This window comes from Eikenella sp. NML99-0057 (assembly GCF_001648535.1).
Taxonomy (GTDB): domain Bacteria; phylum Pseudomonadota; class Gammaproteobacteria; order Burkholderiales; family Neisseriaceae; genus Eikenella; species Eikenella exigua.
Genome location: NZ_LXST01000001.1, coordinates 394559 through 450430, shown reverse-complemented (window position 1 = coordinate 450430; position 55872 = coordinate 394559). Strand labels below are relative to the sequence as shown.

Genomic DNA, 55872 nt, shown 5'->3' with positions numbered 1-55872 from the left:
GGTAGGCATTGCCCATTTGGCACAGCGGCAGATCGGCGAACTCTCCGGCGGGCAGAAAAAACGCGTCTTTCTGGCGCGCGCGCTGGCGCAACAGGGCAAGATTATCTTGCTGGACGAGCCGTTTACTGGCGTGGACGTGAAAACCGAAGACGCGATTGTGGATTTGCTCGGCCAGCTGCGCGAGCAGGGGCATCTGATTTTGGTGTCTACCCACAACCTCGGCATGGTGCCGGACTTCTGCGACCAAGTGGTGATGATCAACCGCACCGTGCTGGCTGCCGGCTGCACTGAGCACACTTTCAACCAACACAACCTCGAGCTGGCCTTCGGCGGCGTGTTGCGCCACTTCCGCCTCTCCGGCAGCGATTTGCACGATGACGAAGATAGCCGTGTACTCACTGTACTTACCGACGACGAACGCCCCGCCGTGTTCTACGGCCAAGCCAAAAATGATCCACCAGCCGTACCTTGCTGCAGCGATGCCCAAGGCAGCGGCGCGGAGCAGGAAAACGGCAGTGAAGGGGAAAGTTCATGCTAGAGATGCTGCTGGAGCCGTTTGCCTATGAATACATGGTGAAGGCCATCGTGCTGAGCGCGGCGGTGGGTGGTATGTGCGCGTTTTTGTCGTCTTATTTAATGCTCAAAGGCTGGTCGCTGATTGGCGACGCACTATCGCACTCGGTGGTGCCTGGCGTGGCGGTTACCTATGCGCTCGGCTTGCCCTATTCTGCCGGCGCGTTTGTATCCGGCATTTTGGCAGCACTGTCGATTTTGTGGATACGTGCCATCACGCAGCTGAAGGAAGACGCGGTGATCGGCTTTATCTTCACCACTTTTTTCGCCATCGGCCTGTTTATCGTGTCGGTGAACCCGACTGCGGTAAACGTGCAGGAAATTGTGTTGGGCAATATTTTGGGCATTGCCGACGAAGATATTTTTCAGGTAGCCATCATCATTGGCGTATGCCTGCTGTTTCTGCTGCCCACTTGGAAAAACTTGCTCTTGGTGTTTTTTGACGAAACTCAAGCCGTGGCTGTCGGCCTCTCGCCACTGCGCTATAAAATTTTGTTTTTCTGTCTGCTCAGCGCCTGCGTGGTGGCTGCGCTGCAAACTGTGGGTGCGATTTTGGTGATTGCCATGGTGGTTACTCCTGGCGCCACCGCCTACTTGCTTACCGACCGCTTCGGCAAACTAGTGCTGATTGCCGTATCGCTCGGCATACTTACCTGTGCCCTGGGCGCCTACATCAGCTTTTTCCTCGATGGTGCCACCGGCGGCGTGATTGTGTCCCTGCAAAGCCTGCTGTTCCTGTTCTCCTTCGTGTTTGCGCCCAAGTACGGCCTGTTGCGGCAAAAATTCGGCGCTGCGCCACAGGCAGCCGAAGAAACGGAGGCCGGCTATGTCTGAGCTGATCAACTGGTTTGCCACGCCGCTCGCCTTCCCCTTCATGCAGAACGCCCTGCTCACCGCGCTGATTGTATCCATCACATGCGGGCTGTTGTCCTGCTATCTGGTGCTCAAAGGCTGGTCGCTGATGGGCGACGCGGTGTCGCACGCCGTGCTGCCCGGCATTGTGCTTGCCTTCGTGTTCGGTATCCCGCTGCAAATCGGCGCATTTGTCTCCGGCCTGCTCTGTTCCGTGGGTGTAGGCTACCTGAAAAACAACAGCCGCCTCAAAGAAGATACCGTGATGGGCATCGTCTTCTCCGGTATGTTTGCGCTCGGTCTCGTATTGTTTACTAAAGTAGAAACCGACCAACACCTCACCCACATCCTGTTCGGCAACGTGCTGGGCGTGAGCCGCGAAGAGCTGCTGCAAACCTTCGCCATCTGCACCGCCGTGGCCTTGGTCATGCTGCTCAAACGGCGCGACTTCATGCTCTACTGTTTCGACCCTGCCCAAGCGCGCATCGCCGGCCTATCCCCGCAGCTTCTGCATTACGGCCTACTTGCCTTGCTTGCCCTTACCATCATCACCGCCATGCAGGTGGCCGGTGTAGTGCTGGTGGTGGCCATGCTCATTTCCCCCGGCATCACCGCCTTCCTGCTTACCAAACGCTTTGAGCACATGATGATCATCGTCATGGCCGCCTCCGTTCTCACCTGCCTCGCCGGCACCCTGCTCAGCTACCACATTAACTCCGCCACCGGCCCCAGTATCGTGATTTTGCAGGCTATCCTATTTCTGCTCGCCCTCATCTGGAGCAAACTGCGGCAGGCGTTTGGCAAGGAGGAAGTAGTAGAGGCTAGCTGAAACCTCGCCACAACAAGTTTCATATCCGCCCACCATAATACGAAAGGCTACCTGAATGATTCAGTCAGCCTTTCGTTATGCCGGCACTCACACCTTCACCACCAAAGTCTGCAACATCAAATCCTGCGGCGTTTGATAATTGCCGCGCTTGCGGCATAGCATAATCAGGTACAGCAATTGCACAGCACAATAGATAATGTGGCCCAAACCCAGGCCGCTGAGCAGCCCGCATAGCGAAAGCAAAACGGCAAAGAAAAACACTTCGCGCGCCAGCACATATTTAGCAAAGCCCGGGTTCTCGCCGGTATCCGTAATCACACGGATACGCAGGATTTTCTGGCCGATACTCTGACCGCTTCGACTCATGATAACAGCCTGCCAGAGAAATGACAGCACAGTTAGACAACCAATGATTAGTATAGAATCATACAACCACAGCAATTTGGCACGTGCATATCGTGGGTTCGCACCAACCGTTATGGTAAGAATGAAAAATATAATAGGCAGGATGCGGTCGATTGCCCCGGCCAGCAAGCGTTGCCACGGCTCGGCCAACTCTACTTCCTTCATCCGATCCGCTGCCTGCGGTGCGGCTTCTGATTGAGGAGGCCGATAGGCTTGGCGGAAGTTTTGCATGGTTTGTCCTCAAATTAGGGCAGATAAATAAGGCTACCTGAAAGCGGGAAAATGATTTCAGGTAGCCTTGTGTATGAATAAAAAATGGCTTAGTTTTTGATGACCAATGTCTTTGCCAGCAAATCCTGTAAGGTTTGGCGGTTGCGGCTTTCCATAAACAGCAGCACGATACAGGCGATGGTGGCGATAAGTGCCAGCGAATTGGCCAATGATTTGCTAACAATTCCGATAAGGGTAAAAATGAAGTTGTAGCCAAATTCGCGCACCAAGCAATATTTAACGAAACCGGGGTTGTTGCCATTTTCAGTGATCACGCGGATATTCAAGGCTTTTTTACCTATCGTTTGCCCATCGCGGGACATGATGACCATTTGGTAAATACCAAAGGCGAAAACGAAGAGCAAACTAAGTCCGATAACCATCATCGAATCTTTGATAAAAATTGCGATAACAAAAAAGAAGACCATAAAAATAGCGGCAAAAATCACTATATCTAGCAATCGTGCACCTATCCGCTGCCAAGGGCTGGCCAGATCCACTTCCATTTTACCGTTATCGAATAAATCATTTTCCAATGCGGTGGAAGCATAGGCTTGGCGGAAATCCTCGTTTGGGTTTTCACGGAAATCTTGCATAAGTGTATCTCCCTCAGGCAGCCGCAAACCTTTGCTCCTGCCCTGCAGGTTAATGGCATCGTTGAAAAATTATAGATTCTAACAGTTTGGTGTAATTTGTAAATATTTATAGGTTTTCAGGTAGCCTTTTGTTGTATTGGGCTATCTGAAGCGTATTGGAGGCATTGTATTTAGTAAAAAATCGGCAAAAGCCGCTTTGCTCATATTCTGCCGCGATTAGCTTCGGCCATCAGCGCAAGCAACTTTTCGGTGGCATCCCAGCCGATGCAGGCATCGGTAATGCTTTGGCCGTAGGTTTCGGGTTTGTCTTGGCGGCTTCCCACCAAGTGGCTTTCCACCATGATGCCCATGATGTTTTGCTCGCCGTTTTTCAGCTGCACGGCCACATCGTGCGCCACTTCTATTTGGCGGGTGTAGTCTTTGCGGCTGTTGGCGTGGCTGAAATCCACCATCAATTTGGGCGTTACGCCGGCTTTGGCCAGCTGTTCTGCAGCGGCTTTAACGTGTTCTGCGCTGTAATTCGGCTCTTTGCCGCCGCGCAGGATGGCGTGGCAGTCAGGGTTGCCGGCGGTGTGGACGATGGCGGAGTGACCGGCTTTGGTGACGGAAAGAAAGTGGTGCGGGTGAGAGGCGGCACCAATGGCATCGATGGCGATTTTGAGATTGCCGTCGGTGCCGTTTTTGAAGCCGACCGGGCAGGATAGGCCGCTGGCAAGCTCGCGGTGCACCTGGCTTTCGGTGGTGCGCGCGCCGATGGCGCCCCAGGAGATGAGGTCGGCATAATACTGCGGGGTGATCATGTCGAGAAATTCGGTGGAAGCGGGCACGCCGAGGCTGTTTAAATCTAACAGCAGGCGGCGGGCCTGGCGCAAGCCGAAGTTGATATCGAAGGTGCCGTTGAGATGAGGGTCATTGATGAGCCCTTTCCAGCCCACGGTGGTACGCGGTTTTTCAAAATAAACGCGCATCACGATAAGCAGCTCTTTCTCGTATTTTTTGCGCAGGGGCAACAGGCGCTGGGCGTATTCGAGGGCGGCTTTGGGATCGTGGATGGAACAGGGGCCGATGATGGTGAGCAGGCGTTTATTGCGGCCGTGCACCAGGTCGGCAATCTGATGGCGGGTGGTTTCCACCAAATCGGTGGCGGCTTCGCTGATGGGCAATTCGTAGAGGTGGGCGATGGGGGGCAGCAGCTCACTGATGCTGCGGATGCGTACGTCGTCGGTGCGGCTGAAGGCTTGGGAATGGCTCATGGCTGTGTTTTGCTGTTCGTGGGGAAGAGTCTTATTGTGGACTGAGCAGCGGCTGGTGGCAAGGGCTTAATTTTCAGGTAGCCTTGGATGGGCTTTTGAGGATACTTGAGAATTAATAGATGCTTGATGCACGAGCCTGTGGTTTATCAGCATCTCGTTAGCTCTGATGAATTTCAGCCAGCCTGTAATCTTGCGAGCCAAAAATCGGTTTCAGGTAGCCTGTTAATTGAGGCTGCCTGAAAACGTTGGCAACATCCTGCCTTGCAATTTCCGATATTAGTTAAAGGCATTAAAAGCCGTTTTCCATCATTATATGGCCGGGGATGCGGTTGCGGTGCATGGCAAAGCCAAGCTTGAGCAGAGCTTGGAAAGTGTCTTTTACCATAGCGGGATTGCCGCACAGCATGAAGCGGCTGCGCTCGGTGCTGAACGGCAGGCCGAAGGCTTGGCTGAGGCTGCCGTTTTCCAACAGCTGCGGCAGGCGTTGGCTGAGGCTGCCGGGCTGCTGCTCGCGGGTGAGCACGGGAACGAAGCGCAGTTTATCGTAATACTCGCCCACTAATGGGTGTTCGGCCAAATCGCGGATATGCTGGTTGAACACGGCTTCGTTGGCATGGGAAACGGAGTGAGCCAGGGCGAGATGGTCGAAGCGCTGCCAAATCTGCGGCTGTTGCAAAATGGAGAGGAAGGGGGCGATGCCGGAGCCGGTGCTGAGCATGATGAGGTCGCTACCGTCGGGGAAGCGTTCGGGCAGCAGGAAGCCGGTGGCGGTTTTGTCGAGCAAGATGGTGCTGCCGGCTTCCATCTGTTCGAATCGAGCCGACATGGGGCCGCCTTCGATGAGCACGGCGAAGTATTCGAGGGTGTCGTCGTATTCGGCGGAAACCACGGAATAGGCGCGCCAAATGAAGCCGCTGCCTTCGGGGAAGCCGAGGCGGGAAAATTGGCCGGCGGCAAAGCGGTATTCTTCGGGGCGGCTGATGGCGAAACTCATCAGTTTGGGCGTGTGGCGTTTTACCCAAAGTACGGTTTCTTCTGTGTATTTGGCGGCGGGAGAGGCGCTCATGATTATCCTTGCTGTGTGGGCGGGAGGGTGATGCTGGCATCGGGGTACACCGGCGCATCATTTTGTTTTTCTATTTGCCAAACATCGGTTTGGGTGTGGCGGCCGCTGTCTAAATCAAGATAGAGCAAGCGGTATTGGCCGGCACCGAGTTCGTAGAGGGTGAAGAACCCCTTCTCGGGCATGTAGAAAGTACGGATGTTTTGCCAGCTGCCGTCTTGCTGCATTTGCAGCTCCACCATGCGGTCGGCGCCGTGGTTGGCAATGCTGGCGATAGACATGCCGTTTTGCGCGGCCACAGGGTAGCCTGAAATATAGTCAGAAAAATACGGCCAGATGTTGCCGTTGGGGGCTTTGGCCGGGCGTTGGTAGGCGCTGCCTTGGGCGGCCAGCTGGCTCACGGCGGAAGGCGTATCTTGAGGCGCAGCCGGAGTTTTATCCAGCCACCACCAAAGTTGCAACACGAGCAGCCCAAGCAACAAGCCGGTGCCGAACACCAGCCAAAATGCTTTGTTGGCACGCAGCCGCTGCCACTGCGCTTTCAGCTTCTGCCCCCAAGGCACCAGCTTGGCCTGCTGCCGTGCAGCGGCTTGCTGCAGCAAGGGATTGGTAGCTTTGGCCTGGCGCTGGGCGGCAATCCAGGCATCGTGCCGTTTGCGTTGCTCGGGGTCGGACAACACAGCATAGGCCTTGTTTACCATCTGCATGATGCGCAGGGCTTCAGAATTGTCGGGATTAAAATCGGGATGATAGCGTTTCGACAGGCGGCGGTAGGCCTCGCGTATCTCCTTATCCGAAGCGGTCTCGGACACGCGCAGGTTGCGGTAGTGCGTGGGGATGGCGGGCATAAAGGCTACCTGAAAGCGTAAGCTGCAACGAAGTTAAATCGGGTGGGATGTTAAACGGGAAAAATTGGGTTGATTCGTTTTTCAGGTAGCCTGCATCACACCAAAGGCTACCTGAAAACGTTACTGCAAGAAATTAAAGCACAACCGGATTTATTTATTCAGGTTGTTCACTTCCTGCTGGGCTTTGTTCACTTCCTCTTCCAGCTTACCGATGCGCTCTAGATAGCGGGCGTAGTTGCGCTCGTTGCCATAGCGCACTTTGCGGCCTTCTTCCAGATTCTGCTGGGCTTGGCGCAGGCGCTCGGTGGCGGCTTGGCGCTGGCTTTCATTGGCAGCAGGCTGGGCGGCTGGGGTGGCGGCAGCTGGGCTGCTGTAGCTCGGGCTGCCAGGCGCGGTGCTTACGGGGGCGGGATAGGTGGTCACGCGGCCAAGGGTGACGGCACGGCAATTAGGGCCGGGGGTGGCGGTGTAGGTGCGGCGGCCTTGTCGGTCGGTGCATTCGTAGGTGGTGGCGCTGGCTACGGCACAGAAGCCCAGCAGGCAGGCGGCGAAGAAAGGGGGTAATTTTTTCATTTTCATATCCTTGTTTTGAAGTTAAGACGTTCTAGCTGATAAAGGCTACCTGAAAAACCGCTTTCAGTTAGCCTCCAAGTTCTATACTACTTCCAATAGCGCCACCACGGAATATCGTTTGGCTGCCATTCTTTCTGCAAATAAGGGCTTTGCGGGAAGTTTTGCGCCAACACGCGGCGGGTGTCGCTGCTCAACTCCGGTTTTTCCAAACGGGTGTAAGCGGTCATCATAATCGCCAGCGCCTCTTCCACATAGCGCGTGTTCTGATAACGGCTCACAATCCCCTGTGCGCGGTTGGCGGCGGCCAAGTAAGCGCCGCGCTGCATGTAGTAGCGGGCGATGGCCATTTCGTTACCACCCAAGGCATCTACCAAGCGCGTCATTTTTTCGCGCGCGTCGTTGGCGTATTTGCTATTGGGGAAGCGAGTGATGAGCTCGTTAAACACCTGATAAGCTTCGCGGTTTGCTTTCGGGTCGCGGTCGGACCAATCCTGCGAAGCCAGCTTGTTGAAGATGGATTTGTCTTGATTGAGCACAATCAAGCCCTTCAGATACAGCGCATAATCGGTGTTCGGATGGTTGGGATACAGCTTCAAAAACTGCTCCACATGCGCCAGCGCCTGCGGCTGCTGCTCGTCTTTATAATACACATAAGCCGTATCCAGCCGCGATTGCACCGCTTGGCGGGTGTTGGGGAAACGCGCCCGCAAAATTTCATATAAACGCACCGAACGGCTATAATTGCGGCTCTCCATTTCATCGTGCGCTTCGGCATACAGCTTATCTACCGACCAATCCTGCGTAATCTGGGCATCTTGGCTCACAGCGGTGGTTGAAGTGCTGGAGCAGGCCGACAGCATCACTGCCAGGCCGGTAACTAAAAGAATCTTTTTCATGCAGAACATTTCTTCCTATACCAACAATGACGCCGATTATAACGATGATTTCGACTTTTCGGCAGGGGCAGACGCGGAAAATTGTATAAATTTAACCGTGCCCACCGATTTGGCCGGCCAAAGACTCGATGCCGCGCTGGCCAAACTGCTGCTCGATTATTCCCGCAGCCGCCTGAGCACTTGGATTAAAGACGGCAACGTGTTGCTCAACGGCCAGGTTGCCCGCACCAAAGAGCGGCTCATTGGCGGCGAAACCTTGGAAGTGCATATCCAGCACAGCCACGAAACCGCTGCCTTTACGCCCGAGCCCATGCCGCTGGATATTGTGTTTGAAGATGACAGCGTGATTGTGTTGAACAAACCCGCCGGCCTTGTCGTCCACCCTGCCGCCGGCAACTGGAGCGGCACCCTGCTCAACGGCCTGCTGGCCCACTGCCCGGCATTGGCCGAAATCCCCCGCGCCGGCATCGTGCACCGCCTCGACAAAGACACCAGCGGCCTGATGGTGGTGGCCAAAACCCCGGCCGCACAAAACAGCCTCGTGCAGCAGCTGCAAGAGCGCAGCGTGAAGCGCATCTACCGTGCCGTGGCCGACGGCATCGTGCCGTTCGACGGCAAAATCGACACCCTCATCGGCCGCGACCCGCACAACCGCCTCAAAATGGCCGTAGTCGGCTTCGGCGGCAAAAAAGCCGTTACCCACATCAAAGTGCTCGAACGCTACCAGAGCCATAGCTACATCGAATGCGCCCTCGAAACCGGCCGCACCCACCAAATCCGCGTGCACATGCGCGAAGCCAAACACCCGCTTGCCGCCGACCCCGTATACGGCAACCCGCGCCACCCCTGCTCGGATGCCGTAAAAGAAGCCGTACACCAACTTGCCCGCCAAGCCCTGCACGCCTACCGGCTCAGCTTCGTCCACCCCGAAAGTGGCGAAACCGTACAATTCGAAGCCCCGCTGCCGGAAGACATCCACCACCTGCTCTCCGTATTGCGCTGGGAATGCGGCATGGATTCCGCCCTCAGCCACACCCTGCCCCCCGCCGAGCCCGATGACGAAGATGATTGGGATAACGACGATTACGACGTAGAAACCATCTACGTGCGCGATTAGAGGCTACCTGAAAATGCGGCTTCAACGAAATAAACAACAATCCTCCAGCCCAGCCCAAGCCAAGTTCCCACGCAGCAAAACACTGCGGCTTCAGCAAAACGAAAACATAAACCAAAGGCTACCTGAAAATTTTTAGCTTCACAGAAACTCTCTCTACTAGTTTTAACCTCGTTGCAGCTTAGTTTTAGCTTCGCAGAAACTCAGCTTCCTTTGGAAACTTCGTTTTCAGGTAGCCTCCACCCTATACCCAAACACCCCGCTATGCCCCAATCCACTACAAAACCCCTCGGCGAATTCGACTTCATCCACCGATACCTCACTGCCGAACAGCCGGCCGACCCCGAGCTCCTGCTCGGCATCGGCGACGATGCCGCCATCGTCCGCCCGCGCCCCGGCCATGATTTATGCTTCAGCAGCGATATGCTGCTGGCCGGCCGCCACTTCTTCCCCGATGTCGCCCCTGCCGACCTCGCGCACAAAATCCTGGCCGTAAACATTTCCGATATGGCCGCCATGGGCGCGCGGCCGCGCTGGGTGATGCTCAGCGTCGCCCTGCCCGAGCTCAATCCCGGCTGGCTGGAAGCATTTTCAGGCAGCCTGTTCGCCATGCTGTGCCAATACGGCATCACCCTCATCGGCGGCGACACCACCAAAGGCGATCTCGTTTTCAACGTGGCCATCACCGGCGAGCTGCCCGCGGGCCAAGGCCTGCGTCGCAGCGGTGCGCAAAATGGTGACGATATTTGGGTGTCCGGCCAAATCGGCCTGGCCGCCGCCGCCCTGCACCACATCTGGCAGAACATCAGGCTACCTGAAAACCTGTTTGCCGAATGTGAAGCCGCCCGCCTGCGCCCCACTCCGCGCGTATCCCTCGGCCAAGCCCTGCTGCCCGTTGCCACGGCGGCGCAGGATATTTCCGACGGCCTGGCCCAAGACCTCGGCCACATCCTGCGCGCCTCCAACGTGGGCGCAGAGCTAGACGCCGACCTGGTGCCCACCGCGCCCGGCCTGCGCCAATGCCTGCCCGAACAAACCGTATACGAGCTCACCCTCGCCGGCGGCGACGACTACGAATTATTGTTCACCGCCCCGCCGCAAGCGCGCCCAGCCGTGCTCGCCGCGGCCGAAAGCAGCCGCACGCCCGTAACCCGCATCGGTTGCATCAACGACACAGGCTACCTGAAACTGCTGCGTACCAACGGCAGCGAACTGCACCTTTCCCATTTAGGATTCGACCACTTTGGCTAAACAAAAACCCGCATTCCGCCCCACTTTCGCCTGGCTGCTGCGCCGCCCCACCTGTTTCCTCGGTTTCGGCTTCGGCAGCGGCCTCGCCCCGATTGCCCCCGGCACTTTCGGCACCCTGCCCGCCCTGCCCCTCGCCGCCGCGCTGATGGCGCTGGGCATCGACGGCTGGCTGCTCGCCCTGCTGTGCCTGCCCCTGTTTGCCGTCGGCATCTGGATTTGCAACCAAACCGAAGCCACCCTCGGCGTGCACGACTACGGCGGCATCGTGTGGGACGAAATCGTGGCCATGCTGCTGGTGCTCGCCTTCACGCCGCAATCTTGGGCGTGGTGGCTGGCCGCCTTCGCTGCCTTCCGCTTCTTTGATGCGGTGAAACCGCCGCCCATCCGCTGGTTCGACCGCCAAGTGGGCGGTGGCTTCGGCGTGATGCTGGACGACATCATCGCCGCGCTGATGAGCCTGCTCCTTATCCGCCTCGCCGTCTATTTAATCCAATGAAAATAAGTCGATGGATACGCCCAACCTCAACGAATGCTATCTCTACTTCGCCCTCACCGGCCGCGGTTTCGCCCCCGACGCCGTCAGCGCCGCCCTCAATCTTGCCCCCACCCGCGCGGTGTATGAGGGCAGCAGCATAGGCGGCAGAGTGCTGCAGCATGCCAGCTGGCAATACGGCACACCCGTGCTGCGTGGCGATGACGTGTTCCGCCTAAACGAAATCGCCGACGAACTCATCGCCGCCTTACTGCCGGTACAAGACAAAATTGCCGAGTTAGCCAAAGCCCACCGGCTCGAAGCCTACTTGATGGTTGTGCTCACCGTGAGCACCGACGAGCGCGACTCCACCCCGGCCATCGGCTTTTCTCCCCGAGTAATCAGCTTCTGCCACGCCGTGGGTGCCCGCATCGAATTCGATATCTACCAAGGCCTGCCCGAAGAAGAAACCGGCCACAGCGCAGATAATCCGCAGAGAGTGCTGCATTAACGCAGCAAACTTTTCAGGTAGCCTTTACACAAGGCAACAAACCGCCTAAATTGCTATACAATAGCTATACCGCCCGTCCACCACAAAGGAAAATCCCATGAACAACCTGCCCCTCATTACCCAATTTATCCTCACCGGCCTCGGCGGCTTCCTTATCGGCATGCTCATCACCCTGCTGTTCAAACGTGGCAACAGCAAACAGCAAGCCGAATTGGAAGAAGCCAAAAAAGCCCTGCAAGACTATCGCGAAGCCGTAAACCACCACTTTATCGACACCGCCGAAGCAGTGGACGAGCTCACCCGCAGCTATCAAAACGTATTCGCCCAGCTGAGCCGTGGTGCCGAAGAATTGATGACGCCCGAAACCTACCGCAGCCAGCTCGAACAGCGCAGCGGCCAAAGCGTTACCCTCTCCTACCTGGCCGAGCAAGCCCCGGAAGCCCATGCCGGCAACGCCGAGCAGCGCGTACAACTCGTGCCGCACGATGCGCCCGTACCCCTGCAAAACGACTTAGACGAAGCCGACGCCGCTGCCGATGCCACCGTGTTCAATCCTGCCAACACCACCGAACCCGCCCCAGCCGCCAGCCCGGAAAAAGAAACCGTACCTGCCGCTGAGCCGGCTGCTCCAGCCCCGGCAGATGAAGCCGCCGAACCCGCCAAAGAAACCCCGCCTGCGGTATGATGCTTCGTTCAGAACGGATTAAAGGCTACCTGAAAATTTTCAGGTAGCCTTTTGCTTATACCAAACGGCTGGTGTTTTATTGTGCCAACTCCAACTGCTCCACCAAACCGTCATCCAGCCCCAAAGCCTGCGACAGCCGGGACAAGAAGGCAATCTCACCGCGCACCAAATCGCCGCAAACCGCGCGGGCAACCAAATAGGCTTCGGCAGCCAGCGCCTGATCACCGCCCACCGCCTCGGCCAGCTCGTTAATAGAAGCCGGACGGGCATATTCGTTGGCCAGCCACTGCTGCAATTCGGCATCGGCACCACCCTCTTGGGCAATCAGCTGCTTTTCCATTTCATCAATCAAGCCGTCTGAAGCCGCGGCAGCAATCATGGTGCGCAAAATCACGCGGCTGCGCTCTTCAGCCGGCTGCCCCTGCGCTGCAAAAGCCGCTTCAGGCAAAGCGGCTACCGTGTTGTTTTGCCGGCCTCCCTGCCAGCTTTGGTAGGCCTGATAGGCCATCATCCCCAAGGCAGCAGCCGAACCGGCCTTCAGCAATGATTTCGCGCCGCCTTTTTTCAGCAGAATCGCAGCCAGCCCGCCGATTAACGCCCGCCACCGAACGAGTTGAGCAGATTGTTATCAGACATCACTTGGTTGCCGCTTTACTGCACGGCACCAAATACTTGGTTGAGCAGGTTATTGAAATCCATATCATATGGTTTCCTTTTTGTGTGAAATTGTAGCTTGCTGTAGTTTTCACATAACGCATTTCCCGCGTGATGTAAAGCAGGCTACCTGAAAATATCGGTTTAATCATTTTCAGGTAGCCTGCTGTTTCAAACATTCAAGCCTTCAAATCAGGCAAACACTAATCTGCCGCCTTCTTCTTTCACATGAATCGTGCTGTCTGGTGCGTATTTGCCTTCGAGCAGGGCTTTGGCCAGCGGGTTTTCGATTTCCGATTGGATGGCGCGTTTGAGCGGGCGTGCGCCGTACACGGGGTCGAAACCGGCTTCGGCAATCAAATCCAAAGCGGCATCGTCTACTTTCAAGTGCAGGTGCTGCGCTTCCAAACGTTTTTCCAAGCCTTTGAGCTGGATTTTCGCGATGCTGCGGATATTCTCCTGATCCAAGCCGTGGAACACGACCACTTCATCAATACGGTTGATCATTTCGGGGCGGAAGTAGGCTTTCACTTCTTCCATCACCGCTTCTTTCACGGCATCGTAGTCCTGCGTGCCCATTTGTTGGATGTGCTGGCTGCCGATGTTGGAAGTCATGACGATGACAGTGTTTTTGAAGTCCACAGTGCGACCTTGCCCGTCGGTCAAACGACCGTCATCCAATACTTGCAGCAGGATGTTGAACACGTCGGGATGGGCTTTTTCCACTTCGTCCAAAAGAATCACGCTGTACGGTTTGCGGCGGACTTGTTCGGTCAGGTAGCCGCCCTCTTCGTAGCCGACATAGCCCGGAGGTGCGCCGATGAGGCGGGCAACGGCGTGTTTTTCCATGTATTCGGACATGTCGATGCGGATGAGGTGGTCTTCGCTGTCAAACAGGAAGCCTGCCAGGGCTTTGCACAACTCGGTTTTACCCACGCCGGTCGGGCCTAGGAACAGGAAGCTGCCGTAAGGTTTGTTCGGATCGGCAAGGCCGGAGCGGCTGCGGCGGATGGCGTCGGACACAGCACGCATGGCTTCGTCTTGTCCAACCACGCGGCGGTGCAATACTTCTTCCATTTTCAATAGTTTGTCGCGTTCGCCCTCCATCATTTTGGCGACGGGGATACCAGTCATGCGCGATACAATTTCGGCCACTTCGTCCGCGCCGACTTCGGTGCGGAAGAGTTTGTTTTGTTTTTTGCCGTCGGGGTTGCTTTCCGCCGCCTGCAACTGTGCGCCCAATTTCGGCAACTCGCCGTATTCGAGTTCGGACGCACGGGCAAAGTTGCCTTGGCGTTTGGCCTGCTCGATTTTTATTTTAATGTCGTCCATCTGTTTTTTGATGTCGGCGGTGCTGGAAGACGCGGCTTTTTCGGCTTTCCAGATTTCGTCCAAATCGGCGTATTCTTTTTGCAGACCGTCAATTTCTTCGTCTATCAGTTCCAAACGTTTTTTGCTGGCGTCGTCGCTTTCTTTGGCAACATGCATTTTTTCCATTTTTAGCTGGATGATGCGGCGGTCGAGTTTGTCCATCTGCTCGGGCTTGCTGTCCAACTCCATTTTGATGCGGCTGGCGGCTTCATCAATCAAATCAATCGCTTTGTCAGGCAGGAAGCGGTCGGTGATGTAACGGTCGCTCAATTCTGCGGCGGCAACGATGGCAGGGTCGGTGATGTCGATGCCGTGGTGGATTTCATAGCGTTCCTGCAAACCGCGCAGAATGGCGATGGTGTCTTCCACGCTGGGTTCGCCGACCAATACTTTTTGGAAGCGGCGTTCGAGTGCCGCATCTTTTTCGATGTATTGGCGGTATTCGTCCAAAGTGGTCGCGCCGATGCAGTGCAATTCGCCGCGCGCCAAAGCTGGTTTCAACATATTGCCCGCGTCCATCGCGCCGTCGGTTTTGCCAGCGCCGACCAAGGTATGGATTTCGTCAATGAAAATCAGGGTGTTGCCGTCGTCTTTCGCCAAGTCGTTCAACACGCCTTTCAAGCGTTCTTCAAATTCGCCGCGGTATTTTGCGCCGGCAATCAATGCCGCCAAATCCAAAACCAGCAGGCGTTTGTTGCGCAGGGATTCGGGCACTTCGCCGTTGACGATGCGTTGCGCCAAACCTTCGACAATGGCGGTTTTACCCACGCCAGGTTCGCCGATCAGCACGGGGTTGTTTTTGGTGCGACGTTGCAATACCTGAATCGCGCGGCGGATTTCGTCGTCGCGACCGATAACGGGGTCGAGTTTGCCGTCGCGGGCGCGCTGGGTCAGGTCAAGCGTGTATTTTTTCAGAGCATCGCGTTGGTCTTCGGCATTGGCATCGTTCACGTTTTGTCCTCCGCGTACCGCATCAATTGCGGCATTGATGTTTTGTTCGGTCGCACCGGCTTCTTTCAGGATTTTGCCAGTCGCATCGTTCTGCTGCACCAAGGCGAGCAGGAAAAGTTCGCTGGCGATATAGGCATCGCCGCGTTTGACGGCGGCCTTATCCGTCAGATTCAACACCGCCTGTAATTCGCGGCTGGGCAGAATATCGCCCCCCTGGCCGGACACTTTCGGCAGGCTATTTAAATGTTGCTGCAAACGCTGCTTCACTTGCGGCACGTTCACGCCCGTATGAGCCAACAGTGCAGATGTTCCGCTGTTTTGGTCGTCAAGCAGGGCTTTTAACACGAAACCTGCTTCCAGATAGCTGCTATCCGCAGCCAAGGCCAAACTCTGGCCTTCTTGCAAGGCCTGTTGGAATTTAGCGGTTAATTTGTCGTATCGCATGATTATTTCCTTTGCATATTGTTTTCTTGCAAGGCATATGGGTTTGGAGCAGATTTTGTCAAGGTATTTACACAGCTGTTTTACAGAATGTTGTTGCAACACGTTCAATAATTAGGCAACAAATGCTAAGATAACATGGTTTTTAATCAGCGGAGCCCTAGTATGCCAGCCGCTCAGCGCATCCAAATCAACCTGCCGGAACACTTCTGTTTTGAAACCCGCATCATGCTAGAAGTCGGCCACCTCAACTATGGTAACCACCTTGCCAACGATGCCGTTTTGCGCATCGCCCACGAAGCCCGCTTACGCTTTCTTGCCGCGCACGGCTGCACTGAAACCGATGCCTTCGGTGCCGGTCTGATTATGGCCGATGCTGTCGTGCAATACCGTGCCCAAGCCTTTCATGGCGAAGAGCTGCTAGTTCAGGTAGCCTTAGGCGAAATTGGCAAGGCCGGTTTCCCGTTTTTCGCCAAACTCTCCCGGGCAGCCGACCACACCGAAATCGCCCGCGTACAATGCGGCATGGTGTTTTTCAACTACGCCGCCCAGCTTATCGAGCATACTCCCGCCGCCTTCCGCGCCCATTTTACTCACCACAGAGCAGAGCAATGAGCAGCGGTTGGATAGCACAAATCGAAGCCTGGCTGCACAGCCTGCAACAGCAAAACCACTCCCCTCACACCCTAGCCGCCTACCGCCGAGACCTCGCCTGGCTGGCCAATTTTCAGCCGCAAAGCGCACTTGCCCGACCATTGTTCACCGCCGCCCTGCGCCAGCTTGGCCAACAAAACCAGCACCCACACAGCATCGCCCGCCGCCTCAGCGCTTGGCGGCAATTTTGCCGCTGGCTGGTGCGAACAGGCTATCTGAAAACCGACCCCACCCACGGTCTTAAAGCCCCCAGATCCCCTGAACGCCTGCCCAAAGCTGTACCTGCCGAGCCGCTTAACCAACTCCTCGACCAAGCCCCAGAAAATCTGCTCGACAGTCGAGACCTTGCCATCTTTGAGCTGCTCTACGGCAGCGGCCTGCGCCTTGCTGAAGCCTGTGCTCTCAACCTGGCCGACCTTAACCTGCAAAGCGGTTGGGTGGCCGTCACCGGTAAAGGCTGCAAACAACGCCATCTTCCCCTCACCGCTCAAAGTATCCGCACCCTCGAAGGCTACCTGAAAACCCGTACCGCCGCGCCCAACGAAACAGCCCTCTTCACCGGCCGTACCGGCCGCCGCCTCGGTGCCCGCCAAATCCAAAAACGCCTGCAACAATTCGCCGCCCGTTACGGCAGCTGCCACCTCAGTCCCCATATGTTGCGCCACAGCTATGCTAGCCACCTGTTGCAAAACACCCGCGACATCCGTGCTGTACAAGAGCTGCTCGGCCACAGTCAGCTCGCCACCACCCAGCACTACACCAAGCTGGATTTCGACCATCTCGCTCGCGTGTACGATGATACCCACCCCCGTGCCAAGCGGCAGCAAACCAAAGCTGAAACAATGCAAGATAAAGAAGGAAAAATAGAGAAATAGTGTTGCTTATTAGCCAGCGTGCGATATAAAAAAGGACTACCTAAAGGTTTCAGGTAGCCTTTTTCGGCAATTTGAGCAATAGCGCGCGCAGTGCCCAATCAAGCAATCAGTTCAGCGTTCTGTTCTGCTCGATTTCCTGTTTTTTGCGCTCCAAGATACGCTCAATTTCCTCTTCACGGCGCTGGCGCTCAATTTCCTGTTCAATGCGACGGTTGCGGAAAAAGAAGAAAGCCACTACACCGGCCAAAATCAGGGCTAGTAAAACCAAAAACATATTTATCACTCCTCTAATTATTAATAAAATCTTCGATTATCAGTCCTACATTCCTTCCTCACGAGGAATACAGCCTGACACTTTTCGGCAGGTTACCTTATTTAGCTTTTTTTGTCTTTTCTCCATTCACACTTTGCAGTCGGTCTGCAATAAATCCCTGGATAAGTTCGCGCTTTTCCCAGAAGAAGGTTTGCATTTTGCCTAGGGAATAAATCTTGCGCACCATGCCGGGCAGGCCGGCATGCACGATGGCGGCAATTTCGTTGTTGCTTATTTCTTCAGCCATGGCCTGCTCCAGCGTGAGCTTTTTCTCAGTAAGGTAGTCTTGCAGCTGCTTTCTCACATAGTTGTTGATTTCAAACTGTTTGATCATGGTTCATTTCCTTATATCGTTTTCCCGTGCACAAAGCATTAGTGCGTGAATGGAGTACTACAAGCAAAATTCTTGCCAAACCGGCCGACAGCGCTCGGGCAGTGGCGGGCATGCACCGAGGCGACCGCTGCCGAAGTCGCCTATGCGATGGAAATCGCTACCAGCGCTGGCCAGAAAGCCGTGTTGCTCAGCGAGGCGGGCGTAGTTGAGGCGGTCGTTCAAGTCGGTGGTGCTGCTGTGCACCTCAATAGCCTGCCCACCCAGCGCTTTAAATTCAGTGAATAAATTACGCTGAGCGGTGGCAGAGAGGCCGTAGCGGATGGGGTGGGCAACAACTGCAATGCCGCCTGCGCCCAAAATAGCAGCTACGGCCTCTTCGAGCGTAGCCCATTCATGCCTTACGTAGCCAGGTTTACCATCACCCAAATATTTTTTAAAAGCCTGCTGTTTATTACGCACATGGCCTTGTTCCATCAGCCATTGCGCCAGATGGGTGCGGCTGGCCATTTCACGGTTGGGCACCAGCGCGAGCGCGCCCTCGCAGGCACCGGCAAGGCCTTTCTTCTCAAGCTTTTCCGCCATGCGCAAAAAACGCTCCAGCCGTCCGCGCCGCAGCCTGGCCAGCAGGTTTTGCAGTACGGCATCGGTGTCATCGAAATTGAGGCCAACGATATGGATGGTGCGCTTGCGCCAGCTCACGGAGACTTCCACGCCGTTTATCAGCCGAATGCCCAAGGCTTGCGCTTCCTGCCGTGCTTCGTCCAGGCCGCCGGTGTGGTCGTGGTCGGTAAGCGCAAGCAAGGTACAACCATTGGCGTGTGCTAGTTTCACCATTTCGCGTGGTGGCAGAGCACCATCTGAAACATTGGAATGGCAGTGTAAATCTATCATCTAGTCAGCTAATTGATATTACATGAAGGCTACCTGAAAAACCAAAAATAGGTTTTCAGGTAGCCTTTAGGCTTAGGGAACAAGCTTGTCCACGCCGCCCAAATAGGGGCGCAAGGCAGCAGGGATGTTGATGCTGCCGTCGGCATTTTGGTGGTTTTCTAACACCGCCACTAAGGTACGACCTACTGCCAAGCCGGAGCCGTTCAGGGTGTGCACTAAGCGATTTTTACCATCTTCATCTTTGAAGCGGGCTTTCATGCGGCGGGCTTGGAAATCTTCGCAGTTGGAGCAGCTGGAGATTTCGCGGTAGGTGTTTTGCGCGGGCACCCACACTTCCAAATCGTAGGTTTTGGCGGCACCGAAGCCCATGTCGCCGGTACACAGGGTAATAACGCGGTAAGGCAGTTCGAGCAATTGTAGGATGCGCTCGGCGTGGCCGACCATTTCTTCTAGTGCGGCATAGGAGTGTTCTGGGTGGACGATTTGCACCATTTCCACTTTGTCGAACTGGTGCTGGCGGATAAGGCCGCGTGTGTCTTTGCCGTGTGAACCGGCTTCGCTGCGGAAACAGGGTGAATGGGCGGTAAGCTTGATAGGTAGTGCATTGGCGGACAGGATGCGCTCGCGCACGGTGTTGGTCAGAGTTACTTCGGCAGTGGGAATAAGGTATTGCATGGTTTTGCTCTCGTCGCCACCACGGGTAACGTGGAACAGATCTTCACCGAATTTGGGCAGCTGGCCTGTGCCGATGAGGGTGCTGTCGCTGACGATATAAGGTGTATAGCACTCTGTGTAGCCGTGCTGTTGGGTGTGGGTGTCGAGCATAAATTGCGCCAAGGCACGGTGCAGGCGGGCAACTTGGCCTTTCATCAGGCTGAAGCGGGCGCCGGAAAGCGCAGCAGCAGTTTCAAAGTCGAGACCGAGCTTTTCGCCTAAGTCCACATGGTCTTTGATTTCGAAATCAAATTGGCGCGGGCTGCCCACGCGACGCACTTCTACATTTTCGGTTTCATCTTTGCCGGCCGGCACGCTCTCATGTGGCAGATTTGGAATACTGAGCAACAGAGTGTCGATTTGTGCCTGTACGGTTTGGTAATCGGTATCAGCCCGTTCTAAATCAGTTTTGATTTTCGCCACTTCGGACATGGCTGCTTCGACTTCGGCGTGCTTACCCTGCCCTTTGAGCGCGCCGATTTGTTTGGACACGCTGTTGCGCCGTGATTGCAGCTCTTCGGTACGCATCTGCAGGGCCTTACGATGCGCTTCCAGCGCGTCGAAGACAGTAGGGTTGAAAACAAAACCGCGCTGCGCCAGTTTGGTAGCAACGGCGGCCGCATCGGTGCGGAAAAGTTGGATATCTAGCATGATTTGCGTCCTGTAAAGAAGATTTGGCTATATTGTAAACGCGGCGTATAGGAAAGGCTACCTGAAAAAGCTAAGGCATTTTTCAGGTAGCCTTCAAATGGATGCTTTCTTACTTGGCTGCAGGCTGCGATGCAGAGGAAGCAGCACTAGCTGACGAAGCGCCGGCAGATGCAAGAGCGGACGCTGTTGTTGCTGCGGGCTTGGTGGCACTACTCGGATTAGCTTTACCCCACACATAGGTGGTTAGGATAGCCGATGGAAAACAGTCAAATCAGAATAATATGAGGTAAAACACTAGAGTGTGACAGCGGATCGTTGTATTCCTCGATGCCGTTCCAATTGTGGCCGGTGGTTTTTACATCTTCGCCTTTGGCCGGTATCTTAACTTTACTTTGCGACAAAATTAGCCATATCAGCCTGATAAAGCTGATTGCGACGATGCCAGTAATGTAGTAGTTCCGGAAATTGCCAGTTTAAAGAGGGATGTATTCATTGTTGTGCTCCGTATTCACGGCTTTAGGGAGTCTGGTTGTTGTTATTGATCGAATCATTATCATCGATGATGTGCCGCTCCTCTTCATCGTAGTGCGTTTTGAATTTGTCGTAGTAGTAGGCAATATTGATCGGTATACTCCAATTTCCTTGGTATAGTTCATTGGCAGGGCAACCGCCGCCAGCAGAATCACCAGCTGCCAGCTCCAGAATGTAAAGGCTGGTAGTCAACCGCCATATAGACGAGCGTTACAAGCGTGCTGCACCATAATTAAGATGTGGCAATTAAGCCACAGCTACCGAATACAAAAATAATGGCATTGGTATGCGGTGGACGTAAACGGCCAGAAGGGAACCACGGCCCCAACTCAGATAGATTCAGCTGCGGAAAATAGAGCTGTGCAGTCACAGTTACTCTAACCAATATTCCAACCACACCCCAACCACCGTCATCACGGCAAACTGCCGCACTACTTTGTAGTTATAGGTTTATGTTCTCATGAAAAATCTCTATTCTCTATATTGAAAGATAGCTGTACTCTCCTTTAATACTGGTATTGCATGTAACTTAAACAGTATATAAAGCAAATTTTCATTTTTAACAAAACAGGTTTCCTGAAAAAGCTGTATCCCATTCAGTTCTAGCGAAACAAGCAAATGCTCCACTACACCATTACTCCCTTGCCTGAACAGCATCTCTTCCGCGTCTGCCTGCGTTTCAGCCACTGCGGCAGCCAAGCCGTCCGCCTTACCCTGCCCAACTGGGTGCCCGGTAGCTATATGATTCGCGAGTTTGCCCGGCACATCGTCCGTATTGAAGCCAGCTGTAACGGCCAAACTGCCAACTTACAAGCCGTCAGCAAAAATATCTGGCAGGCCGAAGAAAACACACTCGGCGACTGGCTCATTGAATACGACGTTTATGCCTTCGATCTCTCCGTACGCGGCTGCTATTTAGATAGCGAACGCGCCTTCTTCGACGGCGCCGCCCTGTTTTTTCAGGTAGCCTCACACACCGAAGAGCCACACCAAGTCGAACTCTGTTTCCCCAGCCAATGGCAAACCGCCACCGCCCTGCCCAGACTGGATAACCATCTCTACCAAGCAAACAACTACCGTCATCTTATCGATTGCCCGCTTGAATCCGGCACCCTCGAAATTCTCGAATTCACCGCTGCCGGCATTCCACATCGCATCGTCCTCAGCGGCCACTACCCCGACTTCGACCGTCAACGCCTGCTGGCCGACACCCAAGCCATCTGCACCGCCCAACTCCAATTCTTCCCCAACCCCGCCCCATTTACGCACTACACCTTCTTGCTGCACCTGGGCGATCACGTCTACGGCGGCCTCGAGCACACATCATCCACCGCCCTGCTCGCCGATCGTAGCTGGCTACCTGAAAATAATCTTGTCGAAGCCTCTGCCAACTACACCCAGCTGCTCGGCCTGATTTCCCACGAATACTTCCATGCCTGGAACGTCAAATCCATCAAACCCGCCGCCCTCGCCCAATCTGATCTCAACCAAGAAGCCTACACCGAGCTTTTATGGGCATTCGAAGGCATCACCTCCTATTACGACAACCTATTCCTCGTGCGTAGCGGTTGTATCAGCCCCACCGCCTATCTCGAGCTCTTAGCCAAAACCATCACCCGAGTACACCGCAATCCCGGACACCGCCTGCAAACCCTAGCCCAATCCAGCTTCCACGCCTGGGACAAATATTATAAGCAAAACGAGAACAGTCCCAATGTCATTACCAGCTACTACCAGCAAGGCACCCTCGCCGCCCTTTGCCTCGACCTGTACATACGCAAGCAAAGCCGGCATAGTCTCGACAGCATCATGCAAGCCCTCTATCAGGACTGGCTGACCAGAAAACAACCCCTGCACGAAACTGAATGGGAAGAGCTTGCCCAAACCATCACTGGCCTCGACTTACGTAGCCTGTTTAACCAACTCATCCGCAGTACCCAAGCCCTGCCTTTCGAAACCGCCCTCGCCCACGCTGGCTTGCGCCTGCATTGGTTGCCCTTGCCACCCTCGCACAACGGCGGCTGCGGGCTGTTACCCCCTACTCTGCCAGCCAACGACTTCGGTGCCCGCTTCCAGCAAAACAGCAGCGACATCACCCTAAGCCACGTACTCAACGGCGGCAGTGCCGAACAAGCAGGCCTTGCTGCAGGCGACCGCATCATTGCCATCAACGGCTATGCTGCCAATGACTTCGCCGTTCAATGGCAGCAGCAGAAAGCCAGCAGCCAAGCCAAATTGCACTACTTCCGATACGGCGTGTTGTATCACACCTCTGCCACTGTACGGCTTGCCGCCGCCAACACCGCCTGGCTTACTATCGAAAATCCAGTCGCACTACAAACCTGGCTGCAAATATAGCCAAAGCACTGGTTTTCTTCCTACTGCGTTAGCTCGCATTGTAGAAAAATGAGCTTTGGCCATATCAAAGCACAGCCATTTTTCAGGTAGCCTTTTTGGAACAGCTGCCAGTGAAATCCACTGTTTATAGGCATAATGAACAAATTGCCACATAATCTGTCGTCTCATTTCACAGATTTTTCCGCATGTAGCAGCATTCACTTGATTTCTAAAAAGTAATTAGCGATAATTCTCAACTTAGTAACTTTAGAGGTAAACTCAATGACACTCACTAAAGCAGAATTGGCCAATATTCTGGTAGAAAAAGTCAGCAATATTAGCAAGAGCGATGCAAAAGAAATCGTTGAACTCTTCTTCGAAGAGATCCGCGCCACTTTAGAACGCGGTGAGGAAATCAAAATTTCCGGCTTCGGCAACTTCCAACTGCGTGACAAACCGCAACGCCCTGGCCGCAATCCCAAAACCGGCAAAGAAGTTCCGATTACCGCTCGCCGAGTGGTAACCTTCCACGCCAGCCAAAAACTCAAAGGCATGGTGGAACACCACTATGGTAAACAAAACTGAACGCGCCTTACCGCCCATTCCGGTTAAACGCTACTTCAGCCTGGAAGAATTGTGCTATCTAGCCGATATCCAGCCCGAACAATTCTTCCAATGGCAGCAAGATAACGGCGTAGTGATCGGCCATGGCGGCAACCAATACACCCGGCAAGATGTGGTGAAGATCCGTAAATTAAGCGGCAGTTTCCCCACCTACATCGACCGTTTCAATCTAAACGGCCACGACAGCCTAAATCGCCCCGCTGCCACTGCTGAAGAAGTTTGGCAGGATTTGCAGGTAATTTTAGAAAAAATCGAAGCAGTCCTTGCCAAGCCGCAAAAAACAGCTTAGAATCGTTTTTTTCGGAAGTCGGAGTGTGGCGCAGTCTGGTAGCGCACTTGCATGGGGTGCAAGGGGTCGAAGGTTCGAATCCTTTCACTCCGACCAAAAAGCCAAAGGCTTAACTAAAAATAGTTAAGCCTTTTCTTATATATTTATCATACAACGTTGCATCTTCCCATATGCCTGAGCAGCTTAAGCTTATACTCGCCAACTCACATCACAAAGTATGTGAATCCGCTACGAAGGCCGCCTGAAAGCAAAGCTTAAACAAAATAAAAACAAGTAAAACAAGTCCCGCTAAATTTCTCAAGTTCTCCCCTTCTATGTCTGATAAAACATGAAGACTCCAGTCGACGTCTACTAACACTGCCACACCGATTCCCACACCAAACTGCCCTCTTGGCTAGACAGTAATAACGAAGAATTACATTATGCTGTAGGTGTCTACAATTTCTACCTATCCGCGAGCTACCTGTCATTTAATCGAAAACTTTCTTGTTCACTAGCTGGACAACCCTGATCATGAAACTGCATCTTGGGTGCAGTTTTCATTCAAGCAATATATCCCACCCTACACCAATTCTGCTATTTGCTCTACTTTACTGCACTTGCTCGACAGCGTACCGACAAGCAACCTGTTCTACTACGACATCACCGCCAACCTGATTACATGCGGTGAATCCATCGTGCTGCCTTTACTGGTACGGGATGAATCGATAACCATATTGCTGATACACTGGAAAACAGCACTGATTCTGTATTTGCCAAAAGCAGACAGCAGCTGATAGAGAGCCCATTTCTCACACAAGGCAGCAATCCATCCGTCCTCAAAGGCTACCGGAAATTTTAGCTTCGCAGAAACTTCGCCTCGCTGCGTTTCCAGGTAGCCTTTTCTTCACTAAAATACTCAAACTTTATTGGTCTACAAACGCGCGCTCAATCAGATAATCGCCGCGCTGCCCCATTTTGGGCGACACAGTTAAGCCAAAGCTGTTGAGCACATCACTGGTGTCTTTGAGCATGGCCGGGCTGCCACACAGCATAGCACGGTCGTCTTGTGGGTTAATCGGTGGCAGGCCGATATCTTCGAACAGTTTGCCGCTCCGCATCAAATCGGTGAGACGACCTTGATGTTGAAATTCCTCACGAGAAACAATTGGGTAGTAAATCAGTTTCTCACGAATCATTTCACCCAGGTATTCGTGATTAGGCAGCTCTTGGGTGAAGCGATCGTAGTAGGCGAGGTCTTTTTTATAGCGCACACCGTGCACGAGAATCACTTTTTCAAACTGCTCATACACTTCCAGATCTTTGGTGATGCTTAAAAACGGGGCAATACCAGTGCCGGTTGAGAGCAAATAGAGATGTTTACCGGGATTTAAATCACCACAAATCAGGGTGCCGGTGGGCTTTTTGCTGATGAGCACTTCGTCGCCAACTTTGAGGTGCTGCAGGCGGCTGGTGAGCGGGCCATCTGGCACTTTAATGCTGAAAAATTCGAGATGCTCTTCCCAGTTGGCGGAAGCCACGCTGTAGGCACGCATCAGAGGTTTGCCGTCCACCAGCAGGCCGACCATGACGAATTGGCCGTTTTCAAAGCGCAGGCTGTCGTCGCGGGTGCAGGTGAAGGTGAAATAGGCGTCAGTCCAGTGGTGTACGGACAGGACTTTTTGTGTGTTGAAGGCTGCCATATTGTCTTTCTGAATAAAGTTAACCCGCACGGCGGCGGAAAAATCTGTAAATTATAGCATTGTGTTGGCAGGGATAGGTGGTTTTATTGCGAACGATTTTGATTAAGCAGATGCCTGGTTTTGGCAAAGCTTATTCCATCCGTTTTTACTTTGTTGCAACCTCGTTTTAGCTTCGTTGAGGCTCACATTTTCAGGTGGCCTTTTCAATGCCAATACTGTTGTGGCTGCCGATGACGAAACTGCCACGGTGCCTGTGGAGAAGCTTGCCGCCACAGACCGAACCGCTGGTTTTTGGCTTGCACCTCAGCTTCCGCATAAGCGGCATATTCGGCCTCGCTCTGCCATTCGCGGGCGTAGCGGCGATAGTGCCAGGCGCAGCCGTCGGCCACCTGCTGTCGGTTGATATCCTGGCCATTTAGGCGGATTTGTGCGCACTTTGCGGCCGTAGCGGTCGGTATCCACGATTTCGGCCTGTACTTGTCGATGCAGCACTTGTTCGGCCAAACGGTCGCGGCAGGCTTTGCCCTGGGCTTGCTCCAATTCCGGCGCATCGATGCCGGCAAGGCGGAGTTTATGCCGTTGACCGGAGCGGTGGTCTTGCAGATGTAGCGTATCACCGTCCCACGCACGAACCACTTCGCCGCTAATGATGTTGTTCCTAGCAGGTTCGGCACTGGCGGGCAAGGTAGAACAGGCGGCCAGCAGCATAGCGTAGCCGGCCATGCCGATTTTGACGAAACCTGCTGCATTAGTTTTAGCTCCGCAAAAACTCACTGCGTTTGTTTTGGCAAAATTTACTATGTTTATTTTCAGGTAGCCTTTGACCTGCAGAATGGGTAACGGGTGTTTCATGCTGTTAAAATCCGGCACGGATTTTTTCTGCCAGTTGCCGCAAAGCTTGAGCACGGTGGCTAAGTTGGTTTTTGGTGTCTGGTGCAAGCTGGGCGGCAGTTTGCTGCAAATCGGGTAGGTAGAAATGTGGATCGTAGCCAAAGCCGTTGCTCCCGGCGGCCTGTTCCTGCCATTGCCCGTGCCACACACCTTCTGCAATCAGCGGCTGAGGGTCATCGGCGTGGCGCACTAAAACCAGCACGCAAACGTAATACACGGCGCGGTTGGCCTGCGCAGCCAAGTCAGCACTCAGTTTGGCGTTGTTAGCAGCATCAGAACGCAGCTCCTCTCCGGCATAGCGTGCGGAGAGCACGCCCGGTGCGCCGTTTAGGGCAGGCGCGCAAATACCGCTGTCGTCAGCCAGTGCGGGCAAATCGCTATGTCGGCTGGCATGCCGTGCCTTTACCAGCGCGTTTTCCACAAAACTAACATGCGGTTCCGGGCATTCGGGCACGGCAAAATCCGACTGGGGACATACCTGCCAGCCGAGTTTGACAAACAGAGTGTTGAATTCACGCAATTTTCCGGCGTTGGTACTGGCTAATACTAATTTTTTCACGTTACCTCCTTACCTGTCGGTTGAGCTTCATTTTCTACCTGCTGTGAAACAGCCTGCTGCATCTGTTGGGCGACCAGCTGTTTTTCGCGTAAAAACTTGGCCAACGAAGCCATCTGCCCGGCCATGCACAGGAAGGCGGCCAGGAAACAGGCTACAGCTGCGGCGGTGTATTTCAAAATAAATAACACATTGCCCGCGAGCAGCAACAGGATAAATAGTATCGTGAACAGCGCGGTAAGTTTCAGGTAGCGTCTGGTTTTATTCATGGCAATATGCGTTAGAGCAAGAAAGGTTAAATTTAGGATTAATTTGATTTCAATAGATCATTTGAATCCGAATGAGACGGAAATGGCGAATTCTGAATTCACTTCCGTTAAAGGATGCGCTTTCAGGCAACCTTTCGGCAAATAAAAATTAGCCGGATACTCCTTACCCTGTTCCGGCTTTGTAACAGCCTATGTTTTCGGGTAGCCGGGAAGGCTACCTGAAAACATAAACGGCCAATCTTTTATTGTGGCGAACCGTTTGGCTGCCCGGTATCCTGCGATTCCTCATTTTGTGCTATTACATCCTGCGTGGTATCTACTACATTAGGTTTGTCGCCATATTGCTGTTTTAGCTGCGATACACCTTCTTTGGCTGCCCGTGTTGCGTGTTCGGATGCCGATTTAACCGCCTGTGCGCTGCTGCCAATAATTTTTTGCAAGCATTCGGTATCGTCGCGGGCAAAACTCTGTGCCTGTGCATCAAATTTTTCATCATCGCTGTTGAAATATTCCACCGTGCCAAACGACAGCTTCTGCGCCACCAACACGGCGGGGAAGGAGTTGCGGTAGCTGTTGAAACGGCGCACGCGGTTGTTGTAGCTTTCACGACGCTCGAGAATTTCATTTTCCAAGCGCTCCAGCTGCCCCATCAGCTTTTGATAGGTGGCATTAGCTTTCAGTTGCGGAAACGATTGCGCCATAGCCATCATATGTTGGGTATTGTTAGCCTGAGCTACTTTAAGTTGCGTGATTTGCTCGTGTTCCAAATAGCCGGATGCAATTTCGATAATCTGCCCACTGAGCTGCTGGCGTTTTTTCAAACCAGCCTGCAAATTGGAAAACCCTTCGCGAATGCTCTGCATACTGCTTTGCAAGGTGTTGTAAACCTTAACCAGCCAACTGATGGCAACGGCAACAATAATTAGCAAGAACAAAAGCATGTGCAACTCCTGAATGATGGTCGAAAATAAGGAAACAAATGCGGCGTATTGTAACAGTTCTCTATTTGTTTTTGTTTGCCATAAAGGCTTTCCAAGCTGCCTGGCGAGCGGGATAAGGCTACCTGAAAACTATCGGCATAGTTGGATTAAGGAAAAACAGCCTCTTGGATACAACAAACTTTCAGGTAGCCTTGAATACAGACAATACAGAAGTAGCCTTTAATCTGCATTAAAGGCTACTTTCTCATTGTGCCATCAGCGCAGTTCGTTATACAGGCGGCCCAGCCAAGTTTGTGCATCCGCGCCTTGGTAGGGGCTGCCGTCTTTGTTGGATAACACCAATTGGCTGCTGTTATTGCCTTGCGGCTGCACAGCCACCACAAATTCAGGCTGTGCCTGCGGTTCGGCAGGTTTGCTGCTGCGGCCGAATAGGCGGCTGAAGAAGCCGGGTTTCTCGGTGCGCACGGCTTTCCCTTCGGCAGGAGCCACCTGAACCAAATAGGCTTGGCGTTGGGTGTTTTGGGCAGTAACGCTCAGGCCGATGCGGTCGAGCGCAAGGCCGACACGACGCCAATTGCGGGCTTGATTACCGCGCAAAATCAGGCGGCCTTTTTCCAGGCTGGCCAAATCGCCGTTGCGCGGGGCGGCAGCCTGCCGCTGTTTCAGCGCTTGCTCAATTTGTTGTTCGTCGGCACCTAAATACTGCATGAAGCGGCCGAGCAGCGTAGCTTCTAAAGCGGTATCGCGCTGTGAAGGCTGCCACATGGTGGTGTTTTTGTTGTGGTCGGCGTAGGTTTCCTTCATACCGCGGTGGGTGAAGAATACATCGGTACCGCCTTTGCTGTTGCGCTCGAGGCGGATGGTGAATTTGTCGCGCTCGCCGGTGGAATATACACCGCCCAAGCCGACGCGTTCAAACAGGCGGCGCAGGCCGTCTTGCGGCAGTTTGGCGCGATTTTCTGCCCAATCGGTTTCCATCAGGCCGATACCCGGCTCTTCACGGGCAATCACGAAGCCCTGCTCTTGCCAGAAAGCGTGCAAGAGTGGCCACACTTCGGCTGGGTTTTTGTTGGCAATGTTCAGCCAACGCTCACCACCTTCTCGCTGCATGGTGATGTTTTTCACCTCAGCCAACACCGGCGAACCCGCTTTGTTGGCAGCAGCCTGCTGGCTACGGGCAACATCGCTGGCCCGCACTGAGCCGCCAGCGGGCAGGTTGTATATATTGCCTTGCGAAGGGTTGTCTAAATCGGGCGGCACTTCCAAGCTCACCACTTTGCGGTTTTCAGTTTGGTAGTCTAGCTTTGGCGTTTCGGTTTTAGTAGCGCAACCGGCCACCAGGCTGGCCATCAACAAGGCGGCGGGCAGTTTGAATACGTTCATGCAGCTATGTCCTTCAGGGTTGAAACTTGTAATTAAATCCAATTAAATCAGTTGCAGTTTTTGCAGTGCGGCGCTCACGCGCGCCTGGCCGGTTTCGCTCAGGCTTACCATCGGCAAGCGCACGGCACGGCCGCACAAGCCCAGTTTTTCCAGCGCCCATTTCGGCGCAGCAGGACTGGGCTCGCAAAACATTTCTTGATACAGCGGCACCAGTTTGGCGTTCAGCGCACGGGCTTCGGCCAGATTGCCAGCTAGCGAGGCACGGCACATATCGGAAAACAACTTGGGCGCCACGTTGCCGGCCACGGTAATCACACCGTGTGCGCCACACAGCATGGCTGCCATGCTGGTGGGGTCATCGCCAGAATAGATGGCAAAATCTTCGGGCACGCGGTTAATCAGATCCACCATGCGGCCAATGTCGCCACTGGCTTCTTTGATGCCGATGATGTTAGGGATTTCAGCCAAGCGCAGCACGGTGTCGTTATTCATGTTAACCACGGTGCGGCCAGGCACGTTGTACACAATCATCGGAATATCCGCCGCTTCGGCAATAGCAGCGAAGTGGCGGTAGATGCCTTCCTGCGGCGGTTTGTTGTAGTACGGCACCACAGAGAGCGTGGCATACGCGCCGGAGCCAACTGCCGCTCGGGACAGCTCGATGGCTTCGCTGGTGCTGTTCACACCGGTACCGGCAATCACCGGAATGCGGCCGTCGGCAAATCGGATAGCCGCCTCAATCACTTCAATCTTTTCCGGCACGCTGAGCGTGGTGCTCTCGCCGGTGGTACCAACAGCGACAATGGCATCAGTGCCGTTGGCAACGTGCCAATCAATCAGGTGTTGGAATTGTTCGTAGTGGACACTGCCATCTTCACGCATCGGAGTAATGATGGCGACAAGACTACCGGTTAGCATGGCTCAACCTTTATTTGGAGGGTGGTCGAAAACGGGACGATTGTAGCCTATTTTGCCGGCTTGTGCGAAATATTGCATAGATTAAAACTTGCTTGCCGGAATTGTCTCCCAAGTGCTAGCAATATGGATCTAGCAAACAGATTGAGTATGATAAATGAAGGCATTAACTGCTTTCAGGTAGCCTCCACTAGGCAGCCATCACTGAGAAAATTTGGGCAACCGACTATATTCTTGCTCTTAGTAAACCAGCAGCCATTCGCTGAAAGCTAGCCAGAAACAAGATTCCAACGCGGTTAAAACGAGCGTAATAGTGGAGTTCGCCAGACTTTAAAAGAAATCGGTAAAACCAAATATCGTTACAACAATGCCGAACCACGGCAATAGAAAGGCTACCTGAAATTTCAGGTAGCCTTTGTTTCAAGTGGTGCCCTCTGCCTCGCAACCCGCCATTTCCCCTTCCATAAATCCAGCCAAATCCACCCTTCGCTCAAACAGTTCCTGAATCCGTGCCTGATGGCTGATACCGATGCACAAGACATCCGGCAAGCATTGGCGCAGAGTGTGCATGAGTTCGGCGGCGGAAGTGTCGTCCAGCTGGTTGGTGGCTTCGTCCAGAAACAATACATCGGGGCGATGCAGCAAGGCGCGGGCAAGGCTGAGGCGCTGCTGTTCGCCACCAGAGAGGATATTGTGCCACTCGTGTTCGGCATCGGGATCGAGCGCGGCCAGACGCGGCAGGCCGGTTTGCTTCAATACTTGGGCGATGGCGGCATTATCAGGTGCGGCAGCGTATGGGTAGGCGAGCACGTTGCGCAGGCTGTCGTGCGGTAGGTAGGGGCGTTGCGGCAGAAACAGGCTGCGGCCTTGGATGGCGAAACGGCCTTGGTAATACGGCCACAGCCCAGCCAGCGTGCGCAGCAGGGTGGATTTGCCGATGCCGCTGCGGCCTTCGAGCAGCAGCCATTCGGGGGCACGGGCGGCGAGCGAGAGGCCATGCAGCAAGGTACGGCCGTCTGCGGTGTGGAGGGTAAGGCTGTCTGCTTTGAGTGTGGCGGTTTGGCCGGATTCGCCGTCGCTATCATGTGCGGGCTGCTTTTGCGGTATGTCGTCCAGCGTGTTCAGGGCTACCTGAAAACCGTCCAGACGTTCCACCACGGATGCCCATTCGATGATGCGTTTGTAGTAATCCATAAACCAGCCGAAGCCGTCCTGCACGTTGGAAAACGCGCTGCGTGCCTTCATCATGTCGCCGAAAGTGAGGGTATGTGCCAGATACATGGGCAGGGTGGCGATGATGGGAATAAACATGGATAGGCGCAGATAGGCGGCGGAAAAGGTTTCCAGGTGCAGTTCGCGGTCGATAAGCTCGCGCCAGTTGCGGCGGACGGCTTCAAAGCGGCGGTTCAGGCGGCGTTGTTCGGCAGCTTCGCCGCGATACAGGGCAATTTGCTCGGCATGGTCGCGCACGCGCAAGAGGGTGGCGCGGTAGTCGGCTTCGCGGTGCTGGCGTTCCACGTTGAGCGGCTGGAGCTTGCAGCCGATCAGATGAGTGAGCAGAGTGCAGGCTGCCGAATAGGCCAGCGCCACCCACACCAGATAGCCGTACACCGTGATGTTTTGCCCGAAGATTTTGAAGGTTTGCACACTGGATAGCTGCCACAAAATCACCACGAATGCGCCGAGTTTGGCGGCGTTCATGATGAAATATTTGAACAAATCGATGCTTTTTTCCGAGAGCAAGAAGATGTCTTCGGCAATGCGCTGGTCGGGGTTGTCCGGCCCGCCGCCGTGTTGCAGTTGCAGGCGGTAGTGGCGGCTGCGGCCGAGCCATTGCTGTTGGAACTGCTGTGTAAGGTGGCTGCGCCAGCGGAACAGCAGGATTTTGCGCAACCAGTTGCCGAAGGCGACCAAGGCGGTAACCAAGGTAATATACAGCAGATATTCGCCAGCCAACGCTGGCATGGCGGCGCTGTCGAAGGCGGCGAGCGCATCGTAAAATGTTTTGTTCCAATCAGTAATCAGCACGCTTACGCGCACAATGGCGAGCGAACAGCCGACCACGGCGGCCAAAAGCAGCCATTCGCGCCATTGGCTTTTGGCAAACCAAAACGGGGCGGCAAGACGGAGGAAACGACGGAGGGTTTTCACGGGCTATCTGAAAATGGGATATGGATAATATTGGGTAATGAAAAAGCCGCCTGCATATTTTCAGGCGGCAGGAAAGGCGGCCTGAAACGGTAAAGCAAGGTTAATCGGTTTTACTTGCGAAGCGGAAAAGGTTTATAGTCTCAACTCTTATAGCACGCAACCAAGGAGTATTTTTATGAGCAATTTCGACGATATCGTAGGCAAAGTGAAAAAAGAAGTGGGCGATGCCATCGGCAGCAGCAAACTGCAAGCCGAAGGCCTGATTCAAGAAGGCGTGGGCAAAGCTAAAGAAGCCATTGCCGATGTGGAAAAACAAGCGGCCGATGTGCTGGAAAAAGGCAAAAAATCCGCTGAAGAGCTGATGAGCGAAGCCAAAGGCAAAGCCGAAGGCCTGATCAACGACATCAAAAGCAAGTTCTAACTGAGCAAACGGCACGGCAAACCGCCCTGCCCCACGCCGCCGAATAGAGGCTACCTGAAAATTTTCAGGTAGCCTTTTCTCTTTGCCCGCACGGCGGGATTACAGCTTCCAATCGAATTTCAGCATGATGTTGCGCGGTTCGATCAGATAGTTGTTGATGCCGTTCTGCCGGGTTTTCTGGTTTTCATACACGCGCCGGTCGGTCAGGTTGCTGCCAATCAGGCTGAGCTTCATGTTGTCGTTGAAGCTGTATTGCACATTGGCGTTAAACAGCGCATAACCGCCCTGCTTCACATTGGCCAGGCTGGAGGTTTCGCTTTGTGCCGTTACGCCGCCGCCAATCGTCCATTTGTTTGCCGCACCGGGCAGGCGGTAGCTGGTGTAGAGGCGGAACATATGGCGCGGCGTGTGCTTGCTGAAATTGGTACCCGCAGGAATCGCACCGCGGTTCTCGGCATCCAAATATTTGCTGTTGTTAAGCGTGTAGCCTGCAAACAGCTGCCAATCGTCCGTCAGCTTGCCGGAAATTTCCATATCCACGCCGCGGCTGCGCACACGGCCTACCGGCTCGTTATACCAGCGTGACATGATATTGTCGTACACCTGCACGCTGCGGTTTTTCTGCTCGATATCGAACAAGGCCACGGAAGCATTCAGCTTACCTTCATACCATTCGCCCTTCCAACCAATTTCGTAGTTACTGCCCAATACCGGCGGTAGATAACGCTCATAGCGGTCTTTGCTGCTGTTGGGCTTGAAGATGCTGGTGTAGCTGGCGTATACGCTGTGATGCGGCGTGATGTCGTAAGTGATTCCGAAATACGGAATAAAACGATGGTGGTTGCGCTCGGTAACACTATCCGGGTCATTATCGATCGCGCCGCTGGTGTAATGATAGTCCACCACAGACTTGGTGGTCATATTGGTGTAGCGCGTGCCGGCCAAAATGTGCAGCTTTTCGGTGGGGTTGAAGCGCGTGCCGGCCATTAAGGAATAACTGCGCTCGGTATTATCGTAGTCCCACAACATCCACGGTGTGCCGGCATACCAATCCGGCTCGGCCACTTCGTTACCCCGGAAAGAAGACGGGTCGTAAGACTGAAGATGGCGGAACTGGCGGCGTTCGCCACCACCGCTTTTGTGGTTATAGGTATAGCCGAAGAACACATCGTGTTCCTGCTCCAACAGGCGATATTTGCCGTTCAGATTGGTTTTGATGGTGAACTGCTTTTCGTTGCGGTCATATCGGCCAAGCCAGCCGGAAGGCAGAACGCCGCCGGTTGTCCAGCCCGCATAGGAAGTACTGCCGCTGTAAATGCCGCCGTTACGTTTCAAAGAATGGTTGTTGTTGTAATTGAGCGTGCCGGTCAGTTTCCAATCATTGGGAAAATAGTGCTCCAATTCAGCAAACAGATTGATTTTACGGGCTCTGTTGCGGCTCCAATCATAGCTGAGGAAAGTGTCGCGCGGCAGACCGGAATCGCTGCCGTTCACGCCCATTGGAATACCCCAGTCATCGGGCGTGGATATTTTGCGCTGATACAGCCCGCCCCAAGTGAGCTTGGTATTCTCACCTAACTGTGCATCCATCACGCTGTATAAGGTGAATGTGTTCCCTGCCGCACTGTCTTTGAAACTGCCGTCTCTACTTGCCACACCTACCACGCGCCCGCGCAGGGTTTGCGCTTTGTTCAGCGGTCCGGAAACATCAATCGTGGTACGGGCGGTGCCGAAGCGGTTAAACAAAACATCGCCTTGTATTTGGCGCAAAGAGGTCGGGCGTTTACGCACGGCATTGACCGTGCCGCCCGGCTCGCCGTTGGCTTGGGTAAGCCCCGTGGCACCGCGTACCACTTCGATATGATCGTACACTGCCAAATCAGTAGCAGATTGTGCATCGTACATGGGGTTGGCTACTGCGCCGGGTACCACGCTGCTGATGCCGTCTTCCTCAATCTGGTCGATATAGAAACCGCGCGATTGGAAGCGCGCCGTACCGGTATCGCGGATAACGTTGACGCCCGTAGTGGTTTTCAGCGCATCTTCCATGCTGGTGATGCCTTGGTCACTCATCTGCCGTTTGGTAATCACGCTCACCGACTGCGGCGTTTCCTTGGGCGACAGCGAAAGCCCCGTGGTGGTGCGCATGGCGGAGGTGGTGTAGCTGTTTCGATTTTCGGTGCGGGTGCTGCGGTTGCGGGCAGTGATTTGGATGCTTTCCAATTCGGCGCTGCCGCCTTCATTTTCGGCAGCATTATCGGCCCATGCGGGCGCAATAGCGGCCAGCAGGGCGGCGATAAAGGTGGGTTTGAACGGGTGTTGCATGATTTCCTTTTGATAAAAAAAGTAAACATAGATAAATTTTCAAGGCGCGATTATAGTCTTTTACAACCTAATACAAATGAATTTGATAATTTTTAACAACAAATAGAGTGCAAATACCATACGCAACGCAAAGAGTTTGATTGTTGGCCGGATCTCCCCTCTTTACCGTTGCCGGATAACAATGATGCAGTCTCCTGAAAATGTGTACTTCAAAGTGGCGTATCGGATAAGCTTATTTTTCAGGTAGCCTTTGCCGTTTGGCGTTCTCCGGTGGCGGACTTATAATAATATCCTTTGTTTTACAAGCCGGATGAAAGCAGATCATGATTGGTTCTTATCGAAAAATCCTGTTGGGCATTTTTGCCGTGGCGGTGGTGTGCACGGCGATGTCGTTGTATATGCAGTATGGGCGGGGTATGGACCCATGTGTGATGTGTATTATCCAGCGAGTGTCGATTATTTTCGTGGGGCTGCTTTCGCTGCTTTCTATGCTGTTGCCGCTGAAACGCCGCTGGGCGCGGACGGTGGCGGCGATGCTGGTGAGTATTCCGGCGCTATGGGGCGGCTGGACAGCCATCAGCCAGCTGCATCTGCAAAGTCTGCCCATAGACCAGCAGCCTTCCTGTGGTGCGCCGTGGACTTTCCGCTTGCAGGGAGCGCCGCTGTTTGATTGGTATGAGCCGATTATCCGCGGCTACGGCCAATGCGGCACGGTGGAATATTTCTTGAGTGTGCCGTTTGCTTGGTGGTCGCTGCTGGCTTGTACGTTTATCCTGGTCGGCCTGTGGGGCGGCTGGTGGGTGATGTGTCATCATGAAATAGCGGAGTAGTAGATATTTTCAGGTAGCCTGTTGCAACGTGTTATGTGCTATCTGAAATTTTTGGGCTCGATTGAATGTAAGGCTGGTTAGCAATTCAATCTATGAAACACTCGCCTACAAACATACTAAAAAGGCTACCTGAAAGATTTCAGGTAGCCTTTACTTTTACTCCTATGCAACAGCATTAAAGCACGCCCGACAGGCTTTCGACGGCTTCTGCCTGTTGCGCCTGCTGCTCTTGCTGTTCGTGGAACTGCATACGGTAGAGGTCGGCGTAGCGGCCGCCTTTGGCAAGCAGCTCGGCATGTTTGCCCTGCTCGACAATCCGGCCTTCGTGCATCACCACAATGTTATCGGCCTGCTCGATGGTGGAGAGGCGGTGTGCCACCACCAAAGTGGTACGCTGCTGCATGAGTTTGTCGAGCGCGGATTGCACCAGGCGTTCGGATTTGGTGTCGAGCGCGCTAGTGGCTTCGTCCAAAATCAGAATGGGCACGTTTTTCAACAGAGCGCGGGCGATGGCGATACGCTGGCGCTGGCCGCCGGAGAGTTTGAGGCCGTTTTGGCCGATTTCGGTTTGCAAACCCTGCGGCATGGTAGAGATGAACTCCCAAGCATTGGCGGCTTTGGCGGCTGCTTCAATATCGGCTGGGTCGGCACCAAAACGGCCGTAGGCGATGTTTTCGGCCACCGTGCCGTTAAACAGCACCACATCTTGGCTCACCAGCGCCATTTGTTTGCGCAGGGAGGCCATGCTGTACTCGCGGATATCGCGCCCGCCGATACGCACTTCGCCCGCGGTGGGATCGAAGAAGCGCGGCAATAAGTTGGCCAACGTGGTTTTGCCGCAGCCGGACGCGCCCACCAAGGCCACCATGCTGCCGTTGGGGATGTGCAGATTGATGTTGTCGAGGCTGTTGCGGGCGGCGCCTTCATAATGGTGGCTCACGTTCACCAACTCGATATCGCCGGTGTGCTCGCTGAGGGTTTCTGTGCCATTATCGGATTCAACCGGTTCGTCTAAAAACTGGAACACGCTCTCGGCGGCGGCCAGGCCGCGTTGCAGCGAGGAAGAAATGCCGGTCATGCGCTTGATGGGGTCGAACATCATCAGCATGGCGGAAAGGAAGGACATGAAATCGCCGGCGCTAAACGAATCGGAAGCGGCGCGGGCGGCAGCCAAATAAAGGATAGTGGCCAGCGCGGTGGCAATCATCAGCTGGGTTACCGCCGTGCTGAAGGAGTTGGCGGCAGTTTGCTTCACGCCATTGCGACGCACGTTGATGGCGGTTTCATCGAAGCGGTTTTTCTCATGCTCCTGCCCGCCATACACTTTAATCACGCGCTCACCGGTGATGCTCTCGCCCAGCACCTGCGTCATCTGCCCGGCATATTGCTGGCTTTCGCGCGAAAGCTGGCGCAAGCGTTTGCTTACCTGGCGCACGCACCAGGCCAACACGGGAATTAAAATCAGCGTAATAATCGTGAGCTGCCAATCCAGATACAGCAGGAAGCCCAATAACCCCACCACGGTGATGCCGTCTTTGGCGGTTACAGTTACCACATTGAAACCGGCCTCGGTAATCTGGCTGGCATCGTTCATGATACGCGACATAATCCGCCCGCTGCCGTGTTGGCTGAAATAGCCGGCCGGTAGCTTGAGCATTTTGGCAAACATTTCGCGGCGAATTTGCTGCACCAGGTGGCCGGAGAGGTAGCTGGTGCTGTATTCGTTGATGAAGTTGAAAATACCGCGCAAGATAAACAGGCCGATAATCGCCAACGGCACCCAACGCATGGCGGAAAGGTTTTTCTCCACAAAGCCTTCGTTAATCAGCGGTTTGAGCAACCAAGCAAAAATCGGCCCGGTAGCGGCCACCACCACCATACCGAGCACGGCCAGGGCGAAAATGCGCAGGTAGTTTTTCAGGTAGCCAAACAGACGGCGGAATAAGGCCAGGCTGCTGGCTGTAGTGTGCGGGGTAGAAGACGAAGACATGGTGGCCTCTGCCGTTGAAAACGGCGATTGTAAGGCAAATCGGGGGTGGGCAACAATGCGGAAAGGCCGCTTTAGCAGGGTTTAACCTAAATTTGTGGCTGGCTGGGGAAAAGGCTACCTGAAACCCAAACCGGTTTTCAGGTAGCCTTTATCTTTATTTAAGCGTGCACAGCGCTAGTGTAGCCCACCCATGCTGCGGATGCGCTGATCGAGCTCTTGCGCAGTGAGCGCGCGGCCGTCGTTGCAGAAAATCGCCATCAGGCGGCTACGCACCGGGTCGTTGGCGTTCACATAGCTGTCGAACTTGCGCCATACATTATTGCGCGGAGCAATCCAGCGCCGGTTGGTGTTATCGCCAAAGGCGAAGGATCTGAGGTGGCGGTCGCCGCAGCGCATGCCCTCATAACTCATATTCGGCTGCCCGCCCTGCGGCTGTACTGCCAGCACATAGCGCATGCTGCGGTCGGCAGCTTGTTGCACGGGCAGTTGTAGCCAAACTTTATTGCGGTAGGTGGGGTTGATATACAGCTCAAACCACTCGCCGCGCTGCAGATCGGGATAATCGGGCAGCATCACGGCAGCCTCTTCCCACGGCTTTTCCTCTTCCGGCATGTAAAAGCGGTTTTCGCGCAATTCGGCCGAAGCGGTGGCGGAAAGCGCCAACACACAGGCTGCAAACCATAGTTTTTTCATTGCTTTTCCTTTTTCAGGTAGCCTTTTGGTTTCAGGTAGCCTGCTACTTGGCTGGAGGCTACCTGAAAACTTCTGCGCCGGCTTATTTGCCTAAAGCAGACAATACAGCAGTTTTCACGGCTTCCACCGGCTGTGTACCGTCGATTTTGATGTAACGGGGCGCATTGTCGCCAGTGAGCTGGCTATAGAAGCCGATGAGCACGGCGGTTTGCTTATGGTACACATCCAGGCGGTTTTTCACGGTTTCCTCCCGGTCGTCGTCGCGCTGGATCAGGTCTTCGCCGGTAACGTCGTCTTTGCCTTCCACTTTGGGCGGGTTGTAGCGGATGTGGTAAGTGCGGCCGGAAGGCAGGTGCACACGACGGCCGGCCATGCGCTCGAGAATCACCGCATCGGGCACATCGATTTCCACCACCGCATCCAAAATCACGCCTGCCTCCTGCATGGCTTCAGCCTGCGCCAGCGTGCGCGGGAAGCCGTCAAACAGGAAGCCGTTTTTGCAGTCATCCTGCGCAATGCGCTCTTTTACCATACCGATAATGATATCGTCGCGCACCAGGCCGCCTGCATCCATAATCTTTTTGGCTTCCAAACCCAGCGGTGTGCCGGCTTTAATGGCAGCGCGCAGCATATCGCCGGTAGAAATCTGCGGAATACCGAAAGCGGCGGTGATGAACTGCGCCTGCGTGCCTTTGCCCGCGCCGGGTGCGCCCAATAACAAAATCTTCATTGTCTCTTCCTTTAAAATCAATATAAAAGCACGGCAGCGGCACAATGCAAACAGGCTGCCCGAAGCAATGCCGCCACCCAATCCGCTGCACAGTTTAGAGCCCCTGCCGTAAAAAATCCAGTTTCCGCCGCCCTTTCCTCTCCCCGCTGTCCCTAGAAAGGCTACCTGAAAAGCATTACAATCCCCGCTTCCCCTCCTCAAGCAACGAGACCTGCTATGCCTAAAATCAGCAGCAACTTCGATGCCGGCGCCATCAGCGTAATCAACAGCGCCGACAGCCAAAACATTCGCCTCGCCCTGCGCGGCGACAATGCCGCCTCCTTCAGCCAGTGGTTTTATTTCCGCCTGCAGGGAGCGGCCTACCAACCTTGCCGTATCCGCATCGAAAACGCCGGCCAATCCAGCTACCCCGAAGGCTGGGAAGATTATCAGGCCACCGCCTCCTACGACCGCAGCAACTGGTTCCGCGTGCCCACCCGTTATGAAGACGGCGTGCTCACCATCGAACACACCCCGCTGGCCGGCAGCGTGTATTACGCCTATTTCGAGCCCTATTCCCACGAGCAGCACCTCAACCTCCTCGGCGACGCCCAAGGCAGCGGCCTGTGCCAAATCGACGACCTCGGCAGCACCGCGCAAGGCCGCGACATCAACCTGCTCACCATCGGCCACCAAGCCGCCAGCGACCTCAAAATCTGGATTATCGCCCGCCAGCACCCCGGCGAAAGCATGGCCGAATGGTTTGCCGAAGGCCTGCTCTCCCGCCTGCTCGACCACCAAGACCCCACCGCCCGCGCCCTGCTCGACTGCGCCACCTTCTATATCGTGCCCAATATGAACCCCGATGGCGCCGCCCTGGGCAACCAGCGCACCAACGCCGCCGGCGCCGACCTCAACCGCGAATGGCAAAACCCCAGCCCCGAGCGCAGCCCCGAAGTGTATGCCGTGCGCCAAAAAATGCACGAAACCGGCGTAGATTTATTCCTCGACATTCACGGCGAAGAAGCCCTGCCCTACGTATTCGCCGCTGGCTGCGAAGGCAATCCTTCTTATGATGCACGCCTTGCTGCGCTCGAAGCCGCCTTCAAAACCGCCCTGCGCCAGGCCAGCCCCGACTTCCAAGACGAACACGGCTACCCCAAAACCGCCCCCGGCCAAGCCAACCTCGCCATTGCCAAATCCTACGTGGGCGAAACCTTCGGCTGCCTCTCCTACACTCTCGAAATGCCCTTCAAAGACAACATCAACCTGCCCGACGACGACTTCGGCTGGAACGGCCAACGCTCCCTGCGCCTGGGCGAAGCCATCCTCAGCGCCATCCTCGCCGTCTGCCCACAACTGCGCCCGGATGAAACTGCATGAACGGCCAATTCCCCGCCAACAGCTTTGCCGCCAGCTTAGGGCTACCTGAAATTTCAGGTAGCCTCCTGCACGCCGATTGGCCCGCGCCAAGCAATGTCCACACCTTGATTACCACCCGCCAAGGCGGCGTCAGCCAAAGCCGTTTCGCCAGCCTGAACGTGGGCGACCACGTGGGTGACGACCCCGCCGCCGTGGCTGAAAACCGCCGCCGCGTGCAGGCGCACGTTCCCCTGCCGCTGGCCTATCTGCGCCAAGTGCACGGTAATCGCGTAGTGGCCGCTGCCGATTACCTTGACGCTCCGCCGGAAGCCGATGCCGCTTTCGACCGCAGCCGCTGCGCTGCCTGCGCTGTCATGACCGCCGACTGCCTGCCCGTACTCCTCTGCGACCGTGCTGGCAGCGCAGTAGCCGCTGCCCACGCCGGCTGGCGCGGCCTCGCCGGTGGCGTGCTGGAAAACACCATCGCCGCCATGCAGGCCGACCCTGCCGACCTCCTTGCCTGGCTCGGCCCTGCCATCGGCCCCGACGCTTTTGAAGTGGGCGGCGACGTTTTGGCCTCCTTCACCCAGGCCGACCCCGCCGCCGAAGCCGCCTTCGAGCCCATCGGCAGCGGCAAATACCTGGCAAACATTTATCTGCTCGCCACCCAAACCCTGCGCCGTGCCGGCGTTAGCCAAATCTACGGCGGCCGGCACTGCACCGTACTCGAGCGCGACCGCTTTTTCTCCTACCGCCGCGACGGCCAAACCGGCCGCATGGTCAGCGCCGTGTGGCTGAGCCCGGAGAAAATGGGCAAAGGCTACCTGAAACCCATGTTTCCAGTTCAAATCAAGCATGAATTTTCTAGCGAAGCACTTATTACCACCCATGCGCTGCTACCGCCTTGCCCTGCTTGACAAATTCGGTCGTAGCCGCCATAATTCACACCTTTGTATGCAGCCCTTCCTGCTGCCTAATATTTTGGCACACCGCACAGCCGGTGTAGCCGCCCCGATTAGGAGGTGATTTTTCCACCCCGGCTCTTATCCAGCCCGCACCAGCCAGTGCAAAAGTGATAAATCAAACCATTTTCTCGGGCACCATTGCCCGGCAACAAATAAAATATTTTAAGGATGACAAAATGCCTTCTATTCGCGTAAAAGAAAACGAACCGTTTGAAGTAGCCATGCGCCGTTTCAAGCGCTCTATCGAAAAAACCGGCCTGCTCACCGAGCTGCGTGCCCGTGAAGCCTACGAAAAACCGACTACTGAGCGCAAACGCAAAAAAGCTGCTGCAGTAAAACGTTTGCAAAAACGCCTGCGCAGCCAACAGCTGCCGCCGAAACTGTACTAATCTTTTGATAAACAAACACAGCCCGTTATTACAACTGGCTGTGTTTTTCTTTGGGCATAAGCCGAAAAGGCTACCTGAAAGTTTATGTGCGCATGGCTTGGGGGGTTGAACGTATCGCTGAAACGCTTCGCTTTATACGGCATTGGCTCGCCTTACAGCACTCCCACACTGCCTAGGACCAGCCTCCCGTAAGAAAATGATTATTTCAGCTATAAGTTTGAGCGTTTGAAGCTAAAGACAGGGCTACCTAAAATTTTCAGGTAGCCTGCTCTACCACGCTTGACGGCGTTTGAGCTGAAGATAGCAGTTGATAAGTTCGGTACTCAGTTGGTTGGGCAAAACATTGATGGCGTTGATGCGGGCGGCATCGAAGTGGCGGATGGCTTCGGCCACGTGGCCTTCGTATTGCAGGGCGCCGAGGTAGGCTTGGGCGTCTGCTTCGTTGCGCACGGGCTGTTGGCGCACTTCTTCGGGCGCGAGCGGGCGCAGGCCGCCGAATAAAACCATGTGGTGTTTGCGCAGGCGCTGGATGTGTTGCAGCAGGTGGAGGCTGTCTTCGTGGTTTAAGTGGGAGAGCACTACCACGAGGGCGCGGCGTTTCTGTTTTTGCAGCAATAAGTTCACGGCGCTTTCAAAATCGGCGGCCTGCTGTGAGGGCTCGATATCGAACACGCCATGCACCAAGCGCCCTAGCTGCTCCATGCCCTTATGTGGCGGCACGAAGCGAGCCACAGGATGGGCGAAGGTGAGCAGGCCGGCGGCATCGCCGTGCTTGAGTGCAGTGTAGGAAAGCAGCAGCATAGCCTGCAGGGCGTGGTCGAAATGGCTTTTGCCTTCCATTTGCAGGCGCATATTGCGACCGCAGTCGAGCAGGAAGATGAGCTGTTGGTCTTGCTCGTCTTGATAGGTGCGCACGATGGGACGACTCATGCGGGAGGTGGCTTTCCAGTCGATATTGCGGATGTCGTCGCCGTCTTGGTAGTCGCGCAGCTGGTGAAAATCCTGGCCGAGGCCTAGGCGCGGCAGTTTTTTCACGCCCACGAGGTTGAGCCAGCGTTGCAAGCCGATTAAATCGGCACCGAGGATGCGGCTGAAATCAGGCAGCACGTCCACTTTGGCGGGCAGCTCCTGCCGCTGCCGCCGCTGCCACAGACCAAGCGGGCTGGCGAGCCAGTATTCAATGCCAGTAAATTCGGCACGACCGCGCCGGCGCGGGGTAAGCCGGTAGCGGATGGTGGAAAGGCGGCCGGGCCGCGCGTCGATAATCAGGTGCGGGGTGTCGGTGTCCCAGTCGGGCGGGAACAGGTCGGCCACCAGGATAGTTTGCGGCTGCCGCCAGCGGCCTTTGGCCGGCGGAGTGAGCGTGAGCTCCACCTGGTGCGGTCGGCCTTGGATAAACTGGTGCGGCAGGCTGCGCTCCCAGCGCGGTTCGGGCTGACGGCGCTGCCAGAAGGCATCAACCAGCGCAGCCAGGGCGAGCAGGAGGGCGAGGCCGCCGGCGATGTATTGGACTATGCGGCCATTATCTGTGTTCAGGTAGCCTGCCAGCCAGCCGGCAGTGCACACGGCAACGATGGCGGCAAATAGCAGCACCAGCAGTCTGGACGGTCTCATGGCAGGCCTTACAAGCGCGGGGCGGGCACGGAGGCGGCCAGTTCGTTCAACACCTGCTCCACTTGGATGCCTTCCATTTCCATTTGGGTGGAGAGGCGCACACGGTGGCGCATAGCGGGCAGCCAGATGGCTTTGATGTCGTCGGGGGTAACGAAATCGCGGCCGGCCAACAAGGCATAAGCGCGGGCACAGCTGATGAGGGCGATGCCGGCACGCGGCCCTGCGCCCACGGATAAGGCAGGCCAGTCGCGGGTAGCCGCCACCAGGCGCACGGTGTAGTCGATAATCTGCGGATCAACGCCCACCTGCGCCACCAGTTTTTTCAGCTGCTCGATTTGCTGCGGCTGGAACACGTGTGAAGGCTGGCTGCTACTGAGCAGGTCGTTGTTGCTGCTGTTGATGACGGCGTTCAGCATGCGTGCTTCGTCGGCAAGAGCCGGGTAGCCGATCATCACTTTAAACATAAAACGGTCGAGCTGGGCTTCGGGCAGCGGATAAGTACCTTCCTGCTCGATCGGGTTTTGTGTGGCCAATACCATGAAGGGGCTGGGCAGATGATGGGTGTGGCCGTCGAGCGTTACGCTGCGCTCCTGCATCACTTCGAGTAGGGCGGATTGGGTTTTGGCCGGGGCGCGGTTGATTTCGTCGGCGAGCAGCAAGTGGGTGAACACCGGGCCTTGGCGCAGCTCGAAGCGGCTGTTTTGCGCATCGTAGCGGTAATGGCCGGTAACGTCGGAGGGCATCAAATCGGGGGTGAATTGGATGCGGCGGAATTCACCGGCAAAGGTTTGCGCCAGCGAGCGCACGAGCAGGGTTTTACCGGTGCCCGGCACGCCTTCGAGCAGCACATGGCCGCCGGCCAGGAATACGGTAAGCACTTCGTCCACCACCTGCTGTTGGCCGATGAGCACTTCGTTCAGCCGCGCGCGCAGCATTTGAATGGCGCGCACACCCTGCTGGATAGCGGGGTTGGTGCTGGCTTGGTGGGGCTGGGAAAAATTGATGTCCGTCATCGAATCATCCTTTTGCATTGTTTGTTTCGTTGGTTAATCGGAGGTTTGGGTTTCAGGTAGCCTGGGGTTCAGCTGGGGTTACCTGAAAAATAGGTTGGTTCGGGCTACCTGAAAATTTAGCGGGTATATTTTCAGGTAGCCTCTAGCCGCCCGCTAATACCACGAGCGGTTTATTTTGCGCACGATGCGCTGGTGGGCGGCGATTATTTGCAGCCACTCCACCAAATTGACCTGTTCCGGCAGGGGCTGGAGCCAGGGCTCGACCACGGAGGGCGGCAGTTTGGTTTGGGCACACAAAAATTCCAGCTGTTTGCGGCTGCTCATCTGCTTCCAGGCCGGGTGGCGCTGTTGTAGGGCTTCGAGCAGTCGGCGCTGCATATCGCTGAGGATGGCGCGACGGCTCAGGTGGCGGGTGAGGAACTGGCCTTGTGCGAGCAGGTGCTGGTTCAGGTAGCGTTCAGGCGCAGGCGGCAATTGTTGCACCACGCCCACACGCACCACAATACGCCATAGCAGTATGGCGGCGGCGGCCAAGGCTATGGCCAGCAGCACAGGCTGGCTTTTGAGCATTTTCCATATCATCGGCTCGGAACTGCTGTAATCAGACGGATAAACTTTGTCGGCCAATAAGATGCTGTCTTTTTCCTGTGCCAGATAAACGGCGAGATAGGGATGATCGTAGAGGGCAAGGTGATTGCGATTAAAATCAGGGCGGCTTGGATTGCCCAGCCAGTCTTCGTTCCAGGTAAGCAATACGCTGCCATCACCATAGCGCACGCGGATGGTTTGCACGGCGCCGTAGCCAGTTTTGCCTTGGAACAACACCAGTTTGCTATCTTGCACTACCCAGCCGCTATTAGTGCTGTATCCGGAACCAGTGAAGGTTTGGATCGCGGCGCCTTCTGGCAATTGGATGCTGCTCAAGCCGGCGTTGCAGTGCGGATCAATCTGCAAAGCAACTTCATCGCCAATTTGGCGGGCTGCTTCGCGGCGCTGCTCGGCGGCTTTCACGCAGGCAGGCAGATTGGGCAGGGTTTTGCTGTCGGTTTCTTCCAGCTCCACGGTGCCGATTTGCAGGTGGCGCAGCATAGTTTGGCGGAAGTTTAGTGTGTCTTTATCTTCACTATTATCCGGCTTGCCGTCTGCTTTTAACGGGTTGTCATCAGCATAACTGGGCAGCGCCATCACTAGATGATTGCCGCGCCCTACCCACTCCAGCAGGCGTTCGGCATCTTCCTTATCACGCATGCGGTTGTCGGCCACGATCAACAGGCGATTGCTGTCGTATGAGTTGAGTTCGTTTAAGCCAAACAGGCTATGCTCGTGCTGGATATTTTTCACGCCATATCGAGTGAGCAGGGTTTTCAGGGCGTAGAGCGAGCCTTCGCGCATTTCCTGCTGCGGATCGAGCGACTGCCAGGTTTTGCTTTCCTGCTTGGACAGGCCGGCAACGGCGATCAAGCCGCCGATAAGCAATACGGCAATCAGGCCGATGAGGATGGAACGTCGGTTTTTCATGCCCTACCCTCCCCGGCGGCACGCAGGCTACCTGAAAATTCCTGATCCCCGCCGGCAAACACTTGGCGGTATTGGCGGCACAGGCTGTGTACCGCTTCGCGCTCGGGCAAACGGTGGGCATAAGCCAGTTCTACCCAGTTGTCGGTAAGCGGCTGCCAGTAGTCCAAAAGCTGCGGCTGGCGCTGGCGCACACGTTTGAGCACTTGGCCTTCGGTGTCGCTGCTGCGCAGCGGCAGGCCGTATCGGCGGCTGATTTGCGAGAGGCTGGCGCGGTAGAGCAGGCTCATGGCGGCACGCGGATCACGTTCGTATTCGGCCAATACGGTGGAAGCCACGTCGTTGGGCAGGCTTTCGGGCGTAATTTTCATGCCGAACAAGGTTTCCGGCACTTCTTCGCCCTGGCTCAAGCCGAAGCCGCCGTTGGCTTGATACCAACGGTATAAAATCCATAACACCAAGGCCAGCAGCAGGACGATTAGGGCATACATCAGGCCGTTAAACCAAACTGGCGAAGGGGCCTTTATATCAGGCATATCCGGCAGGCCGCGCTGTCGAGAGTTATCTTCCTTGCCGCATTTGATCCAGCAGTATTCAGTTTGGGTTTTAATGCTTTGAAACGGCGCTTTGCGCAGGGTGTTATCACGGATTTGCTCCACCTTTTCCCGGCTGGGCAGCGGCTCGGCATGCAGGCTACCTGAAAAACCGAAGCCGATAAACACGGCCAAGGCCAACGCCCATAAGGCGCTGCTACTGCCCAACAGGCGGTCTTGGATTTTGCGGGCGGCCAGGCGGATATCCCAGCCTTCGGCCTTGGTGCGGGCATTCAGATAGAGCGTGAAACCGCAGGCCACATAAATCGGCCCCCAGAAACACAGTAGCAGCACATAAATGCCATTGAGCAAATGCTGGAAAATCAACCCTTCTCCGGAAGACACCAAAGTCTCAATCTGCTGCAAAGCATCAGAGGAACGCGCCCCACCGAACGGGCCGGCCACGATGTTTTGCGCCGGATCGCCCGTCCACAGCCAAAACAGCATCGCAAGTAGTCCAAAAGCCAAGATGCTTTCCAGATGGATGCCGAAAAACGCCAGCCAGCTGGCCGCACCGCCGCTTTGGCGCGACAATTCGTTGCAGCGGCACTGATGCGCCTTGCCGCTCAAGCCTTCCAAGAGCGTAACCGGCAGCACCAGGCTGCGGCGCAGGCTGAACCGCCGCCAAGTTAAATCACCAATCAAGCGCGGTCGCCACATCTGCCTAAACGCCGTGCGCACGCATTGCCGGTATGGCGGCAGCGGCTCGAATACCTGCTGCGACATCAGCCACAGCACCGGCGCTTCAAACAACGGCTTAAGCCACCACACCAAAAAACCGCCCCATTCAGGCTGCTGCCAACATAAAGCCAGCACCAACGCATACACCGGCAGCGACGGGGTTGCCCACACCGCCATATACAGCGCCGGCCGTTCCTGAAACAGGCGAGCGCCCAAATCCAAAGCCTCCCAGCCGCTGCGCGGGCGGAAATTCAGGCGGGTTTCCCAAATATTCATGCCGCCCTCCTGCCCGCATACAGCAGATAGGCATACACCAACAGCCACATCGCTATGGAAACAATATATTTCAAAATCATCGGAATACTGGTAATCGGCGACCAAAAGCCTTCAATAAACGCGGCAATAAACAGCATCAGGAAGCCGCCGTTCATCAGCCCCACTGCCTGTTTGCCCTGAATGCGCAAGGCATCGCGTCGCGACAAACCCTGCGGTTTGAGCAGCGCCAAGCCCAGCCGCAAGCCGCCTGCTGCAGCCATCACGATGCCGGTAAGCTCAAATGCGCCGTGCGCACCCACAAACGAGAAAAAGGCCGGCCCGGCCGGGTCGCGGGTCATATAGCCCATTGCCCCGCCGATTACCCAACCATTCATCACCGTGAGATACACCGTGCCCAAACCAAACAGAATGCCGCTGGCAAAACTTTGAAACGCGATACCTATATTGTTGAAAATATAATAGCCGGCCATCAAAAAATTTTTCCACGCCTCACGGTTGGTGCCCTCACTATACTGATCCAGCATCTCTTTATAGCTATCCGCCAATTGCGGGCCATGCTGTAAGCCTTCGATTTTGTCCACGCTGTCGGGATAAAACGCCGTGAGCAGGAAAGCCACGATAAACGGCAGGTAAAACAGCGCATGCGCCAGCCACACCAGTTTTTTCTCGCGCCGTACCAGCTGCGGGAAGCCCTGCATCACGAAATCGCGGCAGCGCACCCACAGCGATACCTGCTGCCCCACATACAAAAGCTGGTGCGCGCGTTCGCACAGATATTGCAAATAATCAGTAAGGCCGCCGGAATAGCAGCGATCGGTGGCCACCGCCAAATGGTGGCACACTGTACGGTAGTCCTGCATAAACAAAGCGGTTTTCTGCGCACTCAGGCTGCCGCGCCGTTTTTCCAGCTGCTGCAAATCCTGCTCGAACGTGCGCCAGAACGCCTGATGCTGTTCTTCAAAAAACAGTTGCCTCACGACGCCTCCTTCCGCTGTTCACCTGCGTAGTATTTGGCCAAGCCCAAGATCAGCTGCTCGGCGCTGCGTTCGTCTTCCTGACGGCCGAAAATCGCCCCCACCATCATTTGTGCCAACTCTCCGGTACGCGCCGCACTCAAATGGCGGCGGCGCTCGACAAAGCTCAAAATTGCCTGCTGTTCCTCGCGCGTGAGCGCCACGGGCGGGGTAACTGCTTCGATATTACCCAAATCCATGCGCTCGGCCTGCCCGCGTGTTTTATCCACATACACCACCACCGTGGATGCCATGATGTCACCCAAGCGGCGGCCGTAGGGATTACACAGGCCACAGATCATGCCAATACCATAGAAAAACGGCAGGCTGTCGAATACGCGCAGCAGGTTGCGCAGCAACGAAGCCGACCAGGAAATATGCGTGCCGTTGTCATTGATCACACGCAAGCCGAAGATTTTCTTGCCCGGCGTCTGCCCGTTCCAGCACACTTCAAACACCACAAAATACAACCACAGCGTGAAGAAAATATTAACAAACAGCATGAAGAAGAACAGGCCTTTAACGATATTGCCGTCATCACTGCCATTTGCACCAGAGAAGATAAATGCAAACAGCATGGTGGAGAGCATCAGCCAAATACCACGGAGAATGAAATCAACAAACCAAGCGCGCGAACGGGCAAACACCGAAGCCGGACGCAGATAAATATCAATGGCTTCCGGTGTTTCAACTTTGAGCAGGGTATCCAGCCGCGAGAGAATGGGTTCAGACATAATGAATGGTTTGCCAAACGAGATAAAGGGTAGCCAAGAAAATGACGAACTTTGCCCGAAAGGCGGGGGTTTGGCAAGCCCCCAAAGGGTTGGGAAAACTGCTTATAGACAATTCTTATACGGGATGACTGTATGTGGGGATAGGATAGAAGAAAAGGCTACCTGAAACACAATAGCGCAATTTCTGCGCACCAATCTTCAGGTAGCCTAAGCGCAATGAAGGCTACCTGAAAATATCAGCTTCAATGCAGTCAAATCATCGCCCTCAAAAAAAGCTGCGTTTCTCCTTAAGAAGCTATAACACGCTTACACTGCAAACCATATCCGACCTGCATCAGCCGTTGGCATCCGCCACTTTGCCGCGTTTGGCTTTGGCAGCAGAGAAGGCAAGGGTAACTTTGTCGGATTTGGCATCGTAGCCGATAGTTACCTCGCCGCCTTTACTTAAGCGGCCAAAAAGCAGCTCGTCGGCGAGCAGGCGGCGGATTTTGTCTTGGATCAGCCGCTGCATAGGGCGGGCACCCATTTGCGGATCAAAGCCCTGCTCGGCCAGATAGCTGCGCAGGCCGGTGGTGAAATGGGCTTCCACATTTTTCGCCAACAGCTGCTGCTCCAAGGCAAGCAGGAATTTGTCGGTTACTTTGGCGATGATTTCGGTATCCAACGGAGCAAAGGAAATCACAGCATCCAAGCGGTTGCGGAATTCGGGAGTGAAGGCTTTTTTCAGCGCATCGCCCTCATCGCCGCTCATGCGCTGGCGGGTAAAGCCGAGCACAGGGCGGCTGAGGCTTTCCGCACCGGCGTTGGTGGTCATGATTACGATGGCGTTGCGGAAATCGGTTTTGCGGCCGTTGTTGTCGGTGAGCGTGCCGTAGTCCATGATTTGCAACAGGATATTGTGCACATCGGGGTGGGCTTTTTCGATTTCGTCCAAAAGCAGTACGCAGAAGGGCTGTTTGTTTACCGCTTCGGTGAGCAGTCCGCTCTGCTCAAAGCCAACGTAGCCGGGCGGCGCACCGATGAGACGAGCCACCGCGTGGCGTTCCATGTATTCCGACATATCGAAACGTTGCAACGGCACGCCCAAAATATAGGCAAGCTGGCGGGCGACTTCGGTTTTGCCCACGCCGGTGGGGCCGGAAAACAGGAAGCTGCCGATGGGTTTTTCCGCCGACCCTAGGCCGGAGCGAGACATCTTAACGGCGGCAGCCAACGCTTCGATAGCAGCATCTTGACCGAATACCATATTTTTTAGGTTGCGCTCCAAATGGCGCAACACTTCTTTGTCATCTTTGGAAACAGTCTGCTCGGGAATGCGGGCAATTTTGGCCACCACTTCTTCAATCTGCGCGGCTTCAATCACTTTGCGCCGTTTATCGCCGGGCAAAATGCGCTGGGCGGCAGCAGCTTCATCAATCAAATCGATGGCCTTATCGGGCAGGAAGCGGTCGTTCAGGTAGCGTACCGAAAGCTCGGCGGCAGCACTCAGGGCGTGTTGAGAGAAGCGGATTTGGTGGAAATCTTCAAGCGCAGGTTGCAGGCCTTTAAGGATTTCCACGGTTTCGGCTACGCTGGGCTCGGGCACATCGATTTTCTGGAAACGTCGGCTTAAGGCGTGGTCCTTAGCGAAAATAGTGCGGTATTCGTCATAGGTGGTGGCACCGATACAGCGCAGATGGCCTTTAGAGAGAGCCGGTTTGAGCAGATTGGAAGCATCCATGGTGCTGCCGGTGGTGCTGCCTGCGCCGATGATGGTATGGATTTCGTCGATAAACAGGATGGAATGCTCGATTTTGGCCAGCTCTTTGAGTACAGCCTTGATGCGGGCTTCAAAATCGCCGCGGTATTTGGTGCCGGCCAAGAGCGAGCCCATATCCAGCGCAAACACAGTGGCGCCGGCGAGTGCGTCAGGTACATCGCTGTGTTCTAAGCGGTAGGCCAAGCCTTCGGCCAACGCAGTTTTGCCCACACCGGCCTCACCCACCAAAAGCGGGTTGTTTTTGCGGCGGCGGCATAGGGTTTGCATGAGGCGTTCCAATTCCATGGTGCGGCCAACCAGCGGATCGATACGTTCTTCGCGTGCTTCAATATTAAGGTTAACGGTATATTTGGCTAAGGCATGACGGATAGGTTTGCCCTCTTCGCCACCTTCCTGTTCAACTTCATCTCCTTTATCTATTTCTACTACGCGATCCGGCACGATACCGTGCGCGATGTAGTTGAGAATCTCACTGCGGCCAATCGACTGCAAGCCCAGAAAATACACAGCATGGCTGTTTTTTTCTGACATAATCGCCACCAGTACGTCCACCGGCTGCACCTGCCGTTTGCCTGCCGACTGCACATGCACAATCGCACGCTGAATCACTCGCTGGAAGCCGAGCGTGGGCTGGGTTTCGCTGCCAGTTGGCGAATCTTCGGGCAGCACCGGTGTGTTTTCTTCAATACTGATAGCCAGCTGTTCGGCCAAAATCGGAATATTAGCACCGCAGCTTCGCAGCACCGCCCGTACTTCGTCACTCTCCTGCACCAGTGAGAGTAATAGGTGTTCGATGCCGATAAATTCATAGCGCTGCATGCGGGCATCGGCATAGATCACCTGCAAAATGCTTTCCAGCTCTTTCGACAACATGGCTCACACCTCCTCAACAGTACTCAGCAGCGGATGACCGGCCTGCCTAGCAAGGTTTTGCACTTGCTGATGCTTGGTATCAGCAATATCTTTTTGGTAAACACCGCACAGACCTTTGCCTTTGTGATGTACTTGCAACATCACTGTTGCCGCCTGGTTTTCAGGTAGCCTGAAAATATCAGTAAGCAAGCCAACCACAAAATCCATTGGTGTGTAATCATCATTAATCAGGAATACGCCATATTTCTTGGGCGGAGACACATTTTGCCAGACGGTTTCTGGCTGGAGCGCCTGTTCGGTATTGGACATAGCTTTGACTCTTCAAGGTGTACTGTAGTTGGCCGAAGCCTTTGCTTTATCTGCTATTAGTGAAGCAGACTAACGCCGCAACAGGAATTCAACGGCTTTAGCCGTAATTCGGTTTTAGATTGCAAATCAACTTTGTTTGCCGGTTGCTTTTTTGCACAGCCTAACCGCAGACTGATGCCAGACAATTATATTCAACCGCACGGCAGAACACAAAATAAGGGTAAAAGCTCGGATTTCTGTCTTTTTTTTGCGATTTTTAACATTATTATTCAAACATTACTTGACTGTTAATCCCGGCTGCGCGAAACTTATCTCCGCAAGCGCGGCAGGCTGGATAAATTGTTCCAGCTCGGCAGCTGAACAAACCGTTTTACCCAACACAGTCGTTTTCCTGCTTTGCCAACCCTGCTTTTTCCGATATTTTGTTTTTTAGATAGGATGTATTGTATGGCAACTGGTACTGTTAAATGGTTTAACGATGCTAAAGGTTTTGGTTTCATCACTCCCGATGAGGGTGGCGAAGATTTGTTTGCCCACTTCTCGGCCATCAACATGAACGGTTTCAAGACTCTGAAAGAAGGTCAGAAAGTTTCTTTCGAAGTAACCACCGGCCCGAAAGGCAAACAAGCATCCAATATCCAGCCGGCCTAAGTAGCCGCTTATAATAAGTAGCCGCTTATAAAAAGACAGGTAACGGCCTGTCTTTTTGTGCTTTCAAATATCCCTGTCTGCTTCGGCAAAGGCTACCTGAAAACACATCTCGGCAAGATTACAGCCTGATATAGCAAGTTTTCATCCTACTACAACCCCACACTCCCAATACATCCCGCCAAAGCAAGAGCCATCCAGCCCGGCATAGCTAAATAAATGCTTTAGTTATACAATGCTTCCCTTGCCTGCAAATACAATATTGTTGCCACCATGCCAAACACCACCCGCCCCATCTTTTCCCTCCTGCTTGCCCTGATGCTCTTAGGCGGATGCGGCAAAGAAGAAGCCTCTACTGACTCCTCATTTGTCCGAACCGTGAGCGCACCCGCAGGCGGTGCTGATATGCTGTTGCCTGACTTCACCAAATTAGTTGCGCAAGAGGGCGGCGCTGTGGTCAATATTCAAGCCAGCCGCACCAATGAAAACACTACTCAGGCCGATGGCGAAGACAATATCGATCAGCTACCTGAAAACGATCCCTTCTCCGAATTTTTCAAACGCCTGCAGCCCAACCAAGCCGATTTAGTCGAACCTGGCGACAACGAATACAATTTCGGCTCCGGTTTCCTCATTAGCTCCGACGGCTACATCCTCACCAATACCCACGTCCTCAGCGGCATGAACAGCATCAAAGTCGTGCTCAACAACCGCCGCGAATACACCGCCCACCTAGTCGGCTCCGATACCCAAACCGACATCGCCCTCTTAAAAATCGACGCGCAAGGCCTGCCCACCGTCAAAATCGGCGACCCCAAAACCTTGCGTGTAGGCGAATGGGTAGCTGCCATCGGCGCACCTTTCGGCTTCGACAACAGCGTTACCGCCGGCATCGTTTCCGCTAAAGGCCGCAGCCTGCCCAACGAAAACTACACCCCTTTCATCCAAACCGACGTGGCCATCAACCCCGGCAATTCCGGTGGCCCGCTGTTCAACCTGCGTGGGCAGGTAGTGGGCGTAAATTCCCAAATCTACAGCCAATCCGGCGGTTTTATGGGCATCTCCTTCGCCATCCCCATCGATGTGGCCATGAATGTGGCCGACCAGCTGCGCCGCAACGGCAAAGTTGAACGTGGCCGCATCGGCGTGGTAATTCAAGAAGTAAACTACGACCTGGCCAAATCCTTCGGCCTCCAAGCCGCCAATGGCGCACTGATTTCGCAGGTAACTCCCGGCGGCCCTGCCGACAAAGCCGGCCTCCAGCCTGGCGACATCGTGCAAAGCGTGAATGGCGAAAACGTGAAAGCTTCCAGCGACTTGCCCGTGCTCGTCGGCATGATGCCGCCCGGCACCCAGCTCACCCTCGGCATTTGGCGCAACGGCAAACGCGAAGAAGTCCAAGTCACCCTCGGTTCTAGCAACACCAGCAGCGCCGATGCCGGCAACCAATCTGGCAGCGGTACCAATGCCGATAACGGCAGTGGCTTCACCTCCGAGCCCACCGGCCTGCAACTGCGTAGCCAAGGGCAAGGCCTCTTAGTTTTGCAGGTTGAAGGCACAGCCCAACAGGCCGGCCTGCGGCGCGGCGACATCATCCTAATGGTAAACCGCACCGCCGTGAGCGACGAAAACAGCTTCAACCAAGCCCTCAACCATGCCGACCGCACCGTCGCCCTACTCATCCAGCGCGGCAACAGCAAGCTGTTTTTAGCGCTGGAATTACACCGTTAGCCGACCCACACAGCAAAGGCTACCTGAAAAATATTTTTCAGGTAGCCTCTTCATCTAAAAAATTCAGATTCCCACATATCAAACAATATGATAGAAATCAATCGCCTCACCCTGCAACGTGGCAATAAAGTCCTGCTCGAACAAGCCTCCGCCCACATCGCCCCCGGCCGCCGAGTCGGCCTTATCGGCAAAAACGGCAGCGGCAAATCCAGCCTGTTTGCCCTGATTAAAGGCGAAATCGGTGCCGACACCGGCGACATCCACCTGCCCCCACATTGGAAACTCGCCGCCGTGGCGCAAGAAACCCCCGCTCTGGAAATCAGCGCGCTGGATTACGTGTTGCAAGGCGATGCCGAGCTGCAAACTTTTCAGGTAGCCCTAAAGCAAGCCGAAGCGCAAAACGACGGGCACGCCATTGCCGAATGCCACGCCAAACTTGAAGAAATCGACGCCTACAGCGCACCCGCCCGCGCAGCCAAACTACTGAACGGGCTTGGGTTTAGCCAATCCGAACACAACCGCCCCGTTAAAGCCTTTTCCGGCGGCTGGCGCATGCGCCTCAACCTTGCCCAAGCCCTCATGTGCCGCTCCGACCTGCTCCTGCTCGACGAACCCACCAACCACCTCGACCTCGAAACCGTGTTGTGGCTGGAAAGCCACCTCGCCGCCCTGCCTTGTACCCAAATCATCATCTCCCACGACCGCGACTTCCTCAACGCCGCCACCAACCACACCATCGAGCTCGCCCAGCGCCAGCTGCACAGCTACAGCGGCAACTACGACTTCTACCAGCAGCAACGCGCCCAACGCCTTGCCAACC

At 55.0% G+C, this 55872-nt stretch carries 54 protein-coding genes, 1 tRNA gene and 4 pseudogenes (2 of these 59 only partly in view); 22 read left to right on the top strand and 37 right to left on the bottom strand.

Features of this window, described 5'->3' with window-relative positions:
• The 3 genes in view from A7Q03_RS02230 to A7Q03_RS02220 are tightly spaced (each overlapping or abutting the next) and all read left to right on the top strand, a layout consistent with a single transcriptional unit that may run on beyond the window.
• Positions 1–538, top strand: partial view of an ATP-binding cassette domain-containing protein gene (locus A7Q03_RS02230; RefSeq protein ID WP_067446936.1) — the 3' portion only. Its footprint begins 389 nt before the window's first position; only the last 538 of its 927 coding nucleotides appear in the window; its start codon lies off the left edge, out of view; the stop codon is at positions 536–538.
• Complete coding sequence (locus A7Q03_RS02225) at positions 532–1407, top strand: metal ABC transporter permease (RefSeq protein WP_067438956.1); 876 nt, start codon at positions 532–534, stop codon at positions 1405–1407. The genes A7Q03_RS02230 and A7Q03_RS02225 overlap by 7 nt, the downstream gene beginning before the upstream one ends.
• Complete coding sequence (locus A7Q03_RS02220; RefSeq protein WP_067438959.1) at positions 1400–2254, top strand: metal ABC transporter permease; 855 nt, start codon at positions 1400–1402, stop codon at positions 2252–2254. Before A7Q03_RS02225 ends, A7Q03_RS02220 begins: the two co-directional genes overlap by 8 nt.
• Before the next feature lie 87 nt (positions 2255–2341).
• On the opposite strand, the gene A7Q03_RS02215 is transcribed toward A7Q03_RS02220, so the two are convergent.
• The 7 genes from A7Q03_RS02215 to A7Q03_RS02185 all read right to left on the bottom strand — a co-directional run bounded on the left by A7Q03_RS02215 (position 2342) and on the right by A7Q03_RS02185 (position 8158).
• A complete protein-coding gene (locus A7Q03_RS02215; RefSeq protein WP_167508171.1) occupies positions 2342–2809 on the bottom strand; it encodes an RDD family protein in 468 nt (155 codons plus the stop codon).
• A gap of 170 nt (positions 2810–2979) precedes the next feature.
• The gene (locus A7Q03_RS02210) at positions 2980–3525 is read right to left on the bottom strand and encodes an RDD family protein (RefSeq protein WP_067446934.1); all 546 of its coding nucleotides are present in this window, start codon (positions 3523–3525) and stop codon (positions 2980–2982) included.
• 200 nt (positions 3526–3725) lie between these two features.
• Complete coding sequence (gene aroG / locus A7Q03_RS02205) at positions 3726–4778, bottom strand: 3-deoxy-7-phosphoheptulonate synthase AroG (protein WP_067446932.1); 1053 nt, start codon at positions 4776–4778, stop codon at positions 3726–3728.
• Positions 4779–5067: 289 nt separating this feature from the next.
• On the bottom strand, positions 5068–5844 hold the full coding sequence (locus A7Q03_RS02200; protein WP_067446930.1) for a ferredoxin--NADP reductase: 777 nt from the start codon (positions 5842–5844) through the stop codon (positions 5068–5070).
• Between the two features lie 2 nt (positions 5845–5846).
• Positions 5847–6689 (bottom strand): J domain-containing protein, encoded by an 843-nt coding sequence (locus A7Q03_RS02195; protein WP_067446928.1) that lies wholly within the window; start codon positions 6687–6689, stop codon positions 5847–5849.
• A 150-nt stretch (positions 6690–6839) separates the two neighbouring features.
• The gene (locus A7Q03_RS02190; protein WP_067446926.1) at positions 6840–7262 is read right to left on the bottom strand and encodes a DUF4124 domain-containing protein; all 423 of its coding nucleotides are present in this window, start codon (positions 7260–7262) and stop codon (positions 6840–6842) included.
• Between the two features lie 86 nt (positions 7263–7348).
• Entirely contained in the window at positions 7349–8158 is an 810-nt protein-coding gene (locus tag A7Q03_RS02185) for an outer membrane protein assembly factor BamD (protein WP_067446924.1), read from the bottom strand.
• Between A7Q03_RS02185 and rluD the strand changes: the two genes are divergently transcribed.
• The 5 genes from rluD to A7Q03_RS02160 all read left to right on the top strand — a co-directional run bounded on the left by rluD (position 8157) and on the right by A7Q03_RS02160 (position 12191).
• Positions 8157–9275: a 23S rRNA pseudouridine(1911/1915/1917) synthase RluD gene (rluD, locus tag A7Q03_RS02180; RefSeq protein ID WP_067446922.1), complete on the top strand. Its 1119-nt coding sequence runs from the start codon at positions 8157–8159 to the stop codon at positions 9273–9275. The two genes, A7Q03_RS02185 and rluD, sit on opposite strands and share 2 nt — an antisense overlap.
• Before the next feature lie 261 nt (positions 9276–9536).
• Complete coding sequence (gene thiL, locus A7Q03_RS02175) at positions 9537–10523, top strand: thiamine-phosphate kinase (protein WP_067446919.1); 987 nt, start codon at positions 9537–9539, stop codon at positions 10521–10523.
• A complete protein-coding gene (locus A7Q03_RS02170) occupies positions 10516–11019 on the top strand; it encodes a phosphatidylglycerophosphatase A (protein ID WP_067446917.1) in 504 nt (167 codons plus the stop codon). Before thiL ends, A7Q03_RS02170 begins: the two co-directional genes overlap by 8 nt.
• 10 nt (positions 11020–11029) lie before the next feature.
• Positions 11030–11506: a DUF4279 domain-containing protein gene (locus A7Q03_RS02165; RefSeq protein WP_067446915.1), complete on the top strand. Its 477-nt coding sequence runs from the start codon at positions 11030–11032 to the stop codon at positions 11504–11506.
• A 97-nt stretch (positions 11507–11603) separates the two neighbouring features.
• On the top strand, positions 11604–12191 hold the full coding sequence (locus tag A7Q03_RS02160) for a YhcB family protein (protein ID WP_067446913.1): 588 nt from the start codon (positions 11604–11606) through the stop codon (positions 12189–12191).
• A gap of 76 nt (positions 12192–12267) precedes the next feature.
• Here the strand turns inward: A7Q03_RS02160 and A7Q03_RS02155 are convergent.
• A pseudogene (locus A7Q03_RS02155) lies at positions 12268–12827 on the bottom strand (tellurite resistance TerB family protein).
• Between the two features lie 210 nt (positions 12828–13037).
• Positions 13038–15611, bottom strand: coding sequence for an ATP-dependent chaperone ClpB (gene clpB, locus A7Q03_RS02145; protein ID WP_067446907.1), 2574 nt, complete (start codon positions 15609–15611; stop codon positions 13038–13040).
• A 162-nt stretch (positions 15612–15773) separates the two neighbouring features.
• Here clpB and A7Q03_RS02140 point away from each other — a divergent pair, with 162 nt between their 5' ends.
• Together A7Q03_RS02140 and A7Q03_RS02135 are read left to right on the top strand one after the other, a co-directional pair.
• Entirely contained in the window at positions 15774–16223 is a 450-nt protein-coding gene (locus A7Q03_RS02140; RefSeq protein ID WP_067439001.1) for a thioesterase family protein, read from the top strand.
• Entirely contained in the window at positions 16220–17137 is a 918-nt protein-coding gene (locus A7Q03_RS02135) for a tyrosine-type recombinase/integrase (RefSeq protein WP_067446905.1), read from the top strand. Before A7Q03_RS02140 ends, A7Q03_RS02135 begins: the two co-directional genes overlap by 4 nt.
• A gap of 106 nt (positions 17138–17243) precedes the next feature.
• Here the strand turns inward: A7Q03_RS02135 and A7Q03_RS10075 are convergent, their stop codons facing one another.
• The 7 genes and pseudogenes from A7Q03_RS10075 to A7Q03_RS10535 all read right to left on the bottom strand — a co-directional run.
• Entirely contained in the window at positions 17244–17411 is a 168-nt protein-coding gene (locus A7Q03_RS10075) for a hypothetical protein (protein WP_153705441.1), read from the bottom strand.
• Between the two features lie 97 nt (positions 17412–17508).
• Complete coding sequence (locus A7Q03_RS02130) at positions 17509–17784, bottom strand: hypothetical protein (protein ID WP_067444782.1); 276 nt, start codon at positions 17782–17784, stop codon at positions 17509–17511.
• A gap of 57 nt (positions 17785–17841) precedes the next feature.
• On the bottom strand, positions 17842–18675 hold the full coding sequence (locus A7Q03_RS02125; RefSeq protein WP_067446903.1) for a PHP domain-containing protein: 834 nt from the start codon (positions 18673–18675) through the stop codon (positions 17842–17844).
• A 72-nt stretch (positions 18676–18747) separates the two neighbouring features.
• The gene (gene serS / locus A7Q03_RS02120; protein ID WP_067446902.1) at positions 18748–20040 is read right to left on the bottom strand and encodes a serine--tRNA ligase; all 1293 of its coding nucleotides are present in this window, start codon (positions 20038–20040) and stop codon (positions 18748–18750) included.
• A 305-nt stretch (positions 20041–20345) separates the two neighbouring features.
• Positions 20346–20489 (bottom strand): annotated as a pseudogene (locus A7Q03_RS10540) (cbb3-type cytochrome c oxidase N-terminal domain-containing protein); the annotation flags it as partial.
• Between the two features lie 67 nt (positions 20490–20556).
• Entirely contained in the window at positions 20557–20763 is a 207-nt protein-coding gene (locus A7Q03_RS10070) for a hypothetical protein (protein WP_153705442.1), read from the bottom strand.
• Positions 20682–20985 (bottom strand): annotated as a pseudogene (locus A7Q03_RS10535) (cytochrome C oxidase Cbb3); the annotation flags it as partial. The gene A7Q03_RS10070 and the pseudogene A7Q03_RS10535, both read right to left, overlap by 82 nt.
• 204 nt (positions 20986–21189) lie before the next feature.
• On the opposite strand from A7Q03_RS10535, the gene A7Q03_RS02115 reads away from it, so the two are divergent.
• The 4 genes from A7Q03_RS02115 (at position 21190) to A7Q03_RS02100 (ending at position 23917) form a co-directional block, all read left to right on the top strand.
• Positions 21190–22929: a M61 family metallopeptidase gene (locus tag A7Q03_RS02115; protein ID WP_067446900.1), complete on the top strand. Its 1740-nt coding sequence runs from the start codon at positions 21190–21192 to the stop codon at positions 22927–22929.
• 261 nt (positions 22930–23190) lie between these two features.
• Complete coding sequence (locus A7Q03_RS02110; RefSeq protein WP_067439019.1) at positions 23191–23493, top strand: integration host factor subunit alpha; 303 nt, start codon at positions 23191–23193, stop codon at positions 23491–23493.
• Complete coding sequence (locus A7Q03_RS02105; protein WP_067439022.1) at positions 23477–23821, top strand: hypothetical protein; 345 nt, start codon at positions 23477–23479, stop codon at positions 23819–23821. The genes A7Q03_RS02110 and A7Q03_RS02105 overlap by 17 nt, the downstream gene beginning before the upstream one ends.
• A 19-nt stretch (positions 23822–23840) precedes the next feature.
• Positions 23841–23917 (top strand) — tRNA-Pro (locus tag A7Q03_RS02100).
• An 809-nt stretch (positions 23918–24726) separates the two neighbouring features.
• Here the strand turns inward: A7Q03_RS02100 and A7Q03_RS02095 are convergent.
• From A7Q03_RS02095 to A7Q03_RS02060, 9 genes are all read right to left on the bottom strand, one after another.
• Positions 24727–25503 carry a ferredoxin--NADP reductase gene (locus A7Q03_RS02095; RefSeq protein WP_067446898.1) on the bottom strand — a complete coding sequence of 259 codons (777 nt, stop codon included), beginning with the start codon at positions 25501–25503 and terminating at the stop codon, positions 24727–24729.
• 203 nt (positions 25504–25706) lie between these two features.
• Positions 25707–25892, bottom strand: coding sequence for a hypothetical protein (locus tag A7Q03_RS10705; RefSeq protein ID WP_255361282.1), 186 nt, complete (start codon positions 25890–25892; stop codon positions 25707–25709).
• Positions 25807–26277, bottom strand: coding sequence for a thermonuclease family protein (locus A7Q03_RS02090; protein WP_255361787.1), 471 nt, complete (start codon positions 26275–26277; stop codon positions 25807–25809). The genes A7Q03_RS10705 and A7Q03_RS02090 overlap by 86 nt, the downstream gene beginning before the upstream one ends.
• A gap of 82 nt (positions 26278–26359) precedes the next feature.
• The gene (gene rdgB, locus A7Q03_RS02085) at positions 26360–26953 is read right to left on the bottom strand and encodes an RdgB/HAM1 family non-canonical purine NTP pyrophosphatase (RefSeq protein WP_067446896.1); all 594 of its coding nucleotides are present in this window, start codon (positions 26951–26953) and stop codon (positions 26360–26362) included.
• On the bottom strand, positions 26950–27219 hold the full coding sequence (locus tag A7Q03_RS02080) for an NGO_0222 family membrane protein (RefSeq protein ID WP_067446894.1): 270 nt from the start codon (positions 27217–27219) through the stop codon (positions 26950–26952). The genes rdgB and A7Q03_RS02080 overlap by 4 nt, the downstream gene beginning before the upstream one ends.
• A gap of 242 nt (positions 27220–27461) precedes the next feature.
• Positions 27462–28160: a LemA family protein gene (locus A7Q03_RS02075; protein ID WP_082880648.1), complete on the bottom strand. Its 699-nt coding sequence runs from the start codon at positions 28158–28160 to the stop codon at positions 27462–27464.
• A 255-nt stretch (positions 28161–28415) separates the two neighbouring features.
• Entirely contained in the window at positions 28416–29543 is a 1128-nt protein-coding gene (gene bamC, locus A7Q03_RS02070) for an outer membrane protein assembly factor BamC (protein WP_067446892.1), read from the bottom strand.
• A gap of 42 nt (positions 29544–29585) precedes the next feature.
• Positions 29586–30461 carry a 4-hydroxy-tetrahydrodipicolinate synthase gene (gene dapA / locus A7Q03_RS02065; RefSeq protein WP_067446890.1) on the bottom strand — a complete coding sequence of 292 codons (876 nt, stop codon included), beginning with the start codon at positions 30459–30461 and terminating at the stop codon, positions 29586–29588.
• 417 nt (positions 30462–30878) lie between these two features.
• Positions 30879–32609: an ABC transporter ATP-binding protein/permease gene (locus A7Q03_RS02060; protein ID WP_067446888.1), complete on the bottom strand. Its 1731-nt coding sequence runs from the start codon at positions 32607–32609 to the stop codon at positions 30879–30881.
• 175 nt (positions 32610–32784) lie between these two features.
• Between A7Q03_RS02060 and A7Q03_RS02055 the strand changes: the two genes are divergently transcribed.
• Positions 32785–33030, top strand: a complete 246-nt coding sequence (locus A7Q03_RS02055; protein WP_049258466.1) for a CsbD family protein — start codon at positions 32785–32787, stop codon at positions 33028–33030.
• Between the two features lie 99 nt (positions 33031–33129).
• Here the strand turns inward: A7Q03_RS02055 and A7Q03_RS02050 are convergent, their stop codons facing one another.
• Positions 33130–35355, bottom strand: coding sequence for a TonB-dependent siderophore receptor (locus A7Q03_RS02050; RefSeq protein ID WP_067446886.1), 2226 nt, complete (start codon positions 35353–35355; stop codon positions 33130–33132).
• Positions 35356–35678: 323 nt separating this feature from the next.
• Here A7Q03_RS02050 and A7Q03_RS02045 point away from each other — a divergent pair, with 323 nt between their 5' ends.
• Positions 35679–36185 (top strand): disulfide bond formation protein B, encoded by a 507-nt coding sequence (locus A7Q03_RS02045; RefSeq protein ID WP_067446884.1) that lies wholly within the window; start codon positions 35679–35681, stop codon positions 36183–36185.
• 175 nt (positions 36186–36360) lie between these two features.
• Here the strand turns inward: A7Q03_RS02045 and msbA are convergent, their stop codons facing one another.
• From msbA to adk, 3 genes are all read right to left on the bottom strand, one after another.
• A complete protein-coding gene (gene msbA, locus A7Q03_RS02040; RefSeq protein ID WP_067446882.1) occupies positions 36361–38175 on the bottom strand; it encodes a lipid A export permease/ATP-binding protein MsbA in 1815 nt (604 codons plus the stop codon).
• Positions 38176–38349: 174 nt separating this feature from the next.
• Complete coding sequence (locus tag A7Q03_RS02035; RefSeq protein WP_067446880.1) at positions 38350–38868, bottom strand: CNP1-like family protein; 519 nt, start codon at positions 38866–38868, stop codon at positions 38350–38352.
• An 82-nt stretch (positions 38869–38950) separates the two neighbouring features.
• On the bottom strand, positions 38951–39598 hold the full coding sequence (gene adk, locus A7Q03_RS02030; protein ID WP_067446878.1) for an adenylate kinase: 648 nt from the start codon (positions 39596–39598) through the stop codon (positions 38951–38953).
• Between the two features lie 216 nt (positions 39599–39814).
• On the opposite strand from adk, the gene A7Q03_RS02025 reads away from it, so the two are divergent.
• The 3 genes and pseudogenes from A7Q03_RS02025 (at position 39815) to rpsU (ending at position 42293) form a co-directional block, all read left to right on the top strand.
• On the top strand, positions 39815–40960 hold the full coding sequence (locus A7Q03_RS02025; RefSeq protein ID WP_067446876.1) for a M14-type cytosolic carboxypeptidase: 1146 nt from the start codon (positions 39815–39817) through the stop codon (positions 40958–40960).
• Positions 40957–41736: pseudogene (gene pgeF, locus A7Q03_RS02020) on the top strand (peptidoglycan editing factor PgeF); the annotation flags it as partial. The gene A7Q03_RS02025 and the pseudogene pgeF, both read left to right, overlap by 4 nt.
• 344 nt (positions 41737–42080) lie before the next feature.
• Positions 42081–42293 carry a 30S ribosomal protein S21 gene (gene rpsU / locus A7Q03_RS02015; RefSeq protein ID WP_023886457.1) on the top strand — a complete coding sequence of 71 codons (213 nt, stop codon included), beginning with the start codon at positions 42081–42083 and terminating at the stop codon, positions 42291–42293.
• A gap of 270 nt (positions 42294–42563) precedes the next feature.
• Here the strand turns inward: rpsU and A7Q03_RS02010 are convergent, their stop codons facing one another.
• From A7Q03_RS02010 to clpS, 8 genes are all read right to left on the bottom strand, one after another.
• The gene (locus A7Q03_RS02010) at positions 42564–43907 is read right to left on the bottom strand and encodes a DUF58 domain-containing protein (RefSeq protein WP_067446873.1); all 1344 of its coding nucleotides are present in this window, start codon (positions 43905–43907) and stop codon (positions 42564–42566) included.
• 8 nt (positions 43908–43915) lie between these two features.
• Entirely contained in the window at positions 43916–44920 is a 1005-nt protein-coding gene (locus A7Q03_RS02005; RefSeq protein ID WP_067446871.1) for a MoxR family ATPase, read from the bottom strand.
• Between the two features lie 153 nt (positions 44921–45073).
• Positions 45074–46438 (bottom strand): DUF4350 domain-containing protein, encoded by a 1365-nt coding sequence (locus A7Q03_RS02000; protein ID WP_067446869.1) that lies wholly within the window; start codon positions 46436–46438, stop codon positions 45074–45076.
• Positions 46435–47985, bottom strand: a complete 1551-nt coding sequence (locus A7Q03_RS01995) for a DUF4129 domain-containing protein (protein WP_067446867.1) — start codon at positions 47983–47985, stop codon at positions 46435–46437. The genes A7Q03_RS02000 and A7Q03_RS01995 overlap by 4 nt, the downstream gene beginning before the upstream one ends.
• Positions 47982–48962, bottom strand: a complete 981-nt coding sequence (locus tag A7Q03_RS01990) for a stage II sporulation protein M (RefSeq protein WP_067446865.1) — start codon at positions 48960–48962, stop codon at positions 47982–47984. The genes A7Q03_RS01995 and A7Q03_RS01990 overlap by 4 nt, the downstream gene beginning before the upstream one ends.
• Positions 48959–49732: an RDD family protein gene (locus A7Q03_RS01985; RefSeq protein WP_067446863.1), complete on the bottom strand. Its 774-nt coding sequence runs from the start codon at positions 49730–49732 to the stop codon at positions 48959–48961. The genes A7Q03_RS01990 and A7Q03_RS01985 overlap by 4 nt, the downstream gene beginning before the upstream one ends.
• Positions 49733–50066: 334 nt before the next feature.
• On the bottom strand, positions 50067–52364 hold the full coding sequence (clpA, locus tag A7Q03_RS01980; RefSeq protein WP_067446861.1) for an ATP-dependent Clp protease ATP-binding subunit ClpA: 2298 nt from the start codon (positions 52362–52364) through the stop codon (positions 50067–50069).
• A gap of 3 nt (positions 52365–52367) precedes the next feature.
• The gene (gene clpS / locus A7Q03_RS01975) at positions 52368–52673 is read right to left on the bottom strand and encodes an ATP-dependent Clp protease adapter ClpS (protein ID WP_067446859.1); all 306 of its coding nucleotides are present in this window, start codon (positions 52671–52673) and stop codon (positions 52368–52370) included.
• Between the two features lie 447 nt (positions 52674–53120).
• On the opposite strand from clpS, the gene A7Q03_RS01970 reads away from it, so the two are divergent.
• The 3 genes from A7Q03_RS01970 to A7Q03_RS01960 form a co-directional block, all read left to right on the top strand.
• Entirely contained in the window at positions 53121–53324 is a 204-nt protein-coding gene (locus A7Q03_RS01970; protein WP_003822547.1) for a cold-shock protein, read from the top strand.
• 270 nt (positions 53325–53594) lie between these two features.
• Positions 53595–55052, top strand: coding sequence for a DegQ family serine endoprotease (locus tag A7Q03_RS01965; RefSeq protein ID WP_067446857.1), 1458 nt, complete (start codon positions 53595–53597; stop codon positions 55050–55052).
• Positions 55053–55139: 87 nt separating this feature from the next.
• A protein-coding gene (locus A7Q03_RS01960; protein ID WP_067446855.1) for an ATP-binding cassette domain-containing protein crosses the window boundary here: on the top strand, positions 55140–55872 show its start. 1211 nt of this gene lie beyond the right edge of the window; 733 of the gene's 1944 nt are visible here — the first part of the coding sequence; its start codon is at positions 55140–55142; the stop codon falls past the right edge of the window.

Excerpts from the sequence above, each read along its gene's own strand:
- A7Q03_RS02225 (WP_067438956.1), top strand. The coding sequence starts at position 532 with ATGCTAGAGATGCTGCTGGAGCCGTTTGCCTATGAATACATGGTGAAG.
- A7Q03_RS02220 (WP_067438959.1), top strand. The coding sequence starts at position 1,400 with ATGTCTGAGCTGATCAACTGGTTTGCCACGCCGCTCGCCTTCCCCTTC.
- A7Q03_RS02210 (WP_067446934.1), bottom strand. The coding sequence starts at position 3,525 with ATGCAAGATTTCCGTGAAAACCCAAACGAGGATTTCCGCCAAGCCTAT.
- aroG (WP_067446932.1), bottom strand. The coding sequence starts at position 4,778 with ATGAGCCATTCCCAAGCCTTCAGCCGCACCGACGACGTACGCATCCGC.
- A7Q03_RS02200 (WP_067446930.1), bottom strand. The coding sequence starts at position 5,844 with ATGAGCGCCTCTCCCGCCGCCAAATACACAGAAGAAACCGTACTTTGG.
- A7Q03_RS02195 (WP_067446928.1), bottom strand. The coding sequence starts at position 6,689 with ATGCCCGCCATCCCCACGCACTACCGCAACCTGCGCGTGTCCGAGACC.
- A7Q03_RS02190 (WP_067446926.1), bottom strand. The coding sequence starts at position 7,262 with ATGAAAAAATTACCCCCTTTCTTCGCCGCCTGCCTGCTGGGCTTCTGT.
- rluD (WP_067446922.1), top strand. The coding sequence starts at position 8,157 with ATGCAGAACATTTCTTCCTATACCAACAATGACGCCGATTATAACGAT.
- A7Q03_RS02185 (WP_067446924.1), bottom strand. The coding sequence starts at position 8,158 with ATGAAAAAGATTCTTTTAGTTACCGGCCTGGCAGTGATGCTGTCGGCC.
- thiL (WP_067446919.1), top strand. The coding sequence starts at position 9,537 with ATGCCCCAATCCACTACAAAACCCCTCGGCGAATTCGACTTCATCCAC.
- A7Q03_RS02165 (WP_067446915.1), top strand. The coding sequence starts at position 11,030 with ATGGATACGCCCAACCTCAACGAATGCTATCTCTACTTCGCCCTCACC.
- A7Q03_RS02160 (WP_067446913.1), top strand. The coding sequence starts at position 11,604 with ATGAACAACCTGCCCCTCATTACCCAATTTATCCTCACCGGCCTCGGC.
- clpB (WP_067446907.1), bottom strand. The coding sequence starts at position 15,611 with ATGCGATACGACAAATTAACCGCTAAATTCCAACAGGCCTTGCAAGAA.
- A7Q03_RS02140 (WP_067439001.1), top strand. The coding sequence starts at position 15,774 with ATGCCAGCCGCTCAGCGCATCCAAATCAACCTGCCGGAACACTTCTGT.
- A7Q03_RS02135 (WP_067446905.1), top strand. The coding sequence starts at position 16,220 with ATGAGCAGCGGTTGGATAGCACAAATCGAAGCCTGGCTGCACAGCCTG.
- A7Q03_RS10075 (WP_153705441.1), bottom strand. The coding sequence starts at position 17,411 with ATGTTTTTGGTTTTACTAGCCCTGATTTTGGCCGGTGTAGTGGCTTTC.
- A7Q03_RS02130 (WP_067444782.1), bottom strand. The coding sequence starts at position 17,784 with ATGATCAAACAGTTTGAAATCAACAACTATGTGAGAAAGCAGCTGCAA.
- A7Q03_RS02125 (WP_067446903.1), bottom strand. The coding sequence starts at position 18,675 with ATGATAGATTTACACTGCCATTCCAATGTTTCAGATGGTGCTCTGCCA.
- serS (WP_067446902.1), bottom strand. The coding sequence starts at position 20,040 with ATGCTAGATATCCAACTTTTCCGCACCGATGCGGCCGCCGTTGCTACC.
- A7Q03_RS02115 (WP_067446900.1), top strand. The coding sequence starts at position 21,190 with ATGCTCCACTACACCATTACTCCCTTGCCTGAACAGCATCTCTTCCGC.
- A7Q03_RS02110 (WP_067439019.1), top strand. The coding sequence starts at position 23,191 with ATGACACTCACTAAAGCAGAATTGGCCAATATTCTGGTAGAAAAAGTC.
- A7Q03_RS02105 (WP_067439022.1), top strand. The coding sequence starts at position 23,477 with ATGGTAAACAAAACTGAACGCGCCTTACCGCCCATTCCGGTTAAACGC.
- A7Q03_RS02095 (WP_067446898.1), bottom strand. The coding sequence starts at position 25,503 with ATGGCAGCCTTCAACACACAAAAAGTCCTGTCCGTACACCACTGGACT.
- A7Q03_RS02080 (WP_067446894.1), bottom strand. The coding sequence starts at position 27,219 with ATGAATAAAACCAGACGCTACCTGAAACTTACCGCGCTGTTCACGATA.
- A7Q03_RS02075 (WP_082880648.1), bottom strand. The coding sequence starts at position 28,160 with ATGCTTTTGTTCTTGCTAATTATTGTTGCCGTTGCCATCAGTTGGCTG.
- bamC (WP_067446892.1), bottom strand. The coding sequence starts at position 29,543 with ATGAACGTATTCAAACTGCCCGCCGCCTTGTTGATGGCCAGCCTGGTG.
- dapA (WP_067446890.1), bottom strand. The coding sequence starts at position 30,461 with ATGCTAACCGGTAGTCTTGTCGCCATCATTACTCCGATGCGTGAAGAT.
- A7Q03_RS02055 (WP_049258466.1), top strand. The coding sequence starts at position 32,785 with ATGAGCAATTTCGACGATATCGTAGGCAAAGTGAAAAAAGAAGTGGGC.
- A7Q03_RS02050 (WP_067446886.1), bottom strand. The coding sequence starts at position 35,355 with ATGCAACACCCGTTCAAACCCACCTTTATCGCCGCCCTGCTGGCCGCT.
- A7Q03_RS02045 (WP_067446884.1), top strand. The coding sequence starts at position 35,679 with ATGATTGGTTCTTATCGAAAAATCCTGTTGGGCATTTTTGCCGTGGCG.
- msbA (WP_067446882.1), bottom strand. The coding sequence starts at position 38,175 with ATGTCTTCGTCTTCTACCCCGCACACTACAGCCAGCAGCCTGGCCTTA.
- A7Q03_RS02035 (WP_067446880.1), bottom strand. The coding sequence starts at position 38,868 with ATGAAAAAACTATGGTTTGCAGCCTGTGTGTTGGCGCTTTCCGCCACC.
- adk (WP_067446878.1), bottom strand. The coding sequence starts at position 39,598 with ATGAAGATTTTGTTATTGGGCGCACCCGGCGCGGGCAAAGGCACGCAG.
- A7Q03_RS02025 (WP_067446876.1), top strand. The coding sequence starts at position 39,815 with ATGCCTAAAATCAGCAGCAACTTCGATGCCGGCGCCATCAGCGTAATC.
- rpsU (WP_023886457.1), top strand. The coding sequence starts at position 42,081 with ATGCCTTCTATTCGCGTAAAAGAAAACGAACCGTTTGAAGTAGCCATG.
- A7Q03_RS02010 (WP_067446873.1), bottom strand. The coding sequence starts at position 43,907 with ATGAGACCGTCCAGACTGCTGGTGCTGCTATTTGCCGCCATCGTTGCC.
- A7Q03_RS02005 (WP_067446871.1), bottom strand. The coding sequence starts at position 44,920 with ATGACGGACATCAATTTTTCCCAGCCCCACCAAGCCAGCACCAACCCC.
- A7Q03_RS02000 (WP_067446869.1), bottom strand. The coding sequence starts at position 46,438 with ATGAAAAACCGACGTTCCATCCTCATCGGCCTGATTGCCGTATTGCTT.
- A7Q03_RS01995 (WP_067446867.1), bottom strand. The coding sequence starts at position 47,985 with ATGAATATTTGGGAAACCCGCCTGAATTTCCGCCCGCGCAGCGGCTGG.
- A7Q03_RS01985 (WP_067446863.1), bottom strand. The coding sequence starts at position 49,732 with ATGTCTGAACCCATTCTCTCGCGGCTGGATACCCTGCTCAAAGTTGAA.
- clpA (WP_067446861.1), bottom strand. The coding sequence starts at position 52,364 with ATGTTGTCGAAAGAGCTGGAAAGCATTTTGCAGGTGATCTATGCCGAT.
- clpS (WP_067446859.1), bottom strand. The coding sequence starts at position 52,673 with ATGTCCAATACCGAACAGGCGCTCCAGCCAGAAACCGTCTGGCAAAAT.
- A7Q03_RS01970 (WP_003822547.1), top strand. The coding sequence starts at position 53,121 with ATGGCAACTGGTACTGTTAAATGGTTTAACGATGCTAAAGGTTTTGGT.
- A7Q03_RS01965 (WP_067446857.1), top strand. The coding sequence starts at position 53,595 with ATGCCAAACACCACCCGCCCCATCTTTTCCCTCCTGCTTGCCCTGATG.